51 protein-coding genes (2 of these 51 only partly in view) are annotated in these 57671 nt (G+C 43.2%); 40 read left to right on the top strand and 11 right to left on the bottom strand.

All coding sequences use genetic code 11. The annotated features are described in order from the left end of the window. Positions 1-247: the 3' portion of a transporter gene (locus tag OAG1_RS21555; RefSeq protein WP_338622880.1), read on the top strand. 656 nt of this gene lie to the left of the window's left edge; only the last 247 of its 903 coding nucleotides appear in the window; its start codon lies beyond the left edge, outside the window; the stop codon is at positions 245-247. Positions 248-553: 306 nt separating this feature from the next. Here OAG1_RS21555 and OAG1_RS21550 read toward each other — a convergent pair whose 3' ends face one another. From OAG1_RS21550 to OAG1_RS21535, 4 genes are all read right to left on the bottom strand, one after another. Beyond that, complete coding sequence (locus tag OAG1_RS21550; protein ID WP_338622878.1) at positions 554-1768, bottom strand: hypothetical protein; 1215 nt, start codon at positions 1766-1768, stop codon at positions 554-556. Positions 1769-2147: 379 nt separating this feature from the next. Next, positions 2148-3398 carry a hypothetical protein gene (locus OAG1_RS21545; RefSeq protein WP_338622876.1) on the bottom strand — a complete coding sequence of 417 codons (1251 nt, stop codon included), beginning with the start codon at positions 3396-3398 and terminating at the stop codon, positions 2148-2150. Positions 3399-3546: 148 nt separating this feature from the next. Further along, positions 3547-4272 (bottom strand): hypothetical protein, encoded by a 726-nt coding sequence (locus OAG1_RS21540; RefSeq protein WP_338622874.1) that lies wholly within the window; start codon positions 4270-4272, stop codon positions 3547-3549. 306 nt (positions 4273-4578) lie between these two features. Then, positions 4579-5484 carry a LysR family transcriptional regulator gene (locus OAG1_RS21535; RefSeq protein ID WP_338622872.1) on the bottom strand — a complete coding sequence of 302 codons (906 nt, stop codon included), beginning with the start codon at positions 5482-5484 and terminating at the stop codon, positions 4579-4581. Between the two features lie 583 nt (positions 5485-6067). On the opposite strand from OAG1_RS21535, the gene OAG1_RS21530 reads away from it, so the two are divergent. The 3 genes from OAG1_RS21530 to OAG1_RS21520 are packed head-to-tail and all read left to right on the top strand — an operon-like array spanning position 6068 to position 9051. After that, positions 6068-6628 carry a GbsR/MarR family transcriptional regulator gene (locus tag OAG1_RS21530; RefSeq protein ID WP_338622870.1) on the top strand — a complete coding sequence of 187 codons (561 nt, stop codon included), beginning with the start codon at positions 6068-6070 and terminating at the stop codon, positions 6626-6628. Positions 6629-6658: 30 nt separating this feature from the next. Beyond that, positions 6659-8050 (top strand): cytochrome ubiquinol oxidase subunit I, encoded by a 1392-nt coding sequence (locus tag OAG1_RS21525; RefSeq protein ID WP_338622868.1) that lies wholly within the window; start codon positions 6659-6661, stop codon positions 8048-8050. After that, on the top strand, positions 8047-9051 hold the full coding sequence (locus tag OAG1_RS21520; RefSeq protein ID WP_338622866.1) for a cytochrome d ubiquinol oxidase subunit II: 1005 nt from the start codon (positions 8047-8049) through the stop codon (positions 9049-9051). The genes OAG1_RS21525 and OAG1_RS21520 overlap by 4 nt, the downstream gene beginning before the upstream one ends. Positions 9052-9106: 55 nt before the next feature. On the opposite strand, the gene OAG1_RS21515 is transcribed toward OAG1_RS21520, so the two are convergent. Continuing rightward, complete coding sequence (locus OAG1_RS21515) at positions 9107-9832, bottom strand: oligogalacturonate-specific porin KdgM family protein (RefSeq protein WP_338622864.1); 726 nt, start codon at positions 9830-9832, stop codon at positions 9107-9109. Between the two features lie 155 nt (positions 9833-9987). Between OAG1_RS21515 and OAG1_RS21510 the strand changes: the two genes are divergently transcribed. The 19 genes from OAG1_RS21510 (at position 9988) to trpB (ending at position 29372) form a co-directional block, all read left to right on the top strand. Further along, positions 9988-10866: a LysR family transcriptional regulator gene (locus OAG1_RS21510; protein ID WP_338622862.1), complete on the top strand. Its 879-nt coding sequence runs from the start codon at positions 9988-9990 to the stop codon at positions 10864-10866. Positions 10867-11063: 197 nt separating this feature from the next. Further along, complete coding sequence (mioC, locus tag OAG1_RS21505; protein WP_016400266.1) at positions 11064-11507, top strand: FMN-binding protein MioC; 444 nt, start codon at positions 11064-11066, stop codon at positions 11505-11507. Positions 11508-11874: 367 nt separating this feature from the next. Next, the gene (gene mnmG, locus OAG1_RS21500; protein ID WP_338622858.1) at positions 11875-13764 is read left to right on the top strand and encodes a tRNA uridine-5-carboxymethylaminomethyl(34) synthesis enzyme MnmG; all 1890 of its coding nucleotides are present in this window, start codon (positions 11875-11877) and stop codon (positions 13762-13764) included. A gap of 9 nt (positions 13765-13773) precedes the next feature. Next, positions 13774-14400, top strand: a complete 627-nt coding sequence (rsmG, locus tag OAG1_RS21495; protein WP_338622855.1) for a 16S rRNA (guanine(527)-N(7))-methyltransferase RsmG — start codon at positions 13774-13776, stop codon at positions 14398-14400. Between the two features lie 11 nt (positions 14401-14411). After that, entirely contained in the window at positions 14412-15203 is a 792-nt protein-coding gene (locus tag OAG1_RS21490; RefSeq protein ID WP_016400263.1) for a ParA family protein, read from the top strand. Between the two features lie 17 nt (positions 15204-15220). After that, positions 15221-16141 (top strand): ParB/RepB/Spo0J family partition protein, encoded by a 921-nt coding sequence (locus OAG1_RS21485; protein WP_338622851.1) that lies wholly within the window; start codon positions 15221-15223, stop codon positions 16139-16141. Positions 16142-16403: 262 nt separating this feature from the next. After that, on the top strand, positions 16404-16808 hold the full coding sequence (locus OAG1_RS21480) for an ATP synthase subunit I (protein WP_051147554.1): 405 nt from the start codon (positions 16404-16406) through the stop codon (positions 16806-16808). Next, positions 16798-17610 carry a F0F1 ATP synthase subunit A gene (gene atpB / locus OAG1_RS21475; RefSeq protein WP_152785095.1) on the top strand — a complete coding sequence of 271 codons (813 nt, stop codon included), beginning with the start codon at positions 16798-16800 and terminating at the stop codon, positions 17608-17610. The genes OAG1_RS21480 and atpB overlap by 11 nt, the downstream gene beginning before the upstream one ends. 52 nt (positions 17611-17662) lie before the next feature. After that, on the top strand, positions 17663-17917 hold the full coding sequence (gene atpE, locus OAG1_RS21470) for a F0F1 ATP synthase subunit C (RefSeq protein WP_016400258.1): 255 nt from the start codon (positions 17663-17665) through the stop codon (positions 17915-17917). Positions 17918-17950: 33 nt separating this feature from the next. Next, complete coding sequence (gene atpF, locus OAG1_RS21465) at positions 17951-18424, top strand: F0F1 ATP synthase subunit B (RefSeq protein WP_016400257.1); 474 nt, start codon at positions 17951-17953, stop codon at positions 18422-18424. A gap of 19 nt (positions 18425-18443) precedes the next feature. Then, positions 18444-18974 (top strand): F0F1 ATP synthase subunit delta, encoded by a 531-nt coding sequence (gene atpH / locus OAG1_RS21460; protein WP_016400256.1) that lies wholly within the window; start codon positions 18444-18446, stop codon positions 18972-18974. A gap of 14 nt (positions 18975-18988) precedes the next feature. Continuing rightward, on the top strand, positions 18989-20530 hold the full coding sequence (atpA, locus tag OAG1_RS21455; protein ID WP_016400255.1) for a F0F1 ATP synthase subunit alpha: 1542 nt from the start codon (positions 18989-18991) through the stop codon (positions 20528-20530). Between the two features lie 28 nt (positions 20531-20558). After that, positions 20559-21422: a F0F1 ATP synthase subunit gamma gene (atpG, locus tag OAG1_RS21450; RefSeq protein ID WP_016400254.1), complete on the top strand. Its 864-nt coding sequence runs from the start codon at positions 20559-20561 to the stop codon at positions 21420-21422. A gap of 36 nt (positions 21423-21458) precedes the next feature. Then, the gene (gene atpD, locus OAG1_RS21445; protein ID WP_016400253.1) at positions 21459-22835 is read left to right on the top strand and encodes a F0F1 ATP synthase subunit beta; all 1377 of its coding nucleotides are present in this window, start codon (positions 21459-21461) and stop codon (positions 22833-22835) included. Positions 22836-22866: 31 nt separating this feature from the next. Next, positions 22867-23292 carry a F0F1 ATP synthase subunit epsilon gene (locus tag OAG1_RS21440; protein ID WP_016400252.1) on the top strand — a complete coding sequence of 142 codons (426 nt, stop codon included), beginning with the start codon at positions 22867-22869 and terminating at the stop codon, positions 23290-23292. A gap of 187 nt (positions 23293-23479) precedes the next feature. Next, the gene (locus OAG1_RS21435; protein ID WP_338622834.1) at positions 23480-25129 is read left to right on the top strand and encodes an ATPase RavA domain-containing protein; all 1650 of its coding nucleotides are present in this window, start codon (positions 23480-23482) and stop codon (positions 25127-25129) included. Positions 25130-25137: 8 nt separating this feature from the next. Continuing rightward, the gene (gene viaA, locus OAG1_RS21430) at positions 25138-26577 is read left to right on the top strand and encodes an ATPase RavA stimulator ViaA (RefSeq protein ID WP_338622832.1); all 1440 of its coding nucleotides are present in this window, start codon (positions 25138-25140) and stop codon (positions 26575-26577) included. 92 nt (positions 26578-26669) lie between these two features. Then, the gene (gene glmU, locus OAG1_RS21425; RefSeq protein ID WP_338622829.1) at positions 26670-28031 is read left to right on the top strand and encodes a bifunctional UDP-N-acetylglucosamine diphosphorylase/glucosamine-1-phosphate N-acetyltransferase GlmU; all 1362 of its coding nucleotides are present in this window, start codon (positions 26670-26672) and stop codon (positions 28029-28031) included. 117 nt (positions 28032-28148) lie between these two features. Continuing rightward, entirely contained in the window at positions 28149-29372 is a 1224-nt protein-coding gene (trpB, locus tag OAG1_RS21420) for a tryptophan synthase subunit beta (RefSeq protein ID WP_338622827.1), read from the top strand. A 72-nt stretch (positions 29373-29444) separates the two neighbouring features. Here the strand turns inward: trpB and OAG1_RS21415 are convergent, their stop codons facing one another. After that, positions 29445-30272 carry an outer membrane beta-barrel protein gene (locus OAG1_RS21415; RefSeq protein ID WP_152785103.1) on the bottom strand — a complete coding sequence of 276 codons (828 nt, stop codon included), beginning with the start codon at positions 30270-30272 and terminating at the stop codon, positions 29445-29447. A 215-nt stretch (positions 30273-30487) separates the two neighbouring features. On the opposite strand from OAG1_RS21415, the gene OAG1_RS21410 reads away from it, so the two are divergent. Next, positions 30488-32179 (top strand): mechanosensitive ion channel family protein, encoded by a 1692-nt coding sequence (locus OAG1_RS21410; protein ID WP_338622822.1) that lies wholly within the window; start codon positions 30488-30490, stop codon positions 32177-32179. 412 nt (positions 32180-32591) lie between these two features. Then, positions 32592-33272 (top strand): DUF2786 domain-containing protein, encoded by a 681-nt coding sequence (locus OAG1_RS21405; RefSeq protein ID WP_338622819.1) that lies wholly within the window; start codon positions 32592-32594, stop codon positions 33270-33272. An 11-nt stretch (positions 33273-33283) separates the two neighbouring features. On the opposite strand, the gene pyk is transcribed toward OAG1_RS21405, so the two are convergent. After that, positions 33284-34720 carry a pyruvate kinase gene (pyk, locus tag OAG1_RS21400; protein WP_338622817.1) on the bottom strand — a complete coding sequence of 479 codons (1437 nt, stop codon included), beginning with the start codon at positions 34718-34720 and terminating at the stop codon, positions 33284-33286. A gap of 147 nt (positions 34721-34867) precedes the next feature. Between pyk and nadE the strand changes: the two genes are divergently transcribed. Further along, complete coding sequence (nadE, locus tag OAG1_RS21395) at positions 34868-35698, top strand: ammonia-dependent NAD(+) synthetase (protein WP_338622814.1); 831 nt, start codon at positions 34868-34870, stop codon at positions 35696-35698. Between the two features lie 119 nt (positions 35699-35817). Next, the gene (locus OAG1_RS21390; RefSeq protein WP_016400240.1) at positions 35818-36438 is read left to right on the top strand and encodes a trimeric intracellular cation channel family protein; all 621 of its coding nucleotides are present in this window, start codon (positions 35818-35820) and stop codon (positions 36436-36438) included. 1882 nt (positions 36439-38320) lie between these two features. On the opposite strand, the gene OAG1_RS21385 is transcribed toward OAG1_RS21390, so the two are convergent. After that, on the bottom strand, positions 38321-39682 hold the full coding sequence (locus tag OAG1_RS21385) for an MATE family efflux transporter (protein WP_338622811.1): 1362 nt from the start codon (positions 39680-39682) through the stop codon (positions 38321-38323). 170 nt (positions 39683-39852) lie between these two features. Between OAG1_RS21385 and OAG1_RS21380 the strand changes: the two genes are divergently transcribed. From OAG1_RS21380 to OAG1_RS21365, 4 genes are all read left to right on the top strand, one after another. Next, complete coding sequence (locus OAG1_RS21380; RefSeq protein ID WP_338622809.1) at positions 39853-40974, top strand: 1-acyl-sn-glycerol-3-phosphate acyltransferase; 1122 nt, start codon at positions 39853-39855, stop codon at positions 40972-40974. A gap of 80 nt (positions 40975-41054) precedes the next feature. After that, positions 41055-41237, top strand: coding sequence for a hypothetical protein (locus tag OAG1_RS21375; protein ID WP_016400237.1), 183 nt, complete (start codon positions 41055-41057; stop codon positions 41235-41237). A 116-nt stretch (positions 41238-41353) separates the two neighbouring features. Next, entirely contained in the window at positions 41354-43438 is a 2085-nt protein-coding gene (gene glgX / locus OAG1_RS21370) for a glycogen debranching protein GlgX (protein ID WP_016400236.1), read from the top strand. Between the two features lie 396 nt (positions 43439-43834). Continuing rightward, positions 43835-44314 carry a type II secretion system protein gene (locus OAG1_RS21365; protein ID WP_338622805.1) on the top strand — a complete coding sequence of 160 codons (480 nt, stop codon included), beginning with the start codon at positions 43835-43837 and terminating at the stop codon, positions 44312-44314. Positions 44315-44459: 145 nt separating this feature from the next. Here the strand turns inward: OAG1_RS21365 and OAG1_RS21360 are convergent, their stop codons facing one another. Further along, positions 44460-46829, bottom strand: a complete 2370-nt coding sequence (locus OAG1_RS21360) for a DNA polymerase II (RefSeq protein ID WP_338626455.1) — start codon at positions 46827-46829, stop codon at positions 44460-44462. 166 nt (positions 46830-46995) lie between these two features. Between OAG1_RS21360 and OAG1_RS21355 the strand changes: the two genes are divergently transcribed. Continuing rightward, a complete protein-coding gene (locus OAG1_RS21355) occupies positions 46996-47610 on the top strand; it encodes a sugar O-acetyltransferase (protein WP_338622802.1) in 615 nt (204 codons plus the stop codon). Between the two features lie 103 nt (positions 47611-47713). On the opposite strand, the gene pgi is transcribed toward OAG1_RS21355, so the two are convergent. Further along, on the bottom strand, positions 47714-49366 hold the full coding sequence (pgi, locus tag OAG1_RS21350; protein ID WP_338622800.1) for a glucose-6-phosphate isomerase: 1653 nt from the start codon (positions 49364-49366) through the stop codon (positions 47714-47716). A 297-nt stretch (positions 49367-49663) separates the two neighbouring features. On the opposite strand from pgi, the gene OAG1_RS21345 reads away from it, so the two are divergent. The 8 genes from OAG1_RS21345 to OAG1_RS21310 all read left to right on the top strand — a co-directional run bounded on the left by OAG1_RS21345 (position 49664) and on the right by OAG1_RS21310 (position 56987). Then, a complete protein-coding gene (locus OAG1_RS21345; RefSeq protein WP_338626454.1) occupies positions 49664-50800 on the top strand; it encodes a diguanylate cyclase in 1137 nt (378 codons plus the stop codon). 5 nt (positions 50801-50805) lie between these two features. Beyond that, on the top strand, positions 50806-51072 hold the full coding sequence (locus OAG1_RS21340; protein WP_040306803.1) for a YihD family protein: 267 nt from the start codon (positions 50806-50808) through the stop codon (positions 51070-51072). Between the two features lie 91 nt (positions 51073-51163). Then, entirely contained in the window at positions 51164-52573 is a 1410-nt protein-coding gene (gene ccoG / locus OAG1_RS21335) for a cytochrome c oxidase accessory protein CcoG (protein WP_338622798.1), read from the top strand. A gap of 21 nt (positions 52574-52594) precedes the next feature. After that, positions 52595-52996: an MAPEG family protein gene (locus OAG1_RS21330; RefSeq protein WP_338622796.1), complete on the top strand. Its 402-nt coding sequence runs from the start codon at positions 52595-52597 to the stop codon at positions 52994-52996. Between the two features lie 65 nt (positions 52997-53061). Next, positions 53062-54033, top strand: coding sequence for a serine/threonine protein kinase (locus OAG1_RS21325; protein ID WP_152785129.1), 972 nt, complete (start codon positions 53062-53064; stop codon positions 54031-54033). A gap of 8 nt (positions 54034-54041) precedes the next feature. After that, complete coding sequence (locus OAG1_RS21320; RefSeq protein WP_338622792.1) at positions 54042-54512, top strand: CYTH domain-containing protein; 471 nt, start codon at positions 54042-54044, stop codon at positions 54510-54512. Between the two features lie 113 nt (positions 54513-54625). Beyond that, positions 54626-56281, top strand: a complete 1656-nt coding sequence (locus OAG1_RS21315) for an AMP-binding protein (RefSeq protein ID WP_016400224.1) — start codon at positions 54626-54628, stop codon at positions 56279-56281. Between the two features lie 100 nt (positions 56282-56381). Continuing rightward, a complete protein-coding gene (locus tag OAG1_RS21310) occupies positions 56382-56987 on the top strand; it encodes a thiol:disulfide interchange protein DsbA/DsbL (protein ID WP_221075382.1) in 606 nt (201 codons plus the stop codon). 47 nt (positions 56988-57034) lie between these two features. On the opposite strand, the gene OAG1_RS21305 is transcribed toward OAG1_RS21310, so the two are convergent. Further along, positions 57035-57671: the 3' portion of a transporter substrate-binding domain-containing protein gene (locus OAG1_RS21305; protein ID WP_016400221.1), read on the bottom strand. The gene runs 104 nt beyond the window's last position; the window shows 637 of its 741 coding nt (coding positions 105-741); its start codon lies off the right edge, out of view — the gene reads right to left on this strand; the stop codon is at positions 57035-57037.

Here is a 57671-nt window from a genome sequence, read left to right as displayed (position 1 = left end):
AGGTTATAGCCAATGGCAGGTTCAAGGCGACCAACTCAGTCACAAACATGAGCAACTAAATCGCTTACTCGGAACATCACTTGGTGAAAAATCACAGGTTCACGCACTAGGCTTACAAGTAGGTTACTGGCTTGATCCACACTGGAACTTTTCCCTAAATTACATGAAAGAATATGCAGCAGAATCTCGCCTAGAAGGAGATGTGTTGTCATTTAACATTACTTACTCCCCCAAAGGCCTATTTTAATCAAATATGTATAAGCTGTTGCATCGACACCACAAGTAGCAAGAATGATTTTAAAGATAGTACAAAGCGCTCAGCCAGTTTTGTTAACTACTTTCAACAGCAACTTGATATCAAAGATCAAACCACCTCAAGACCCAATCATTCAATCTGCATGTAGGCGAGAACCTGATGACGCTAAGGTTATGCTTGCCTCAGCCAAAATGAGCTGATATTTAGAGGCTGAGCAAGTGTTTGCAATAAAAAATACGCGGCTACGTCAGTTAGCCACGTATTGTCAAACTAAGGTGTATTATTTTGTAGCGAAGCTTAGTAGCTCTTAACCTGTTCGATTAGCCAAGTGATATCTTTAGCTGCAGTCTCAAAGTCTTGACCTATTTTGTAGGTGGAAAACTTAGCAATTGCCACGTTTGTTGCTTTATTAAAGGCGATGAATTGACCAAAAGAGCCCATGCCAATAGCAATGTCTTCATCAACGACATACCACTGGTTGCTGTAGAACTTAAGCATTGGCAGTGCACTGCCATAAGCACTGTTCTTAAATGCAGCTGTTTTTTCTGGATTAGAGGTAAATACGTCGTCAATATATGTTTGAGAGATGGCTTCTTTACCATTAACAATACCGTCAGCAGCCATGGCATGAGGTAACTTTACAAAGTCTCTTAAAGTGTAAGATTGACCACCGTCAGCTGAAACTTGTCCATGTAAGTTGGCAACGGTATTAGATATATACTCAAAGCCCAGTTTGTCATAGAAGGCCTTCATGCCTTCATAAGCATGTTTACCACTAAGTTCTGAGCCCATATTATCGAGCAACAGTGTGTTAGGGCTAACGTAATACCAATCGCCATCAGCTAATTCAGGATTACGAGTTAATGAATTTAAAAAGCTAATTTGTTCATACTGGGCATCTTTAAAATCCCAGCCTGTCGCAGAACCAGAGAGCACTACAGGGCTGTTTGGATCGCCAAAATCTTCCGCCCAATAAGTTGGAGTGCGCATATCAGAAACATCTCGAACCGTAATGTCTTTGTAAATAGAGTCTGCAAGTTCAGGAATTATTTGACTGACTGTTTTGTCCATTACAGGCAACAATTGATTGTGCCAGGTTGCAGAAGTATATGATTTACCTACAGAGTACACTGCGTGCTTGGTGGTTTTATACATGCCTTTGGCATAATACTCTTTAACAATGGTGCCGTCTTTCACAACAATGTAACCGTCAGTATTGGTACCTTCTAAGTGCAAGACTTCGTCATTATTGAGTGGCGTAATGCTCTCATTAAAAATTAACGGAGTTGACGAAGGTGCGAAGTTCCACGATACAACAGAAAACTCAGAGAAGTTACGATTAGCATAAACCGCTCCGCCTTCTGCATTTGGCGTAGCATCAGTAAGATCTGTTTTGTGTGGAGCTTCTGCTCCCATTTGGTCAGCATATTGCTGTTGATAAGGCAATTCGGCTGCTTGTACAGAAAGTCCTAAAGTAGACATAAGGATTAATGTAATAGGTAGTTTTTTCATGGTGATTCTCCAACGGGTCGTATTTTTGTTCAAAGGATTAATTCGTTGGGTCTAAGATAAACCTAAATTTATTTACCTCGTAGTTCGAATCATCCCATTTTTGGGACACTTAAGAAGGAAGAGTATTTTAGAGCGAATGAACGATTTATGTATATTGGTCGTTTTTCGATCTGACAGATAATTCAAATGACTACGTCTCGTTAAGTGAGAGAGCGGGCTGAATAAGACCTATATAAGCAACGAACATATTGCGCAATCAGCAAATTTATACTGATAGCTTTAGGCGGAAAGCTTATAGATTTTTCTAGATAGAAATTTATGAAAAAGGCACTCGTAATGAGTGCCTTTGTTTTCGGGATTAGGACGAAATCGGTTAATACTATTTGTCGAAACAAACCTCTGTGAAACCAGTTAGGTCTGGGCGATACGGTGCAACATACTGACAACCTGCGTTAATATCTGACACGTTCGACATTGAAGAAATGAAGTAGTTATCAGCAGTAGGTGCTAACAAAATAGGGCGCTGTGTTAGCAGGTCTTTAATTGAACCAGCGCTGCGTTCTAAATCGTATTTAGCATAGGCTGACGCAACTTCATATCGAGAGACCGTCTCTTTCATCGCTTTGTTGAATTCATAAAGATCCCCATCGTAAAGCACATCGGCTAATTCTTGTTCACGGTCACGAGGGTGATTGGTGTGAACAATGTAACCATCTTCTTGATCAAAGGTCTTGAAACCATTAGCGTGCCATTCGAAGGTTTTAAGTCCGCCTTTTTTATCTGCTAAGGTGGTAGATGCCGCACCAGCTATTTGGTATTTAGACATCATCACTTCAGCTTCATCAACACTCACATTGTGAGTGATGGCGGTGATGTACATTAAACCGATTGATATACCGTTTTCTAAAGCAACCGTTGAGAATGCGTCAATGGTATTGGTGTTAGATGCCATGTTGCGAGACATGCTCATAACCGGATGAAACGGAGACGGACCACTTGCAATCAACTCATCACTTTTCCAGGTTGCAGACTCACCAGACATGTTAAGGGGTAAATCCATGTTTTGACCCAATATGCCGTTAGTAAAACCAACAGCAGTACAGCCTTTTATTTTGTCGTCTTCACCATGACGAGTGAAATCTTTACCATCAAACAGTTGATCACCGAAGCTTAGCATCGATTTAGAAAACAAAGCATCTTCAGCCCAGAACGCAAGCAGGATGTGTTCTACTGATGCGCCTGATGCGTCAGCAATACCTTCAATGAAAGCTTTCATGCGTGGAAAGTCTTCAATAAAGGCATTATTAACAGCTACTGCCTTTTTAATTTCTTCCGCGGTGAACTCTTCTTTAATTTCATCGTTGTAACGTTTGGCGAAATCCTGATAGTAAGTGGCACCGAATGCGTCATTGTAACCCGCAACGATTTGTTGACCGCCTTTAAAGGTTAATCCATCAAACTCAATGACTGGTAATTCAGCTTGCACAATAACGTTGTTTGGTTCTGCTTGCGTACCTTGTAATACAACTTCGACACCATTTAGGCTTGTCACGATGTTTACATCTGATGTTGCGAAGCTGGGAAGAGCGATTACAGCTGTTAGAGCTGCGGCTAAAAATGAAGTTTTCATGGTTTTTTCTCTATATCGTTATCTTTAACCAACACTTACCTGAGAGGAATCTAGCCATCCCAAAAAGTGTTTCTAGTATTCTGGTTATGCTTACCCCGATAACAGGTGTGCAAATATCGGGGCTTTAAAAGCGCTAATAATGTTTGGATTAAAAGTAGTAGTTAGCTTGAAGCATAAACTTAGTATCTTCTTTAACTCGGTCTGTGCCTTCGTTATGGTCGATACGGAAACCAACAGAGAACAGGTCATTGATCATATAACCACCGCCAATTTCAGCAGAAGCAACCCAATCATTATGACGAGCGTTGTACTGAACACGAGGGTTAGCAGATAACCAGTGGCCATCGTCGAATGCGTACAGTAAGAACACACCAGGTTGGACGATAGTAGACTCTTCACGGGTCTTAGCGCCATTATCACTGGTGGAGTAACTGAACTGACGACCAACATCTAGCATCGGGAAAATCATCACGTTGTCAGATACCTCGTAACGATAAAGAGCACCAACAAGAGCAGTATCGCTACCAGATTTGTCTGCATTGTGTGACCCCAAAAGAGTCGCTGATACACCAAAACCCTCATCAGTTACATGAAACATACGAGCTCGGTAGTTCTGGTTGCCTTCGCGGCCTTTGTCATCACCTAGCGCTTTATCATTAAAGCCGTAATCAACTTGGTAGATATTGTTACCTTTGTTGACTTGTAGGTTTAACATCATCGAGTCAGCAGCGCGTGAAACTCCAACGGTAGAATATGCTGCTGTTGGGTCACCATAGTTAATGTCTTGTTCTTGTCTTTGCTCCTGTTCAGCTGCAAGTAACGAAGTGCTTAATAGGCTTGTTGCTAGTGTTGCGATGATGATTGAGTTTTTCATGATGTTTCCTCCAACTGGACGTATTTTTGTTTAAAGAACTTATTCAGTGAGGCCAAGATAAACTCAAATTTGTCTAACTCGTAGTTCGAATCATCCCATAATTGGGATAATAAAAGAGAAATGTTTAGTGTAGATAGAAATGATAAATGAGATTTTTATTAAGGTTGGAGCTGTAAATAGTGTAAGAGTGGCAGCAACAAAACTGACAAGTAGCTAACTTGAATTTAGTGAATGTACTAAAAAAGTAGGGCTTTACAGCAGTACGAAACCTTTCAGTTACGAATGGCGAAAGAGCTAAAAAATAAGCTATTTGGTATAACCGAACCAACTCTTTAGTGTGCTAATAACTTGTTCGGTCACTTCAGGGTGTGGGTAATCCATCCGATAGTACAACATCATAGGGAACGAAGGGATAATCTCTCTTTGGTTATAGCTAAGTGCTACCACTTCACCTGACTTACTCGCGGAATGCGTTATGTACTCAGGAAGTAATGCAACCCCTAAGTTCTTTTTTACTAATGACACTACTGTGCTCGCTTCACCGCATTCTATTGTATCTAAGCTATTGAAAAGTGCTCTCTCATCTTGCAGAGCTTTTTCATAAGGGGAAGACCATATAGCCGTTTGAGACATTAGCATGTCTAGCTGCACTTCAGGTTCTTGGCATAATGGATTATCGGGGTGAGCAATTAAACTGATATTTTCTTCGCCTACAACAACCCCGCCTATATTAGGATAAAAAGAGTCGGCAGCTGCGCCTAACGCAAAATCGACATCGTTACTGTCAATAGCCAACTGAACATGAACCATGTCAATATTTTTAAGCGCAATTTGGAGAGTTGGCCAGGTAGCTTTAAGATCTTGAATAACTTCAGCAATGCCTTCACCGTCAATCAGCTCACTAAAACTAATCGTTAATTCAAGTGGAGAGCCGTCTCCGTGCATTGAATAGGCAAGGTCTTCCAATTTTCGCATGTAATCAATTGCAATTTTAGCCTTAGGTAACAGCGCCTCACCTTTTGGGCTTAATACTACGACAAGTCCGTTACTTTTCCTTTCGAACAATAAGTAGCCAAGATCATCTTCTAATTCGCATATCCAGCGACTGACAGAGGATGACGATTTTCCTATTTTTCGGGCAGCTTTACTAAATGCGCCGGTCTCTGCTGCAGCGATAAAGCACTCTAGAGTTTGAATCGATAACGATAACAATACTTGAACCTCATGTATGCGGCGCTGTTTATTTAAGTATTTGCAGCCGATTTAAGAATAATATACGCAATAGTATGGGGAGAAAAAACTGGTAGTCAAACAGCATTATGGCTAAGTGTAGAGTTCATACTGAATGCATACAGGGCTAAACAGTTAGTCATTTTAACGGTAAGATTTGAAAGACATATAGCGAACAAATAACTATATTCTATTAGGAAAGTACACTTGGGTTGAGAGCACATTTATCAATTTGGTCCCCAATCGGTCCCCCAAGTGTGCAACCACACCTGTGTTTATGGGCGTCTTCACTTTCTGTATCGGAAAATAGCTTAATAAGTAAGTGTTCACTATTACCAAGCCACCCTTAAAATATACATAAAGACCAACAAAACCTGATAAACAGCAAGCAAACATAAAGCTATTATCAGGTTTTCAATTAACAGATAAACCCACTCTCAAACTAAGCTAAATCTGCCTCACAGTTTCCTCACTCTCCATCAATTATCGCTAAAAATATTGACTTAAATCAATTTTCAATTAAAGTTTCACTGTTTTCTGAAAGTTCAATAAAAGGATTTAGCGCGTGCAATTATCAGAGAAGAGCCAAGCTTTTGTTCTTCATTTTGGCGAAATGGGCAGCCGTTGGGGTTTTAACCGAACGGTTGGTCAAATATTGGCTTTGTTAGTGATTAACAAAGAGCCTTTGCACGCCGAACAAATTATGCAACAGCTGGGCATTAGCCGCGGCAACGTCAGCATGGGTTTAAAAGAATTACAGTCTTGGCGCTTAGTAAAGCTAAGCCACCAAGCAGGTCAACGCCGAGAATTTTTTACTGCCGCCGGGTCCATTTGGGATATGGCGAGAACTGTATTTGAAGAACGCAGTAAGCGCGAAGTTGACCCAACCCTCTCTTTACTACGTTCTAATTTATTGGATGAACCAGAAAACGAAGCCGACCAGTTTACTCAGCAAAAAATGGAAGAGATCCACGATCTCTTAGAGTTAATCACTCAATGGTCATACGCACTTAATACGATGAATCCAGACAAACTGCAGAGTTTAATGAAGATGGGCTCAGGTATTAGCAGAATTTTAGAGTTAAAAGACAAAATCGTTGGTAACAAGGGATCTGCCGCCAGCTAATGAGATTATCAACCTTAACGAGGCTTAACCATGCTTGATGCCCTAATGCTCTCAAGGATACAGTTTGCTGCTAATATCAGCTTTCACATCCTGTTTCCCACCATCACCATTGCGATGTGTTGGTTCCTAGTATTTTTTAAAGTTCGCCACGATATGACCGGTAACCCGGTATGGATGCGCGCCTATCGTTTTTGGGTAAAGGTGTTTGCGCTTTCCTTCGCGATTGGTGTTGTAAGTGGCATTACCATGTCATTCCAGTTTGGTACTAACTGGCCAGGTTTCATGGAAACCGTGGGTAATATTGCTGGTCCTTTACTGGGTTACGAGGTGCTTACCGCCTTTTTCTTAGAAGCCACCTTCTTGGGCATTATGCTGTTTGGCATTAAACGCGTTCCAAACAAAGTACATACCCTAGCAACCATATTGGTAGCGATTGGTACCAGTTTGTCGGCATTTTGGATTTTAGCGCTAGACTCATGGATGCAAACCCCAACCGGTTTTGAAATGCGTGATGGTGTTGCTTATCCAACCGATTGGTTTGCAATTGTATTTAACCCGTCATTTCCTTATCGCTTAACTCATATGTTGTTAGCATCAGGCCTAACTGCATCATTTTTTATCGCCGGTATTTCAGCCTATCGAATTTTAAAAGGCGACGTTAAAAAAGCTCCGCGCCTTACCTTAAAAGTAAGCCTAATAGTGGCAGCGATACTAGCGCCAACTCAGGCTTTAGTGGGTGATTTTCATGGCTTAAATACTCTTGAACATCAACCTGCAAAAATTGCCGCCATTGAAGGTATATGGGAAACCGAAAAAGGCGCTCCATTACTGTTATTTGCATTGCCAGATGAAGAAACTAAAACCAACAAGTTTGCCATTGGTATTCCAAAGTTAGCGAGCTTAATTTTAACTCACGAACTTGATGGTGAGCTTAAAGGCTTAAACGAATTTGAAAACGAGCACCCGCCAGTAGCACCTGTTTTTTGGAGTTTCCGGGTAATGGTGGGCTTGGGTCTACTTATGTTAGCCCTAAGTTGGTTTGGCTCTTACCACATGGTGCGTAAAGGCAAAATGCCAAATTGGATGCTAAAAGTATTAGTAGGTACAACCTTCTCGGGTTGGGTAGCCACCCTTGCCGGCTGGTATGTAACCGAAATAGGCCGCCAACCCTGGTTAGTAACCGGAGTACTAAGAACCGAAGATGCTGTAACCAGCCTACCCGCTTCAAACGTGGCATTTTCGTTAGCGCTATACCTAATCGTTTATGGCTTCTTGTTAGTTGCCTACATTCACACGGTTTTCTTAATGGCACGTAAAGCAGTTAAAGAAGAAGAGTTTGAAACCAACGAACCCAAACCCGACGGCAACTTAACCAATGTTAATCAGCCACAAGACAACGTTGAAGGGAGTGCTAAAGCATGATGGACGCCTACTGGTTACCGGTTATTTTTATCGGCTTAATGGGACTTTCGGTTCTTGTTTACGCAATCTTAGATGGCTACGATTTAGGTGTAGGTATTTTGCTGCCAATGGGCGAAGCCGACGAAGCACAGCGCGATACTATGATTGCCTCTATTGGCCCTTTTTGGGATGCCAACGAAACTTGGTTAGTACTGGCAGTTGGCATCATGCTCATTGCCTTTCCAGCAGCGCATAGCATCGTGCTCTACCACCTGTATATTCCGGTCGCAATTATGCTGATCGGACTTATTATGCGTGGCGTAGCTTTTGACTTTAGAGCCAAAGCAGCAGTGGACCATAAGTTAGCCTGGGACAGAACCTTTAAAGCAGGTTCTATACTCACCACCCTAGCTCAAGGTTACATGTTAGGTTTGTATGTAATGGGTTTTGAGGGTGGCATAAGCACCCATTTATTTGGTTTGCTCAGTGGCCTAGGCGTAACAGCTGCTTATAGCTATATTGGTGCAGCTTGGTTAGTAATGAAAACCGAAAACAGCTTACAGCAACGTGCTGTTGCTTGGACAAAATCCACTGGCCGTTTTTGTTTCATGGGGGTGATTGCGGTATCTATCGTTAACCCTTTAGTTAACCCTGGTGTATTTGATCGCTGGTTTGACTTCCCATTGGTCATGTTTGTATTGCTGATCCCAGCTTTGTGTTTTGCAGCATTTTTGTTTAACGACTTTTTGCTAGGGCGTTTACCTAAAGAAAACGATCGCCACTGCTGGGTACCATTTAGCTTAGTTATGCTGATATTTTTGCTGTGTTTTAGCGCATTGGGCTTTAGCTTCTTCCCCGATGTAGTGCCTGGACAAATGGATATTTGGGAGGCGGCATCTGCGCCAGAATCACTGATAGTGATTTTAATTGGCGCCCTGATTGTTGTGCCGGTGATCCTCATGTATACCGCCTTTTCTTACTGGGTATTTAGAGGTAAAGCGACTTCGTTGAACTACCACTAAACATTACAGTTATACCAACTAAAAGAGCGCCTTTGGGCGCTCTTTTTTTGTGCTCTTAAAACTTCATACTAACGCCAAGTTTTATCTGGCTATCATCTTTTAGCGGGCTGCTGTTGTAGCCACTGCTATCAAAGTTTTTCTGAGTATATTGAACATAAGGTTGGTAGCTTCCTAAATTGGTAAGGAACACCTTAGTTTCAAGTTCATTGATTTTTAGGTTATTGTTTTTGTGCTCTGCATTTGCGTCTTTATGAATGTAGTTAAAAGACACACCAACGATATCACCGGCCCAACCCGCGGTTAAATCGGTTCGGTTAGTTTTTACATCGCCTAATTCAGCTTTATTTATGCTGTTGTTATTTTGGGTGCCTTCGTAACGGTAACGTGCAGCAACAAAAATACCATTATCAAAGTTATAGCCACCTTTTAGCGCAAACTTACCGGTGTTGGCGTCGTTAGCGACATTACGTGTATATTCAACTCTAGGCTGAACATAAGCATTACCGAACTTGTAGGTATAATCTGCAGCAAAAGTAGCTTCGTGCAAACCTGACTCATGCTGATTTTCGCCATAAGGTCGCCCACCCAAACGGCTTTTTGCCTCAACATCAAAGCCAAACTGACCGTAATCAGTATCAAACTCATAACCGCCTTTCAAAATGCCTAGATGGGGGCCATTGCGGTTACTTTCTGCGGCAACTTCACCACGAATTGCATTAGCCACTGCAAATTGACTAAATAGCGCAAGCGAAACGGTAGAAGCGACGATAATTTTTTTCATTTTGGAACCTTTCAGTAGATGATTACTAAAACATCCGTGCATCATTGAGTACCAGTTACATACTCGTAAAACAGTCCATCGCCGCTATGATGATGAGATGGCACTGCGCTAACAAATCAGAGTCTGTTAGCTTTTATTAACACAGAGGATCCCAAATGAATCTTCAAGCAATCCAAGCTTTTGTATTAAGTCATCAGTTGGGCAGTATTTCAGCCGCTGCCAAAAAGATGCAGAAAAACCGCGCCCAACTTAGTCAATGGATAAGTAATTTAGAAATAGATTGGAATGTTGAGTTGTTTACCCGGAGCGGCCACAAGCCAGTGTTGTCGGAACAAGGCTTAAAAATGCTGCCCTTGTGTGAGCAGTTACTAAGTGCAAAACAACACCTAAACGAACAGGTAGAGCAAATTGCCAACCTGGACTGTTTAAGGTTAAACCTTGGAGTAAGTGCTTATTTGCAAGATAGTTCTATAGCAAAGGTGCTTAGCCAATTTAACCAAGCCTACCCACAAGTAGATTTACATATTTACCAACGCCGCGATGAGCAGCTACTCAACTGGCAACAACAGCCTTCATTGGATTTAGCCGTTTGTTTTTACCGAGATGCTTTTCCTAGCCAATTTACTGTAGAACCTTTGTGTGAAATGCCAGTAGTAGCAGTATGCTCACGAACTCACCAATTAGCGTCTGCAACATCTACTACTCTTCAACAAGTGCTAAGCCATACCTGGATAACCGTGCTTTCTTCAACCAATACCGACCTGTGGGATCCCGATACAGTACAAAGACAAATTGCAGTAGAGCATCACTCGCTGGCTATTGAACTTTGTTTACGTGGTGTTGGCGTTTTTGTCGGCCAACAACAGCAGCTAAATCCGTATATTGAAACGGGTGAGCTAGTAGTCTTAGCCCATAACGATGCCATTGCCAATGAACAACTTGGCTTGATTTACAGCAAACAAGCAACGGTTTCCCCAGCTCAACAGGCGCTAATTAATTTGTGTAAAGCAGAGTTTAGAAACAAACCCCATTAGCCATTTAGATAATTTGTGCACAACTCTTATTCACACACAACAAATGGGATCATCAGCTTAAATGGCGGGTAAAGCGAATTTTACTGAGGTTTCACGTGAAACTATCAACAACTAGATCACAATAAATTCGCAGCTAGTTAAACCCTATTAGATCACGTTACAATATAGCCAAGACTCTACATTTAACAGGATCGCAAGTGGATATAGAAATCATTGTGGGATCAACCCTCGGTTCGGCTGAATACGTCGCAGATGAGCTAGAAGCGCTTTTAAAAGAACAGCATCAAGTAAAAATTCACTTAGATGCAGAGTTTGAAGAGCTAAATCAGCAAGCTTTTTGGCTTATTTGCAGTTCTACTCATGGCGCAGGAGATGTGCCAGACAATCTACAGCCATTTTTCCAACATTTACTCGAAAACCAACCAGATCTTTCTTCTGTTTCTTATAGCGTAGTGGCTATTGGTAGTAGCAGTTACGATACCTTTTGTGGAGCAGGTAAAGATCTCGACCAAACCTTGAGTAATTTAGGTGCCAAAAAGCTAAAAGAGCGCTTAGAAATAGATGTTGATCTAGAACCAGTGCCCGAAGAACCAGCAGTTGCATGGTTAGAAAGCTGGAAAAATGAGCTAAATGTGAACTAAACACTGTGGATAACCCTAGGGAATAGCTATTAATTTAACATAGTTATTCCTATGGATAAGCTTATACCCATTTCCACCTGTGGATAAATAGCAAATTAGATCCCAGTTTTTCCCCTGCTTAGATCGCCCTTCATTAACAAGATCTGATCTTAATTAAGTTAATGATCATAAAGCTAAAAAATCACTTATCTACAGATCAGCAAGTTACTAATAGTAGATCTAATAAAAGATCTTTAAAAAAAGATCTTATATATATTTATAAGAGATCGAGTACAGATCTAATTCTGATCTAAGCATTCCCTTATCGCTACTTAACCAGTAAAATGTCGCACCCTTTTGGGATTAGGCTGGTTCGAGGTAATAACAAATGTTCTATAAACAACAATATGACGTGATAGTGATCGGTGGTGGTCATGCCGGTACTGAAGCAGCAGCTGCAGCTGCACGCATGGGTCAAAATACCTTGTTGCTTACTCATAACATTGAGACTTTAGGTCAAATGTCTTGTAACCCAGCCATTGGTGGTATTGGTAAAGGTCACTTAGTAAAAGAAATTGACGCCTTAGGTGGCTTAATGGCACAAGCTGCCGACCTTTCAGGGATCCAGTTTAGAACCCTAAACTCATCTAAAGGCCCAGCAGTTCGTGCAACTCGCGCGCAAGCAGACCGAGTACTTTATCGAGCAGCGATCCGTGAGCGTTTAGAAAACCAAGCCAACCTAACTATCTTTCAACAAGCTTGTGACGACTTGATCGTAGAAAATGATCAAGTGGTAGGGGTGGTTACTCAAATGGGCCTACAGTTACGTGCACGCAGCGTAGTGCTCACTGTAGGAACATTCCTTGGTGGCATGATCCACATTGGTTTAAATAACCATGCTGGTGGCCGAGCTGGTGATCCACCATCAATTGCTTTAGCTCAACGACTTCGAGAACTACCGTTACGAGTTGATCGCTTAAAAACCGGTACTCCACCTCGCATTGATGCGCGCAGTATCGATTTTAGCCAAATGCAGCCACAGCCTGGTGATACACCTACACCGGTATTTTCGTTTATTGGTAAACAAAGCGATCATCCACAGCAAATCCCTTGTTATATCACTCATACCAACGAGTCTACTCATGACATTATTCGTAATGGTTTAGACAGAAGCCCGATGTTTACCGGTGTGATTGAAGGTATTGGGCCGCGTTATTGCCCATCTATCGAAGACAAAGTAACTCGCTTCGCCGATAAAAACTCACATCAGATCTTTATTGAGCCTGAAGGCTTAACCACTCACGAAGTGTACCCAAATGGTATTTCTACCAGCTTACCTTTTGATGTTCAGGTTGAGTTAGTTCACTCGATGAAAGGTTTAGAGAATGCCCATATAACCCGTCCGGGTTATGCCATTGAATATGACTTCTTTGATCCTCGTGACTTAAAACAAAGCCTTGAAAATAAATACTTAAAAGGTTTGTTCTTCGCTGGACAAATCAACGGGACTACCGGTTATGAAGAAGCTGGTGCCCAAGGTTTAATTGCTGGTTCTAATGCTGCCCTTTACGCTCAAGGCAAAGACGCATGGGCACCTCGACGCGACCAAGCTTACATGGGCGTGTTGATCGACGATTTAGCGACTTTAGGCACTAAAGAACCTTACCGTATGTTTACTAGCCGTGCCGAATATCGCTTATTGTTACGTGAAGACAACGCCGATATGCGTTTAACTGAGCAAGGTCGTAAGCTTGGTTTAGTAGACGATTATCGTTGGCAGTTGTTTAATCAAAAAGTGGAAGCAGTTGAGTTAGAACGCCAACGCTTAAAAGACACTTGGGTTCATACCAGTTCTAAGCAATTGGATCAGCTAAACCCATTGTTGAAAAATCCAATTACTCGCGAGCATTCTTTAGAAGAGTTGATCCGCCGACCAGAGCTTAACTACCAACAACTGATGGAAATTGATGGCTTTGGACCTGGATTAGAACTACCAGCCGCCGCTGAGCAAGTTGAAATCCAGATCAAATACGATGGCTATATTAAACGCCAATTAGAAGAAATTAAGAAAACCCAAAAGCATGAAAATACTTTGCTACCTTTAGATTTGGATTACTCTAAAATTAGCGGTCTATCGAATGAAGTAGTTGCAAAACTAACCAATGCCAGACCAGAAACCATAGGTAAAGCAGCACGTATTTCGGGAGTAACTCCAGCTGCGGTATCATTGCTATTGGTATATTTGAAAAAACACGACTTGGCACGCAAGTCAGCTTAGGATGATCGGGTGTTAAAATCTCGCTTACAGGGCTTATTGGCTCAAACGTCTTTGCAGCTTACCGAGCTGCAAATCTCTCAACTGGTTAGTTTGGTTGAGCAGCTCGATAAATGGAATAAAGCTTACAACCTTACCTCGGTAAGAGATCCTATGGAGATGATGGTAAAACACATTCTCGATAGTTTAGTGGTAAGTCCTTACTTACAAGGTGAGCGTTTTATTGATGTTGGTACAGGGCCTGGATTACCTGGTCTTCCCTTGGCCATTATCAATCCTGATAGACAGTTTGTATTGCTTGATAGTTTGGGGAAACGAATTACTTTTATTCGCCAAGTTTGTCATTTACTCAAACTCGATAATGTTACCGCAGTGCAAAGCCGAGTAGAAAACTACCAACAAAACCTCGATTTTGATGGCGTAATAAGCAGAGCGTTCGCTTCTTTAGAGGATATGCTTAACTGGTGTTCTCACCTACCCGCAAATAATGGTAAATTCTATGCTTTAAAAGGCTTAGTGCCTGAACAAGAGCTAGAAAACCTGCCTGAAGGCTTAAAACTGCACAGTATCGAGAGTTTAACGGTTCCCGAACTTGAAGGTCAGCGACATCTAGTTATTATTGATAAAAATAACCCTTAGGCGAAAATATTGTGGGTAAAGTAATTGCGGTTGCCAACCAGAAAGGTGGCGTAGGAAAAACTACAACCAGCGTAAATTTAGCGGCGTCTATGGCGGCCACTAAACGCAAAGTATTGTTGATTGACCTAGACCCACAAGGTAATGCCACCATGGGCAGTGGTGTTGATAAATACGATGTTCCAAAAACAGCCTATGAGTTACTGATTGATGAAGAACCTATCGATCAAGTAACGGTAAAAGATACCAGCGGATTTTTCGATTTAATTGCAGCTAACTCTGATGTTACCGCTGCCGAAATTAAATTAATGGAGTTTTTCGCTCGCGAAGTACGCTTACGTAATGCATTAGCGCCAGTGCGTGACTACTACGATTACATTTTCATAGATTGCCCGCCTTCGCTCAACATGCTTACCGTTAACGCAATGGCTGCTGCCGACAGTGTATTGGTGCCAATGCAATGTGAGTACTACGCCTTAGAAGGCTTAACCGCTTTAGTTGATACCATTAGTAAATTGGCTTCTGTGGTTAATCCTGATCTGCAAGTTGAAGGCATTTTGCGCACTATGTTCGATCCGCGAAATAGATTATCGTCGGATGTAAGTGATCAGCTTAAGCAGCATTTCGGTAAAAAAGTCTACCGAACTGTGATCCCAAGAAATGTGCGTTTAGCCGAAGCCCCTAGCTTTGGTAAACCAGCCATGTATTATGATAAAACCTCAAATGGTTCTAAGGCTTACCTTGCTTTAGCGGGTGAAATTATTCGCCGCCATGAAGAAGAAGCACAAGCGGTGGTCGTAGATTAATGAATACGGATAAAGACATGTCAGCGAGAAAACGTGGATTAGGTAAAGGATTAGATTTATTACTCAGTACCAGTAATAACGCTCGTCAACGTCAAGTTGAAGAGGACACTAAAGCCGATACTAATCAGCAAACCGTTGATGAAAACCGAGGTGAACTGCGTAAGCTACCTATCGAATGGTTACGCCCTGGTAAGTACCAACCTCGTAAAGACATGTCGGCTGAAGCACTTGAGGAACTGGCTCACTCGATAGAAGCACAAGGGGTTATTCAACCCATTGTGGTTCGAGAAGTGGGGGATAATCAATTTGAGATTATTGCCGGTGAACGCCGTTGGCGCGCCTCGCAACAAATTCATCTGCACGATGTTCCTTGTTTAATCAAAAACGTGAGTGATGAAAACGCCGTTGCTATTGCGCTTATTGAGAATATTCAGCGTGAAGATCTTAATGCAATGGAAGAAGCGGTTGCCCTTGACCGCTTAATGAACGAATTTGAACTTACTCATCAGCAAGTCGCTGAAGCGGTAGGTAAATCTCGCACAACTGTAACCAACCTACTGCGTTTAAATAGCCTTGATAACGATGTGAAAATCTTATTAGAGCATGGTGATATCGAAATGGGCCATGCTCGAGCGTTGCTAGCTTTAAGTGGCGAAACTCAAGCTGAAACTGCACGTAATGTTGCTGCCAAAGGCTTAACTGTGCGTGATACCGAAAAGCTGGTTAAGGCAGTTTTAAACCCAAAAGCCCCTAAACAAGCAGCTACAGTTGATCCAGATATTAACAGGTTAGAGCAAAGAATAAGCGAACGCTTAGGTGCTGGTGTGAAAATTCAGCAAAACAAAAAAGGCCAAGGTAAGTTGGTTATAGACTATGCAAACTTGGATGAATTAGATGCTATTTTGGCGCTCTTCATCGATTCCGATGAAACACTTTAGTTTTTATAAACTATTCTTACCTACATTTCTTTGATCTTGATTACCTAACTTTCACCAAAAAATGACCAAAATCGCTGGTTTGTAACATAAAAATTAACAATAACCGCTATTTGTTTATGTAAGCTGTTACAAATTGGTGACTTCCGCTTTGCTTCTGATTGCAAAAGTGCGCGTTCAACGTATAATCATTAGGCTTTTTCGCAAGCCCTTTTTACCTACTTATAGGTAATGGGTTAAATGTAAAAACTAGTAGAGGTCGAGAATGTCTGGGTCTTTAACAACAGAAGTACGCCTTAAGGCGTTATATTTTGTTATCTTTCAGACAGGGTTTGTCGCACTGCTAACACTTAAAAGTGGTTTCTTTTTTGATAAAGAGACTGCCATTTCTGTGTTACTCGGAGGAATAATCTTTTTACTACCAAATGCGCTGTTTACTGCCATGGCATTTATGTTTGTGGGAGCTAGACATCGAAAATACGTAGTATTGAGCTTTTATCTCGGGGAAGTCGTAAAACTTTCTCTAACAGCCATTATGTTCATACTAGCCTTTGCCTTGCTAGATGTAGTGCCTTTAGCACTATTGCTAGGCTTTGTTTTTAGTACTTTGACGCAATGGACTGCCTCTATTTTTCTTAGTAACAAAAATAGGATGATAAATGGCTGCTGAAGGTAACGTTTCAGGCTATATCCAGCACCACCTTACAAACGCTCAAATGTGTATGGCCGATGGCGGTCTGGCATTTAATTACGCTTGTAAGGATGCAGGGTTCTGGACTTGGCACATTGATTCACTCCTGTTTTCAGTTGGCTTGGGCGCTTTGTTCTTATTTCTTTTTTATAAGGCAGGGCAAAAAGCAACAACTGGCGTACCTGGCAAGTTTCAATGTTTTGTTGAAATGATGGTTGAGTTTGTTGATGGAGCCGTTCGTGACGCATTCCATCGCACCGACCGAGTTATTGCGCCAATTGGTCTAACCATCTTCGTGTGGATTTTCCTCATGAACTTGATGGATCTAGTCCCTGTTGACTTTATACCCCACGTCGCCGGACTTATGGGCGCTGAGTACTTTAAAATTGTACCAACTACTGATTTAAACATTACATTAGGCATGTCTATTGCCGTGTTTGGTTTAATCATTTTTTACAGTATTAAAGTAAAAGGACTGAAAGGGTTTACAAAAGAGCTAACGCTTAATCCTTTCAACCATTGGTCAATGATTCCATTCAACTTCTTGTTAGAATCGGTCACCTTATTGGCTAAACCTTTCTCACTCGCTTTGCGTCTGTTCGGTAACCTGTATGCAGGTGAATTGATCTTTATTCTTATTGCCGCACTTGTTCCTTTATGGGCTCAATGGACCTTATCTGTGCCATGGGCAATTTTCCATATTCTGGTCATTGTGCTTCAGGCGTTTATTTTCATGATGCTAACGATAGTTTATCTAGCTTTAGCCCATGAAGATCACTAATTAAGTTTAATAAAAACTGTTTTAACCTAATAAATACTATTTGGAGAAAATCATGGAAACTGTTGTTGGTTTAACTATTATCGCTGTTGCAATCATGCTGAGCATGGCCGCTCTTGGTACTGCTATCGGTTTTGCACTTTTAGGTGGTAAATTGTTAGAAGCATCAGCCCGTCAGCCTGAGCTAGCCCCTGCACTACAAACTAAAATGTTTATTATTGCTGGTCTACTAGATGCGATCTCAATGATTGCCGTGGGTATCGCGTTATTCTTCGTATTCGCTAACCCGTTCGTTGCCTTGTTAGGTTAATCCTTCGATTCCTAACAAATAGGAGGTGTCGTTGTGAATATCAATGCAACCATGTTTGGACAAGCGATATCGTTCGCGATTTTTTGTTGGTTCTGCGTTAAATACGTATGGCCACCATTAATCGATGCGATTGAAGCTCGTCAAAAGAAAATTGCGGATGGTTTAGCTGACGCTGAACGTGCCGGAAAGGATCTTCAATTAGCTCAAGCGAAAGCTTCAGAGCAAATGAAAGACGCCAAGTCCGAAGCTGCTGGTATTATCGAGCAAGCTAACAAGCGCAAAATTCAAATCATCGACGAAGCAAAAGAGCTGGCTAACATTGAGCGAGAAAAAATTCTTGCTCAAGGTAACGCAGAAGTTGAAGCTGAACGTAATCGTGCTCGTGAAGAGTTACGTGCACAAGTAGCTGCTTTAGCCATCGCTGGCGCTGAGAAAATTCTTGAGCGTTCAATCGACAAAGAAGCCAACAAGCAGATTGTTGATAAGCTAGTCGCTGAGCTGAAATAAGGGATAAAAGGTAGAGCTTATGGCTGATTTAACCACCATTGCTCGTCCCTACGCTAAAGCTGCGTTTGATTTTGCTGTTGAGCAAAAAGCCTTAGAACAGTGGACTGAGATGCTAGCATTTGTTGCCGAAGTGGCAGCCAATGAGCACGTTGCAGTTCAACTGAAAAGGGAGTCAGCAAATACTTTGGTTAATTTGTTTACCACAGTATGCGCCGAACAGCTTAACGAGCATGGCCTTAACTTAATTAAGTTAATGGCTGAGAACGGACGTTTAAATGCGTTGCCTGCTGTGTTAGCTCTTTTCTTGGAGTATAAGGCCGAATTGGCTAAGGAAATAACCGCTGATGTTGTTTCCGCTACCGAGTTAGATGCCGCGCAGCAAGCGCAAATTAGTGCTTCCTTGGAACAGCGTTTAGCACGCAAAGTGAAGCTTAACTGTAGTGTTGACGCCTCACTAATGGCCGGTGTGATTATTCAAGCCGGTGATTTAGTGATTGATAGCTCTGTTAAAGGGCAATTGGCGAAACTTTCTGAAACACTGCAAGCGTAATTGGGGAATAGAGCATGCAACTGAATTCCACTGAAATAAGCGAACTGATCAAGCAACGTATTGAGCAGTTTGAAGTTGTCAGTGAAGCTCGTAACGAAGGTACTATCGTTTCTGTAAGTGACGGTATCCTTCGCATTAATGGTCTTGCTGATGTAATGCAAGGCGAGATGATTGAGCTTCCTGGTAACCGTTATGCTATCGCATTAAACCTAGAGCGTGATTCTGTAGGTGCGGTAGTAATGGGCCCTTATGCTGACTTAGCAGAGGGTGACAAAGTAAAAAGTTCTGGTCGTATTTTGGAAGTTCCAGTAGGTCGTGGCCTATTAGGACGTGTACTAAATACACTAGGTGAGCCAATTGATGGTAAAGGCGCAGTAGACAACGATGGCTTCTCGCCAATCGAAGTAATTGCACCTGGCGTAATGGAACGTAAATCGGTAGATAAACCTGTTCAAACAGGTATTAAAGCGATTGACTCAATGATTCCAATCGGCCGTGGTCAGCGTGAGTTGATTATTGGTGACCGTCAGATTGGTAAAACAGCTATCGCTGTTGACACCATCATAAACCAAAAAAGCTCTGGCATTAAATGTGTTTACGTAGCGATTGGCCAAAAAGCCTCTACTATCGCTAGCGTAGTACGTAAGCTAGAAGAATACGGCGCAATGGAGTACACCACCATTGTTGCAGCTTCTGCATCAGATTCAGCCGCACTACAATACCTAGCGCCTTACGCGGGTTGTACCATGGGTGAATACTTCCGTGACCGCGGTGAAGATGCACTAATCATCTATGATGATTTGTCTAAGCAAGCCGTAGCTTATCGTCAAATTTCTTTGCTACTACGTCGTCCGCCAGGCCGTGAAGCTTACCCAGGTGACGTATTCTACCTTCACTCTCGTCTACTAGAGCGTGCCTCTCAGGTAAACGAACAGTACGTAGAAGAGTTCACTAAAGGTGAAGTAAAAGGTAAATCAGGTTCATTAACTGCATTGCCTATTATTGAAACCCAAGCCGGTGACGTATCAGCATTCGTACCAACCAACGTAATTTCGATTACCGATGGTCAGATCTTCCTAACAGGCCAGTTGTTTAACTCTGGTACTCGTCCGGCGGTTGACCCAGGTATTTCTGTATCGCGTGTAGGTGGTGCAGCACAAACTAAGATTATTAAGAAACTGTCTGGTGGTATTCGTACTGCATTGGCACAGTTCCGCGAACTAGCAGCATTTGCTCAGTTTGCTTCTGACTTAGATGATGCAACACGTAAGCAGTTAGACCACGGTCAAAAAGTAACCGAGTTAATGAAGCAGAAGCAATTCAGCCCATTATCTGTTGCTGAACAAGCACTAGGTCTATACGCCGCTGAAAAAGGTTACTTAGCTGACGTAGAAATCGATAAGATTGTTGATTTTGAAGCAGCGTTGCTAGCTTACGCTAACAACGAGTACGCCGATCTATTAGCGACTATTAACGAAAAAGGCGATTACAACGACGAGATTGATGCATCGATTAAAGGCTTAATTGAAAGCTTTAAATCAACGCAATCTTGGTAATCAAACCTGACGAATAGGAGCAATAGATATGGCCGGCGCTAAAGAGATTAAAGGTAAGATTGGCAGTGTTAAAAACACCCAAAAGATTACCAAAGCGATGGAGATGGTTGCAGCAAGTAAAATGCGTCGTTCGCAAGACGCAATGGAAAGCAGCCGTCCCTACGCAGTAGCTATGCGCAAAGTAATTGGTCATATCGCGCTAGGTAAGCTCGAGTACAAGCATCCGTATGCTGTAGAACGAGAAGCCAAGCGTGTAGGTTATATCGTGGTATCTACTGACCGCGGTTTGTGTGGCGGCTTAAACATTAACTTGTTTAAGCAAGTTGTCACCGACATGCAGCAGTGGAAAGACAAAGGGGTTGAAACTGACCTTGCCGTTATTGGCGGTAAAGCAACAGCCTTCTTTAACAGCCACGGTGGTAATGTGGTAGCTCAAAACTCTGGCTTGGGCGATCACCCAACCGTTGAAGAGCTTATCGGTACCGTGAAAGTGATGTTAGAAGCCTACGATGAAGGCAAGCTAGATCGCATTTATGTGGTGTACAACAAGTTTGTAAACACCATGGTACAAGAACCAACGATTGACCAATTATTGCCGCTGCCTAAAGCAGATGATCCAGAAATTGCGTCTCGCAGCTGGGATTATTTATACGAGCCAAGTGCTGAAGAAATTCTCGACGGCCTACTAGTTCGTTATATCGAATCTCAAGTGTATCAAGGTGTGGTGGAAAACCTAGCCTGCGAACAAGCTGCACGAATGGTTGCAATGAAAGCGGCAACCGATAACGCGGGTAACCTGATTGATGAGCTTCAGTTGGTATACAACAAAGAGCGTCAAGCAGCGATTACTCAAGAATTGAGCGAAATTTCTGCGGGAGCTGCAGCCGTTTAAGGCAAGGCACTAAGCAATATATTTAGAGGAATCAACATGAGTAACGGTAACATCGTCCAAGTAATTGGCGCTGTTGTGGACGTTGAATTTCCACATGACAGTGTACCTAAGGTATACAATGCTCTAGAAGTTCAAGGCGAAGAGTTAGTTCTTGAAGTTCAACAGCAAATTGGTGGTGGCGTAGTTCGTTGTATCTGTATGGGTGCATCGGAAGGCGTACGTCGCGGCCTAGAAGTGGTTGATACTGGTGACGCGATTAAAGTGCCTGTGGGTGATGCCACCCTAGGTCGCATTATGAACGTACTAGGTCAAACTATTGACCACAAAGGTGAAATTGAAACGGAAGAGCGTTACAAAATTCACCGTTCTGCTCCAACTTATGAAGAGCAGGCTAACTCTAGCGAATTGCTAGAGACAGGCGTAAAAGTTATCGACTTGATTTGTCCATTCGCTAAGGGTGGTAAAATTGGTCTATTCGGTGGTGCCGGTGTAGGTAAAACCGTAAACATGATGGAGTTGATCAACAACATCGCTAAGGCTCACTCAGGTCTATCTGTGTTTGCTGGTGTTGGTGAGCGTACTCGTGAAGGTAATGACTTCTACTACGAGATGGAAGAAGCCGGGGTACTTGATAAAGTAGCCATGGTTTACGGTCAGATGAACGAGCCACCAGGAAACCGTCTACGCGTAGCGTTAACGGGTTTGACTATGGCTGAGAAGTTCCGTGACGAAGGTAAAGACGTATTGTTGTTCATCGACAACATTTACCGTTACACCTTGGCCGGTACCGAAGTATCTGCACTGTTAGGTCGTATGCCATCAGCGGTAGGTTACCAGCCTACTTTGGCTGAAGAAATGGGTGTTCTTCAAGAACGTATTACATCTACTAAGACTGGTTCGATTACTTCGATTCAGGCGGTATATGTACCTGCGGATGACTTGACTGACCCATCTCCTGCAACCACTTTCGCGCACTTAGATGCAACCGTTACGCTTAACCGTAGCATTGCAGCAATGGGTTTATACCCAGCGATTGACCCACTGGATTCAAACTCTCGTCAGTTAGATCCTCTTATCGTAGGTCAAGAGCACTATGAAGTTGCTCGCGGTGTGCAAGGCGTATTACAACGCTATAAAGAATTGAAAGATATTATTGCGATTCTAGGTATGGATGAATTGTCTGAAGAAGACAAGCAAACCGTAGCTCGTGCGCGTAAGATCGAGAAATTCTTAACTCAAGATTATCACGTAGCTGAAGTTTTCACTGGTAACCCAGGTAAACTTATCCCACTTAAAGATACTATCCGTAGCTTTAAAGGCCTATTGGCTGGCGATTACGATGATATTCCAGAGCAAGCGTTCTTGTATGCAGGCGATATTGATGACGTGCTTGAGCGCGCCAAAAATATGTAAGCTTCGCCAATTGGCGTAACAGGAGGCTGAAATGGCAGCGATGACAGTTCACTTGGATGTGGTGAGCGCAGAAGAGAAAATTTTCTCTGGCCGCGTTGAGCACTTACGAGTAACCGGTGAAGAGGGTGAGTTAGGAGTATTGCATGGTCATGCTCCACTACTAACCCCAATTAAGCCTGGTATGGTTCGCATGGTTAAACAGCATGGTCACGAAGAGGTGATTTACATCTCGGGTGGTTTCTTGGAAGTACAACCAGGAAATGTAACCGTGTTGGCAGATACCGCGATTCGAGGCAACGAGCTCGATAAAGCCAAGGCCCAACAAGCTAAACAAGCTGCAGAGGAAAGCATTAGCAATCCCAACAGCGATGTGGATTTTGCGAAAGCTCAAGTTGAACTTGCTAAAGCAATGGCTCAACTTCAAGTTATCGAAATCCTCGGAAAAAACGTCCGATAGATTTAGCTTGATAATAAAAAGGCGCTCCCAGAGCGCCTTTTTTGTCTGTGAAAAATGATGCTGACATCAACGAAACCTATTTTTATAGCCGTTACTATAGTTATAAATAGATTGGCTTCGTGCTAACAACTACTACATTTAGTGGGTTTGAACTTAGCTTCGAACTAACACTCATCAAGGGATGGATATGGCAACAATCTCGCCATTAAATCAAGCAAGCAAAGCCTTGCTCTCAGAGCGTATTCAAGGCCTTATTAAAGCCTTATCAGCAGGTATCTACGAACGTGAAGAAAGCTTTAAGTTATGCCTTTTGGCTGCTCTAGCCGGCGAAAGTGTATTTTTGCTAGGCCCGCCAGGTATTGCCAAAAGCATGATTGCTAAACGTTTGGTGAAAGCCTTTAAAAGCCAAAGCTTCTTTGATTACCTAATGACTCGCTTCTCTACCCCAGAAGAAGTGTTTGGCCCTTTATCTATTCAAGAGCTTAAAGATAATGGTAAGTACGTTCGTTTAACCGAAGGCTATTTGCCCACTGCACATATTGTTTTTCTTGATGAGATCTGGAAAGCAGGTCCGGCTATTCTTAATACCCTACTCACGGTAGTGAATGAGCGCACTTTTCGAAATAGCTACGAAAACCTGCCTGTACCAATGCGCTTACTTATTTCTGCTTCAAATGAACTTCCCGAAGAAGATGGCGGCTTAGAAGCACTTTATGACCGTATGTTACTACGGGTATTTGTAAATAGGATTCAGCAAAAAGACAACTTCAAAGCCCTGCTGCTTGATAATCAAAGCCTGCAAGAGATCCCAGAACACCTTGTGATTAGTGACGAAGAATATCAAACATGGCAAGCGCAACTTGGCCAAGTCACCATGAGTGACGAAGTGTTTGAGAAAATGTACCTAATTAAAAACTTGGTTGAGCAAGGTTTGCCTTTGGCTGGTGAAGGCAGCATTGTTGGTGATCTCTATGTGTCGGACCGACGCTGGAAGAAGTCAGTGCACCTGTTGCAAACTAGTGCATTTTTTAATGGTCGTTCAGAGATTAATCCGCTCGACTTGCTGCTATTGCAAGACTGCCTCTGGCATAACCTAGAAGACCGCCAGTTTATTCAAACTTGTATTAAAGACTATGCCGTCAATCATGCATTCGATCAGCTTAAACTAAAAGAGCTTGCCGAAGGGGCCGAGCGTCATTATCAAGCCACCGTGGATGATATTTGCGAGCAGCTTACTCTGCAGTTTTCTCATGATTCAGGCTTAAGAAAAGACCAATATAAGTACGATTTTAGCGGTGCTAAACGTTACCCCAATAAACACGGTGGTGAGCTATTTAAGCTGGTGGTTTTGCAAAGCAATTTATCGGTGAGTGAAAAAGACAAAGGCGAAACGCGTTGGGTCTATGTGGATGCAAACGAGTTCTCAAAGAAAATAAAAAGCGGTAATTGTGAAATGCTCGGGCGGATTAACGAAGGTTCCGAGTTATGTCAGCTACGCTTTGATATTGATATTAACCACCAGCTAGTAATTAAAGATTTAGCTAATCGACCTTTACTACTAGGCATTGCTACTCAACAAGGCCTCGATGACGATTTAGTGGCTAGCTGGCAACAGCAAATTGATGCGGTATTAACTAGTATTAAACAAGCAGAGTATGAGCTAAAACGCAGCCGGGCTCAGTTTCACGGTGCCTTGCCCCATAACTTTATATCTAATCAACTGCCTGAGTCGATAGAAGCAAGCTTAATGGAGGTGGATATGATGGTATCAGGGGTTGCTAGCTTGCTAGATAAACAGGCTTATAGAATGCGCAATATAAACGACTTTTTTAACTAGGTTAAAACATGTTAGATAGCCTGCAATTTGGTGTGATGTTAGCCGAGTCGGGACTGCTTGATGAAGCTGTCCGCGAGGTGATGATGCGTCCGCAACTGATGATGATTGCAGAGTCTAGCCCTGGTATTCAAAGTGCCATGAAAAGCCAAGTTAGCAAATGGAAAAGTCAAATTCGTGCTCAGCTTGGTCAAATCACCATTGAAGAAAAATTTGCCGAAGAAATAGCGCTGTATCAGCGTTCTATTGAATTAGATAGTGCCGCATTCAGCCAACAGTTAGATGACTTATTGATACAGTTAAGCGTTTGTTCTTCTTTTTATGGCAAGGCAAGTGAGTTGGCTGCTCATCCTCACCACCGTTATAGCCCAATGTTTCAAAGCTACTTTTGTAATCAGTGGTTTGAAAACATCGCCAAGGCACTTAATCAAGCTCAGTTAGATGAAATGAAGCAGCATAAACAAGCCTTGCTGGCCGACCTTTATCAACGGGTTGAAACATTGCAGGCGATGCCTGAAATGACCGAATCGGGTGACTCAAATAAGTTAGGCCGGTTATGGGATATGGCGGCGGCAAAGCTGCGTAAAAGTGAAGTTAATTTGCTTAAGCAGTTTGCGGTGTTCCTTAAATCGCAAAAAGGTCTACAAAAAATTGCCGAGCAATTAGGCAGAATGGCCGACCAAGTGAGTGACCCAAATGCTAGCAATGCACCGGTTGAAGAACCTCAATTGGTTGAGGAGCAATTAGAACAAGTTACCGACGATATAGTTGGAGTGCACGAAGGTGATGACTTAGCCAAACTCCTGCCTAATGAAACCATGTTCTTAGCCTACCCAGAATTAGAGGTTATTTTTTATAAGCACTTAGTTGACCACCAGCTAATGAACTATCAAATGCAGGGCAAGCAGCGCAAGTTGCGTAAGGTGAAAACCTACAAAAAAGCAGCTGACGAGACCATGCTGGATAAGGGCCCATTCATTTTAGCCATTGATAGCTCTGGCTCTATGCAAGGCTTCCCTGAGAAGTGTGCTAAAGCCCTAGCCTATGGCTTAATGCAAATAGCCTTAGCTGAGCAGCGTGACTGTTATGTAATTATGTTTTCAACAGAGCTCATCACTTACGAACTCACTAAAAAAGATGGCTTAAGAGAAGTTCTTAATTTTCTGTCTTACAGTTTTCATGGTGGCACCGATATGGCCGCAGCGCTCCAGCAAGCGGTTAAGCAAATGACAGAAGATAAATACCAAAATGCAGATTTAGTGGTATTGTCAGATTTTATTGCCCCTGCTCCACCTAATGATTTGTTAGATGCAATCAAGCAGTTAAAAGCGCAAAAAAATCGATTTCATGCGCTTAAATTATCTAGTTACGGAAACCCTGAATTAATGCAGGTGTTTGACCATCTGTGGGATTACACTCCTTCACCAATGAAGCGCTTGTTTAAACGATAATTCCAAAGCTGATGCGTTTCGCTTACACTTGTTTAAGTTATCGATAATCATTTTGGTTGATTGGGAAAATCAACCTGTAATAAGGAAACAAAATGAACTTCAGTGTTGTTATTTTGGCTGCCGGTAAAGGAACAAGGATGCGTTCAACTTTGCCGAAGGTACTTCATAAGTTAGCGGATAAACCAATGGTGCAGCACGTCATCGATACCGCTAAAACATTAAAGCCAGAAGCTATTCACCTTATTTATGGTCATGGCGGTGAATTGATTAAACAGCAAATTCAAGATCCAAGTCTAAACTGGGTAGAGCAAGCTGAGCAACTAGGTACTGGCCATGCTATGCAACAAGCTGCACCGCATTTTGCGCCTAATCAGCCGGTAGTTATGTTATACGGCGATACCCCCTTAATTAGTGAACAAACTATTCAGCGCTTAATTGAAGCTTTGCCAGAAAACGGCATTGGTTTACTCACCGTAGATCAAGATGACCCAACAGGCTATGGGCGAATTGTGCGCGAAAATGGCAGCGTAGCTGCCATTGTGGAACATAAAGATGCCACCGCAGAGCAGTTAGCAATTAAAGAAGTGAATACCGGTGTATTGGTTGCCAATAGTAATGACTTTAACCGCTGGTTAGCGAAACTAAGCAATGACAATGCTCAGGGCGAGTACTACGTTACCGATATTATTGAAATGGCCACTAAAGAAGGCAACGTGGTACAAGCGGTTCAACCCGACTCTATTGTTGAAGTGCAAGGGGTTAATGACCGAGTTCAACTAAACGGTTTAGAGCGCGCTTACCAAAAAGCCCAAGCTGAACAGCTATTGCGTGATGGCGTAAGTCTGGCCGATGCTAACCGCTTTGATTTACGTGGTGAGTTAAGCATTGGTAGCGACTGTTTCATCGATATCAACGTGATTATCAAGGGCAAAGTTACCATTGGTAACAATGCAACTATCGAAGCTAACGCTATTTTGATTGATTGTGAGATTGGCGATAACGTCACCATTAAAGCTAACAGCATTATTGAACAAGCTAGCTTAGCGGCAGATGCTTCCGCTGGTCCATTTGCTCGCCTTCGCCCTGGAGCCAAGCTGGAGCAAGATGCTCATGTAGGTAACTTTGTAGAAATGAAGAAGTCTACTTTAGGTAAAGGCTCTAAAGCTGGTCACCTAACTTATCTAGGTGATACTACGGTAGGTGAAAAAGTGAATATTGGTGCTGGCACTATTACCTGTAATTACGATGGTGTTAATAAATTCCAAACTGTGATTGAAGACGGTGCCTTTATTGGTAGCGATACCCAGTTAGTTGCTCCAGTTACCGTGGGTAAGAATGCAACCGTAGGTGCTGGTTCTACAATTACTGGCGATGTGGAAGCTGAAGTATTGGCAATATCTAGAACCAAGCAGCGCAGTATTAAAGGTTGGCAACGTCCAGTTAAGAAATCATAATTATTTGAATTGTTTATAAAAAGCGGCCTTTGGTCGCTTTTTTTGTTTTAGCGACTGTTTTCACATAAATCCCTACTTTTATTAGGTATAACTAGGGTTTTGCTTTAGGGACAGACCATGAACAAACAGTTTGAACACCTGCTGCCAAACAGCGAAGGTTATTTTGGCGAATATGGTGGAAGCTTTATTCCGCCAGAACTTCAAACAGTAATGAATGATATTAATCAGGCTTACTTAGAAATTCGCCAAGATCCAGAGTTTGTAAAAGAGCTTACTCGTTTGTATCAAGACTATGTGGGTCGCCCTAGCCCAATTTTCCACGCCGAGCATTTATCGCAAACCTATGGCTGCGATATTTATTTAAAACGTGAAGACCTAAACCATACAGGCGCGCATAAGATTAATCACTGTTTAGGTGAAGTGCTACTGGCTAAAAAAATGGGCAAAACCAAAGTTATTGCCGAAACCGGCGCTGGTCAGCATGGGGTTGCGTTAGCAACCGCTGCTGCCTTGTTAGGGTTAGAATGTGATATTCACATGGGTGAAGTGGATATTGCTAAAGAGCATCCTAACGTTGTGAGAATGCGTATTTTAGGTGCCAATGTTATCCCCGCTACTCACGGTAGAAAAACCTTAAAAGAAGCTGTAGATAGCGCTTTTCAAGCTTACATGGCCGATCCTCATAGCCAGCTTTATGCCATTGGTTCGGTGGTTGGGCCTCACCCCTTCCCGATGATGGTGCGAGACTTCCAATCAATTATTGGCATAGAAGCGCGTGAGCAGTTCCAAGCAATGACCGGAGCTCTACCAGACAATTTGGTGGCTTGTGTTGGTGGTGGCTCTAACGCTATGGGGCTGTTTAGTGCCTTTTTAGAAGATGAAGCGGTAGCTATGCATGGTTGTGAACCTGCCGGTCGCAGTTTAGAAGAAGTGGGTGAACATGCAGCTACTTTAACCAAGGGTGAACCTGGCACTATGCATGGTTTCCATTCCTACATGCTTAAAGATGAGCAAGGAGAGCCTGAGCAAGTTTACTCAGTAGCTAGTGGCTTAGATTATCCTTCGGTTGGGCCACAGCATGCCTACTTAAAAGACTTAGGCCGGGTTCAATATGGTGTAGTAAGCGACAAAGAAGCCATTGACGCTTTTTTTGAGCTCTCGCGTTTAGAAGGCATTATCCCAGCAATCGAATCTGCTCATGCTGTAGCTCACGCTATCAATTTGGCTAAGCAAGGTAGTAAGGGCTCTATTCTGATTAACTTGTCAGGCCGAGGCGATAAAGACATCGACTTTGTAGTAGAGAAGTACGGTAAAGAATACGGAATAGAATCGCTGCTATAAGCAGTAAAACTTGGTAAACAAAAAGGCCACAAGTGAAAACCTGTGGCCTTTTTTAGCCTGGAGAAAGCTTGTTTAGAACTTATAAGCTACGTTGAGCATTGGCCCGCGGTAGTTATATTTTAAAGTGGTTTCATTCCATTCAGCTTCAACTAGGTAGTAGTTATAACCTAGCTCAACATCCCAATTTGGGTTGATATGGTAAGAGATAGAGGCGTTTAAATCGGCTAAGTAACCACTAGTATTATCTATAGATATATAGAAGAACTGAGTATGTGCGCCAATTGTCCAATCTTCCGATAAGTCGTAATCTGCCCATAGCCCTATATCTGGCAATGGAGCAGTGGTTGATTCATCTACTACTTCTCCGTTGGTATTGGCGCTGTCACAAGTAATGGTTCCACTATTATCAACACAACCAGCTATCTCGCCGCTAAAGCCCATCTCAATGAACATAACGTGCAAGCCTAAAGAACCCCCTATTTCAGCACGCTCTGTTTTATAGAAAGAGTAACCATAACCAGCGCGCAAAATGTCAATGTCCATGCGGGTATCAATAGATGCGCCTACCAGGATACCTTTATCAGGATTATTAGGAAGGGTATAACCAAAGGTTGATTTGGTAGTGGCTTGTCGATGTAAGCGACGCCAATCGGCATAGACATAGTGGCGTTCGTTAAACTTATAGCCGGCTTCGAAAAAAGGAAGAAACTGAGATTCTTCAAGGTTGAAGGTGTCTTCAAAATCCAGTTTTAGGTCACTACCATCAAATGCTTTAGTTGATATAGATGAATCGGTTTGCGCCCAAAAGCCACCGGCTTTTATCACCCATTCACCGGCAAAACTGGTAGAGCTAAAGCTTGCTACTAGGGCAGCAAGAGGCAGCCACTGCTTGGTTTTCATATACTATCCTTGTATCGCAGTACTAAAACAGCGCTACAGATGCGCTGTTCTACAATTTATCACTTCATTGTGAGCTATTAGTTAGTATAAGCACTTAAATCTGATAGTAAAATATAAACAAGCCACTATTCTTAAGGGGCGGTTTGATTTATTTTAAACCGTTCAGTTAGTCTGCATGTACAGCTTATTTACTACTTTGTTGGTTGGAGAAAGTGATGTTAAAGGAATTAACGCGTTATTGTGGTGTTCTGGGTTTAGCAGCATTGTTAGTCTGCGCTCCAATAACTTCGGCTATGGCAGTCGATTCTGGGAGTGACCAAGCTACCTTGTTGTTGGATAAATACCAGCGCCAGCAACAGCGAATCGAAAAAATAAAAGCCAATATCGACCAAGTCTCAAGCATTGAGCAGGCGGCTATCTCTCACCGTTTGTTAGAACGCCATTTACATGCTTTTGAAACCATCAATCAGTTGTCTCAATATTTAATTGAGCAAAAGGCCTTAGGTCTGGCCGATGAGCAGGTGTTGGCAGAAGTTGAGCAAATTATTGCCCAAAATAACCAAGATTTAGTGAATGGTATCGAAAAGCAGCAGCTTGAGTTTAATAAGGCTTACGCCGAAGAAGAAGCTGATGGTATTAAAGCTTTCCAACTTTATATCGAACACCTCGCTAGTTCAGACCTTATCTATACTGCCATGGTGCAGCAAATATCAAATCAGCAAGCTTTAGGTTTTAGTGTTGATACTGAAAAAGAGTATTTGATTGACCGACTATATACCCGCGCCGAGTCTTTCTCTGGCATGGTGGGCTTAGTTGGTAAAAAACGTGAAGAACTAGGCAAGCTAATTAAAATTACGCCGGATGATCAAAGCCTTAAAGATCAACTAGCGGTTGTTACCGAGCAGCTTGCCGTTGCCGGAGAAAGCTTTAAGTTAACCGTAGATTTGCTTACTCAGTTGGGCTTTAACGCGTCGTTCTATCAGCAAACCTTGCTTAAGCTTGGTGGCCAAATTACTACCGATGTTCTGGATGTAAACATATTAGGTGGCATAGCAAAACGTTGGTTAGAACGTTTATCTGAATACTTTGTAGAACACGGTGGTGAATGGATCTTCAAGCTATTTTTGCTGGTGGCTATTTACTACATTTTCCGTTCTCTATCGCGTTTAGTACGTAAGCTAATGACTAAGAGTTTGGATTCTTCCAAGCTAAACTTGTCGTCATTAATGAAAGACATGATTATCTCCTCGGTCGCACGGGTGGTCATCATTATAGGAATACTGTTTGCGCTCGCCCAAGTGGGAATTTCGTTGGCACCTATCTTGGCTGGTTTAGGTGTGGCCGGTTTCATTATTGGTTTTGCTTTGCAAGATACTCTAGGTAACTTTGCTGCAGGTTTGATGATTCTGATCTATCGTCCTTACGATGTAGGCGATATGGTAGAAGTGGGCGGTGGGGTATTTGGTAAGGTGAAAAGCATGAACCTTGTATCTACCACTATTCTTACCATCGATAACCAAACTTTGGTTATACCCAACAGCAAAATTTGGGGTGACGTTATTAAAAACGTTACTGCACAAAAGCTGCGTCGGGTGGACTTAGTATTTGGTATTGGTTACTCAGACGACATTGAAAAAGCTGAAGCGGTATTAAATGAACTGCTAGAAAAACACCCAATGGTATTGCCAGAACCAGAGCCAACGGTGAAGTTGCATGTACTTAACGAGTCTTCAGTTGATTTCATTGTTCGCCCTTGGGTTAAAACCGATGATTATTGGGACGTATATTGGGATATTACCCGTGAAGTGAAAATGCGCTTCGACCGCGACGGCATATCAATTCCATTCCCGCAGCGCGATGTGCATTTTTATCCTGCCACTAGCGAAGCAGCGCAAATCGAGAAATAGCTAGGGTCTGTTGATCTTTGCTGATGGTTTTTGCAGCAATTTATTAGCCATTTAGGCAAGGCAGTGAGTGTGCAGTTAAGTGGGCTTAATAATCACTCGCTAACGCTGAATAAATGGCTAAGAAATGCTGCCCGAAGGGGGCGGATAAGCGAACTTTACTCTTTGTTAAGCGCTTCTTGCTTAGCCCACTAGGCTTCTAAGTGCTCGCCGCGATTAAAGCCCGCTTATCTCAAACAAAATTTCAACACCAAAGATTAACAAAGCCTAAAACATTAGCTAAAAATCAAAGGCTTGGTTTTTATTTCCAAGCCTTTATTGTTTTTGATTCTGGCTACCGCCGCTGAATAACTGGAAAATTTGGCTAAAATAAGTAAAATAGCGCTTCATTTTTGAGCAGAGGTTGTTGCAGTTCGTGAGTCGTCAACGCGCCCTAGAAAAAATAGCTAAGTGTTTAGAGTTGGGTAACTCCTCAAATGTTCATGAGGCCGCTCAAGCTATTCGTATGGCTCATCGGCTTATGCTTAAACATGGTTTAGAACAAGCTGATATTGAGCTTATTCAAATGGGTAAAACCTCAACCCAAACCTTGTTACCTGCCAATGTAAGTGAAAATATTCTGCGGATTATCCGCGGCATAAATAGCCGTTTTGGGGTTGAAGCCGTGTTGGTTAATCACAAAGGTTTAAAACGCGCAGAGTTTGTTGGACATGCTGATCGTGCGGTATTTGCGGCTTTTGCTTTTGACATTGTTTATCGTGAAATGAACCAGCAAGTAGGCTCTTTTAGAAATAGCTTTGCCGGCTCGGGCATCGATAACGTAACAGTGGCGCGCCGAGTTACCTCGTTCACCGCTGGTTGGTTAGAAGGGGCGCTAGAAAAGCTGCCCGATCTCACCACTAATGGTCGTAATGAACATATGGACGACTATCTTGATGAGATGTTTGAAAAGTTAGACCGCGAAACCTTTAAAGCTAAAATTAAAGCGTCGATGGGGCAACTTACCCCAGACTTTCAAACCGGCATGAAAAAAGGCCGAAAACTGTCAGTTAATCGGCCTGTCGAAGGCGCTAGAGCGGCTTCTCTACTTCGCTAGAATACAAATACTTAGCTTACCTTTAGGATCTTACTGGTATTGGTATGACCGGTTTGGTCGAATACGTCACCGTGGGTCAATATAACCAAGTCGCCCTTGCTCAAGTAACCTTGTTCTTTCAGCTGTTCTATCGCAATTTTTGACACCTTAATGATATCTTCGCTGCTCTCATCAAAGTGAATTGGGTATACACCGCGATACAAAGCACAGCGGCTTAAGGTATTGGCATGACGAGACAAAGAGAATATTGGTAAGCCACTACTTAAGCGAGACATTAACAGTGGTGTGCTGCCGGACTCGGTTAACGCAATAATAGCTTTCATGCCCTTCATGTGGTTGGCAGCAAACATGGTGCTCATGGCCACTGTTTCAGAAATACTCTCGAAGGTATCGTTAATACGGTATTTCGACACGTTAATGCTGCGTTGTTTTTCTGCCCCTAAACATACGCTGGCCATAGCTTGTACTGTTTCGATAGGGTATTGGCCTGCGGCGGTTTCTCCAGAAAGCATCACCGCATCGGTACCATCTAGCACGGCGTTGGCTACATCCATAACCTCAGCACGGGTTGGCATTGGTGCGCTAATCATCGATTCCATCATTTGAGTGGCGGTAATTACTGCTCGATTGTATTTTCGAGTGAGGCGAATAAGGGTTTTTTGTACACCCACTAATTCGGCATCGCCAATTTCTACCCCTAAATCACCACGTGCAACCATTACCGCATCAGACGCTTTAATAATATCGATCATCGCTTCTTCGGTGGCTACTGTTTCGGCGCGTTCTACCTTGGCAACTAATTTTGTGGCTAAACCTGCTTGTTGAGTAAGGCGACGAGCATAATGCATGTCTTCGCCACTATTGGGGAATGATACTGCTAGGTAGTCCACTTCAATTTTGGCCGCCGTTAAAATGTCGGCTTTATCTTTATCAGTAAGCGCAGCTGCAGATAAGCCACCGCCGAGTTTGTTTATGCCTTTATTGTTAGATAAAACGCCACCAATGGTGACTTCGGTAGTCACTTGGCTGTCTTTTACCGCCGTTACTTTAAGTTGAATACGGCCATCATCGAGCAATAAGATATCACCTGGTTCAACATCTTTAGGCAGGTGTTTGTAATCTAGGCCTACTTGTTTTTCATCGCCTAAACCTTTGTCTAGCTCACTATCTAAAATAAAGCTGTCGCCTACATTTAGGCTTACTTTGCCATCTTTAAAGGTGGAAACACGAATTTTGGGACCTTGTAAGTCGCCCAGTATCGCAATGTGTAGTTTATGTTTGCTGGCTAACTCTCTCACTTTGGCTGCGCGTACCAAATGATCTTCTGCGGTTCCATGTGAGAAGTTAAGGCGCACCATATTTGCACCACTCAATATCAGTTGTTCCAGTACATCGTCTCGGTCGGTGGCGGGGCCTAAAGTTGTGACTATTTTAGTACGTCTTAACATGTTGCTAATCCTTAAAAAATTGATGAGATGTTTGCTTGAATTCACTGATGCTGATTTAAGTATATGTAAACCAGCTTGTCCCTTGGTTTTTTTTTGTCTCTCAAGTACATTGCGCATTAGGGATATTATTTGCTGTGGGGTGACAGAATGAAACAGGCAATCTTGGCAGAAATGAAGGTTTTGCCAGAAATTGATCCAGAGTTTGAAGTTAAACGTCGAATCGACTTTATAAAAGCACGTTTAAAACAAGCTGGTTTAAAAACACTAGTACTTGGTATTAGTGGCGGTGTTGATTCAACAACCACTGGTCGATTAGCGCAGTTGGCAGTTGAACAGCTTAATAATGAGAGTGATAGTCAAGACTACCGCTTTATTGCTATGCGTTTACCTTTTGGTGAGCAAAAAGATGAAGCCGATGCTCAACTAGCTTTAGGGTTTATTAAACCCTCACATATTGTTACCACTAATATCAAAGCAGGTACCGAAGGCTTGCATACTAGTGCTAGCGAAAGTTTGATGGCTGCTGGTTTAGATTTACCTGCCCAAGCTGCAGTGGATTTTGCCAAAGGCAATGTTAAAGCCAGAATGCGCATGATTGCCCAGTATGAAATAGCTGGCTTAAGTGGTGGCCTGGTTATTGGAACCGATCACTCAGCTGAAAACCTAACGGGTTTTTACACCAAGCATGGTGATGGTGCGTGTGATTTAGTGCCTATCTTTGGTTTAAACAAACGCCAAGTTCGTCAGGTTGCAGACTATTTAGGCGCGCCAGAGAAGCTGATTGGCAAAGCGCCAACGGCCGATCTTGAAGAAGACCGTCCGCAATTACCCGATGAAGTGGCATTAGGTGTTACTTATGACCAAATTGATGACTTCTTGGAAGGTAAGAAAGTAGCCGACGAAGTCGAGCAAAAACTTATTGGCATTTACCAACGTACCCAACATAAACGTCAGGCCATTCCTACCATTTACGACTAAGCCTGTAACAGTAACAAATTAAGCCGAAGTGATTAGGCTTCGGCTTTGTTTGATCTGCATCTTGTATTGCTGAGTCTACATGTTGTCTAATTGCAGCCGAATTTTTAGAGGAACTCGCTTTGGGCAACGCCATCATATTTAGTCTTGATCTATTTGGTACCGCAATATTTGCCATTTCTGGGGTATTGATAGCTAGTCGTCGCCGAATGGATTTGTTTGGTGCCTTGGTGCTTGCCTGTGTTACCGCCATTGGTGGCGGTACTATCCGCGATATGGCTTTAGGTGCTAGCCCGGTATTTTGGGTAGAGAACGGTTTGTATTTGTGGGTAATTCTTGGAGCTAGTTTAGGCTCGGTATTATTGCTTAATAACTTTCCTACGCCTCCTCGCTGGTTACTGCCGGTAGCTGATGCTATAGGTATGGCGGTGTTTATGGCGATTGGTGCTAACAAAGCCTATCAATATGGGTCGCCAATGATTGTAGCCGTTACCATGGGAGTGATTACCGCCTGTGGTGGAGGCATGATCCGTGATGTATTGGCTAATCAAGTTCCTTTAGTACTGCAACGTGAGGTGTATGCCACTGCTTGTATTGTTGGTGGGCTGGTTTGGGTGGCTGCTTTATACCTACAGTTTTCGGATACTATTGCTACAAGTGCTTGTATTTTGACCGCTTTGCTAATTCGTTTAGTGGCCATTCGCTACCATTTATCACTACCTAAGCTTGCCAAAAATCGTTAGTTAGCGATAAATGCCGATAGATGGTGTGAGATATCTCTTACAAGCTTGTGCGTTAAAAGCAGCTTTGCTTACAGTTGTTAAAAATAAATTTTCTTTTAAATTAATGGTTTAGTGTTTTTGTAAGAATTTGTAAGTAAAAAAATGAAAGTTTTTTGCTTACGCGGCTTTTTCTCAAACTTAGATTCCGTATAGTTGTTTGTGCACGGAGGCACTGACGTTTATCAGGATGAGAAACGTAGCAGGAGCTAAAAAGGAACAGCTACAGGAAGTAGCAAGGGACACCTCCTAGGAAGGAGACGTGCAACTGGTATGGATGACCGGTTATGCCATAGAAGGCTAAAGGACAGCTCAAAGGATTTGAGAAAAGGATAACTACAGGACGTAGTAACACAGTCAAAAAGGATTGCAGGGAGCAACTACCCGTTCACGGATTTGAGCGATATGACTACTAGGGGCGACACGAAAGTGTCGCCCCGACCTTTTTCTAAACCCAGCCAAGTGCTGGGTTTTTTATTGTCTGCACTTTGCTATCGATTTTAGATGAATAATTAAGCTTAAAGCTATCTTATTAGCTTTTTATTCTTTTAAGGTGTCTTTATTTAGACTGATTGAGAATTTTAGCGTACTGAATTTAGATGCTTGTTTGGCGATCGACCAAAGGCTGTGTGAGAGATCGACCATTCAAACAAGCCGATAAGTCTCTTTGTTTATGAGCCTATAAATAAATTTTTATTTATTATTCAATGGTTTATTTGTTTTTACCTCTTAAGTAATAGTTTTGTTTAGATGTTTTTGTTTCTGGCCTACTGGGCTTTAATTGGGATGAGCGTAAAGTATCAACCATCAGGACGAACGAAGATTCAGGAAGAATTAGGCAGGACGCCGAGGTATTTAGGACGCAGCGCTCAGGATGAGCAGGCTTATCAAGGTAGATGAGTTTGGATGTCAGCATAGGATTGCTAGAAAGCAAAATACCAAATAGCTTCAGGACGAAGTATAGGGATACCTCCAGGACGGAGAGAGCAAGTGTTTAGGATGAACGCTTATGCCATAGAAGGCTAAAGGACAGCCCAAAGGAACTGGGAAGAGGAAACGCTAAGGAATAGTGTGAAACAGTCAAAAAGGATTGCAGGGAGCAATTAACGTTCATGGAGTAGAGCGATATGACTACTAGAGGGCGACACGTATGTGTCGCCCTTTTTCTTTGCCTGCTATTTATTGTTAGGGTTTATTACCTATCTGCAGAGCTTTTAATGGATAAGCTGTAATTGGTTGGATTTTTATATTATTAATCTCGATCTGGTAGTTTCTTTATCTGCTATTGCCTGTGTGAGAGATCCGCCCGAGCTGTAGCGGGTAATTTCACTTGTTTAATAAGCCTTAACTAAACTAAGTTTATATATTTCAATGCCTTATGTTTTTTGTCATGGTTTTTTGTAGCTAAAACCAAAATTATTTTATCTTGGCTACTGGGATTAAGGGCTCATCGGCGTAAAGTATCAACCATCAGGACGAGCCAAGGCTTAGGAAGAGTCAGGGCAAGATGCCAAGGTATTAGGAAGCATTGCTTAGGAAGAGCAGGTTTATCAAGGTAGATAAACTTTAGGATGTCAGCACAGGAGTGCTAGAAAGCAAAATACCTCAAACTTTCAGGATGAAGTTAAAGGATACCTCCAGGACGGAGAGAGCAAGTGTTTAGGATGAACATTTATGCCATAGAAGGCTAAAGGATAGCTCAAAGGAACTGGGAAGAGGAAACGCTAAGGATTAGTGTGCAACAGTCAAAAAGGATTGCAAGGAGCAATTACTGTTCACGGAAAAGAGCAATATGACTACTTAAAAAGGCGACACATTTGTGTCGCCTTTTTTCATTTTTGCGAAACTAAGATTGCGAATGTTGCCACCAGCTGTTTTTGCTCATCAACCAAATCAATATGATTAAGCTCGCTAAGCCCGCTAAGGTGTGAGCAATAATAATCGCTAAAAATATTACTTTGCTACTTCCCCACATTGCTCCGATGTAAATAGCTGGCAACATAAAACCAAATAACCTAATTAGGTTTATTGCCATTGCTAACAGCGGCTTAGCTAAGGCATTTAAGGTTTGGGCTAGCAATAAGGGCACAGCCATCATGCCGTAGCAAAAAGGAACTAACTGTAAGTAATACTGGCTAAGTTCTGCTACTTCAGCATCGTGATTAAAGCTATAACTCACTAAAGGGGCCAAGGCGTACATTGCGATAGCGAGCAATAGTTGCCAAACCACCGCTAGTCTAATGGCATGATGAACGATTTGTTGGGCGCGTTGTGCTTTGCCCGCTCCCACGTTTTGTCCAACTAACATCGGAATCACCGAGTTAATCGCCATCACTCCAATAAATAATAAGGCTTCTACCCGTGTAGCAAAGCCATAGGCTGCTACAGTTGCTGTGCCAGCACTGGCCAATATTACTAAAGTAATGGTGGTAGCTATGGGAGTAAGCAGCTGAGAAAATACCGCCGGAATGGCGATGCTAAGCAGCTTTTTCCAAGAGGCGAAAAGCTGTTGAATGGTGCAAACTTCAAAACGTAGTAGTTTTAATTTAAAACTAAGTAAATAAACAGCAACACTAAACGTGAGTGCCCAAGCTACAGCAGTGGCTAAAGCGGCACCTTGCACCCCCATGGCAGGCACAGGCCCCCAGCCAAAAATAAAAATAGGGTCCAATATGCCATTTACGATACCAGCAACCAGCATCACTATACTGGGGGTTTTACTGTCGCCACTCGCTCTTATGGCGCTATTACCCACCATAGGTATCACTAATAGCGGAACCGAGAGATACCAAATTTGCATATATTGCTCAATATAGGGCATTACTGGTAATTCGGCGCCTAAGTGGCTGAAAAGAGGATAAATGCTGAAATAACCCAAGCTCGCAATAGCAATAATTAGCAGTAGGCTAAACAATAAACTGTGGCTAGTGAGCTGGGCGGCTTGCTGATGTTGACGAGCCCCCAGTAGCCGTCCTACATGGGACGACAAGCCAATGCCTAAGCCCATAGCAACACTGGTGATGGCAAAGGTAATGGGAAAAGTAAAAGATACGCCAGCCAACGCATCGGTGCCGAGCATGGCAACAAAAAAGGTATCAACAAGGTTAAAAAAGATGATCGCAAATATGCCAACTAAGGTTGGACTGGCCTTATTGATAATAAGCGGCGTGATGGGGGCATCAAGCAAATACTGGCGTTGTTGTTCCATTAACTTGCAGCTGGGAAATCGAGGCTCCAGTATACGTGGCTCAAAGGTTAAGCGAAAGAATCTGCATTAAGCCTTAAAAACTGCCAACAATTGTTTAAATTTTAATCATTATTGTTGTTTTTAAGAGCAGAAAACGGTAAATTGCGGCTTCCTTAATAGCGAGAGAAGTTATGTCTCAGTTTGACAGTATTCGCCCTTATCAAGATTCCGAAGTAAAAAGTACACTGCAACGCCTCATTAATGATCCCGAATTTATCACTACTTTAATTAAGTTTCGTTACCCTAAAGCCAGTGGTGCCTTTCTCTCGCTAACGTCTTTTGCCTTGCGCCAAGTGCTTAAATTTAAAGTAAGAAACGTAAAAAGTGTTTACGACTTTCAAATAATGGTAGAGCGCTATATGGCGCACATGATCAAAACTACGACTTCGCAACTAAGCTCTAGCGGATTAGACAGCCTAGATTTATCTAAGCCGCATTTGTTTATCTCAAATCATCGCGATATTGCGCTAGACCCTGCTTTTGTGAACTACTTGCTGCATATAAACGGCCAAGACACGGTACAAATTGCCATTGGTGATAATTTATTAAGTAAGCCTTGGGTGTCTGACTTAATGCGTCTTAACCGCAGTTTTATTGTTAAGCGCTCAGCTTCAGCTAAACGTGAAAAGCTGGCTAACTTAAAAGAGTTATCTGCGTATATTCAACATACCCTAGCGAGCACTGGCGACCATATTTGGATTGCTCAGCGTGAGGGGCGCGCCAAAGATGGGTTAGACCTGACTAATTCGGCACTTATTTCTATGCTGGCTTTAAACAAACCTAAGCAGCAAGAATTTGCCGATTACATTAAAGAGCTAAACATTGTTCCTGTGTCTATTTCTTATGAATTTGACCCTTGTGATGTGGCTAAAGCTAATGAGTTAGTGTCGCAAAACCAACATGGCGAATACCAAAAAGAAGAGCATGAAGACATTTACAGCATCTCTCGCGGTATTGTTGGCCAAAAAGGTCGAGTGCATGTGCATTTTGCAGAACCATTGGCCGGTGAATATGAAAATGCCAAAGACGTGGCAGAAGCTTTAGATAAAGCGATTATTGGCAACTACCAGCTTATGCCTACCAACTGGATTGCCCTTGGTGATGCCATCCCAGAAGAAATTCCTGCTAACGAATTAGCTGAAGCAAAGCGCTATTTTGAAGCGAAGACTCGCGATATTAGTGCAGAGGTCCGATCTCAGCTGTTCGAAATGTACGCAAACCCTATTCGTGCTAGACAGCAACTGTCTGAATAATAAGGTTAATAAATTGTTCATATAGCTTTGGCACTATAGGTGCATACCCCTAATTAGGTATCAAAATTTAGGGGTATGATATGTTCCGTACAAAAACTAGCCAAACTATTGCCAATGTATTGTCTGACCAAGAAAAATTAGAACAGCTATTGTCGTTGATGTTACCTGACGAAGTATCTGAGCTTGACCAACTTGGCGCACAGCATTGCCGCAGAAAACGCCAAGCTAGTGGGCGTTCGCACTCAATTTCGGCTAAATTTTAGTCATTATCTATTAATAAACTTACTGTGTAATAAGCTGTTACTGATAAACTATAGCGAAAGAGCCAAATAATAGGCTTTTCATCTCAGTTAATAGCAAAAATAAGACAGCACAGTATATGGCCACAAAAACTCAAGCGGGTGTTTCATTTCCACTCGGCGCGACTTACCAAGGTAAGGGCGTTAATTTTAGTATTTTCTCTAAAAATGCTACGGGAGTTACCCTTCTATTATTTAAAGAAGTTAACTCTCGTAAGCCATTTGCCGAGTTCCCTTTAGACCCAAATACCAACAAAACAGACCATTACTGGCATATTTTTGTTGAAGACTTGGAAGTAGGAACGCTCTACGGCTTTCAAGTAGACGGTCCTTGGCAACCAGAGCGCGGTTTGCGCTTTGACTCAAGCAAAGTTCTGCTCGACCCTTACGCCAGAATCACCCATTTCCCAGATAACTATTTACGTCAGGTAGCGTCACGCCATGGTCATGTAAATACTAACCAATGTATTAAAGGTGCAGTGGTGGATTTGCGTGGTTTTGATTGGCAGGGCACTCAGCCAATTAAACGCTCATTGCAAGATACCGTTATTTACGAAATGCATGTAGCGGGTTTTACCAAGCACCCGTCTTCGGGTGTAGCGGAGCATAAACGCGGTACTTACGCTGGCGTTATCGAAAAAATTCCTTATCTAAAAGAGCTGGGCATTACCGCTATTGAGTTAATGCCGGTGCAGCAGTTTGACTTACAAGACGCGCCGCTGGGTAAGCAGAATTATTGGGGTTATAGCCCAATTAACTTCTTCTCTCCGCATACGGCTTACAGCTCCGATAAAAGTGTCTGTGGTGCCTTTAACGAATTTAGAACCATGGTGCGTGAGCTGCATAAAGCCGGCATTGAGGTGATATTGGATGTGGTGTTTAACCATACAGCCGAAGGCGGACACGACGGCCCAACGCTCAGCATGAAGGGTTTGCAAAACGATACCTACTACATGTTAGAAAATGAAAAGCGTTGGTACAGTAACTACTCGGGTTGTGGTAATACTTGTAATGCTAACCACTCGGTAATGCGCCGCATGATTCGTGATGCACTGCGTTTTTGGGTAAACGAAATGCATGTAGATGGCTTCCGCTTTGATTTAGCCTCGGTACTGGCGCGTGACTCTAAGGGTCATGTAATGAAAGAGCCACCACTGCTTTGGTCGATTGATTCAGATCCTTCTTTAGCTGGCACTAAAATCATTGCCGAAGCTTGGGATGCCGCTGGCCTTTACCAAGTAGGCGAGTTTGTAGGTGATCGCTGGAACGAATGGAACGGTAAGTTCCGTGATGATGTGCGCTCGTTCTTTAGAGGGGATTCTGGTGTAACGGGTAAGTTTGCTTCGCGCTTATTGGGTAGCCCAGACATTTACTATAAAGAAAACCACTCGCCGCAACGCTCGGTTAACTTAGTCACTGCGCATGATGGATTCACCTTAAACGATCTAGTGAGCTACAACGACAAGCACAACCTAGAAAATGGTGAAAACAACCGTGATGGTGATAACCACAACATCAGTTATAACCACGGTGTAGAGGGGCCAACCCTAAACCCCAAAATCAACGATCTGCGTGAACAGCAAATGAAGAACTTCTTTGCTACTTTGTTGCTCTCTTTAGGTACGCCAATGATTACCATGGGCGATGAAGTAAAGCGCACTCAAAACGGTAATAACAATGCTTACTGCCAAGATAACGAGTTATCCTGGTTTGACTGGAGCTTGGTGGATAAAAACCAAAACTTGCTGCGCTTTGTTCAAGAGATGATTAAGTTACGTCGTTATGACGATGTGCTTGAAGAGAAGATCCACTTGAGCCTGTCGGATGTGATTCATGATGCTAATATCGAATGGCATGGTGTGCATCAAGGTCAGCCCGATTGGTCTGAACATAGTCACTCTATTGCGGTTACTTTGTTAGATCCATACTCAAAAGACCGCTTATACATGGTGTTTAACTCCTACTGGGAAGAGTTAGAGTTTGAAGTACCTTGTATTGAAGGGCATTGGTTTAAGCTTGTTAATACCGCAGCCAAACCGCCAGAAGATGTTTATGACTTTAAAACAGCGCCCATGTTAGAAACGGGCTCGGTTAAAGTGGCTGCACGTTCGGTAATGGTATTTGTGGCCAACCCACAAATTGAAAAACGTAGCGAGAGAGTTTAACTCGCTGCCTTACTAGTTTGTGCAGGGCAATAAAACTTTGCCCATGAAGAATGGGTAGTGTGTGAATAGCTAAACACGCTACCCAACATTAATACCAATAACAGTACTCTTACACCCATCGAAAAAAACGCCATTGTGTTGCCCTCTTTGCCTCCATCCGTGTGACTTGTTTGCCATTATGATTTGCTAGTTTGAGGCTAGTATCTAACGAAAGTTTCATTATTTTAATAAGTTATGGACTTTTGTTTGATAAAAGTGAGCTAGGTTGGATTTTTATTCTAATGTTACAAAAAATGCTTTGTTCGTGAAAAGTCAATTTTATTGGCCGTTATAGGGATAATACAAGCTCTTAATTCACCCTGTTTCACCAATCTAGAAAGTAACTTTAGGCGCTATATGAACAAGCAATCTGGTTTTACTCTCATCGAATTAGTAATAGTAATTATCGTTTTGGGAATACTCTCTGTGGTAGCTGCACCAAAGTTCCTAAATCTTCAAAGCGATGCAAAAAAAGCGACCTTAGAGGGGGCTGCGGCTGCAGTAAAAACCTCTGCTGACTTGGTATTTAACCAAGCGGCTATTGATGGTCTAGAGCAAGAGTCACGTGCAGAGGTAGAAACAAGCTTGGGTATTGTAGAGGTAAAAGATGGTTACCCAGAGGCGCACGGTGAAGACTACCTTGGCATGGAGTCGTTGATTGAAACTGACTTAGAAATGCAGTTTGTGAATGGCAGTTCGCGCCTGTATATCGGTTATGTCTCTGGCGATAAAGATGTTAATGATAGCGGATGTTTTGTTACTTACACTGAAGCGGGAGGAACCCTTAACCCTAGTGAGTCAAACTACCTGGTTAGCATTGACGACAGCGAGTGTTAAGCGCCAAATGAAAAACATGCATATTGAAAAATTAACAAAAACTATCAAAATGCGAACCATGGTCGTGCGTGCCATGTTTGCTTCTATCAGTTTGTTGTTGCTGGTTTCTGCCTCTTTAGAAGCAAAATCTTTTCTACTGGGTTAACTAGAACAAGCCTAATTGCGCAGAAGTTATTTGCTCAAAATCCAAATCAATGAAGGGCAAAATAGCATCGGCAATCGGCTGTAGTTGTTTGTCTAAGTAATGTTGATAGTCGATTTGGCTAACTCGGTTAGTTAGCGGCTCGGGCCCATTTATGGTCATCCAATAGGCAATACTGCCTTTATTTTGATATTGCAGTGGCTTGCCTAGAGCTTGGTTATGTTCGTCGGCGAGCCGCGCTGCTCGCACCTGTGGTGGCACATTCTTCACGTACTCGGCTAACTTGCGGCGTAAACGCTTACGGTAAATAAGTTGCTGGTCGTACTCGCCAGCCATCAGTTTATCCACGGTATCGAGAACAAACTGGCGTGGGTCTTGGTCAGAAAATACTCGCTCGAGCAAACCGGTTTGAAATATCTTCGCCATCTCTGTCCAATCTGAACGTACGGTTTCTAAACCTTTTATGACTAACTGCTTATCGTTGGTTAAACCTGCATAACGCTTTTTACTGCCGGTTTCAGAGCCGCGAATGGTTGGCATTAAAAAGCGAGAAAAATGAGTCTCAAATTCAATTTCTAGGTGACTATCTAACTGCATTTCTGAGGCTAGCTTGTGCTGCCAATATTGATTTATACCTTGCGCCAGTTGTTGGCCTATTTGTTTGGCTTGCTCTGCGTTCAAATCTTGATTTAGCCAAACAAAGGTAGAGTCGGTATCACCATAAATCACTTCATGGCCCTGCTCGCTGATCCACTCTGCTGTTTCTTGCATTAGCTGGTGGCCGCGCATAGTGATTGAGCTGGCTAAGCGGGGATCGTGAAAGCGACAACCAGTAGAGCCTAGCACTCCATAAAAGCTATTCATTAAAATTTTGATCGCCTGTGAGCGAGCGCTGTCATGATCGGCCTTGGCTTGATCGCGCTGCAGCCAAAGCTGATTAATGATCTCGGGTAAAAAATGTTTGTCGCGGCTAAATACTCCGCCTCTAAAGCCTTCAATGGCATTGTCGGGGCTAGCTAGCCCTTCAATTAAGCCCAGAGGATCAATTTTAAAGGTACGAATGATAGAGGGGTACAGGCTCTTAAAATCGAGTACCAGCACATTGTTATACAAGCCTGGTTTAGAGCTCATTACATAACCGCCGGGGCTATCGGCGATAAAGTCTCGGGTAAGATTTGGCGCTACATAGCCAGCTCGGTGCAATTTAGGCAAATATACATTGGTAAAGGCGGCCACCGAGCCACCACTTCTATCTAGCATTAGGCCAGTAAGTTGGCTGCGCAAACATAAGTACTCAAGGATTTGCGTATGCTGGAAGATGTCTAACACTAACTTACAGTCTTCGAGGTTGTAGGCGGCAAGCTGGGGTTTGTTGTGGGCAAAGTTATGGTTAATTTCAGCCATACGGTCATGCACTTCGTCTACCAATTTGCCGCGCTTAAGCAGTTGTTGGGCAACGTTTTCCAAGCTAAAACTATCGAAGTGGTAAGTGGCTGATTTTAGTGCGTCTATGCCGTCTACTACTACGCGCCCAGGAATGCTAATAAAACCTGTTTGCTCGTTATCGCTACGCTCGCGCCAACGCGCCACGCCTTGTTGGCGGCCTAGCGCCAGTTTTATCCCATGCAAAGCGGCGCGTTTAACCAGCAACCTAAAATCAAAATTGATGACATTCCAACCAATTATGATGTCCGGGTCGAGTTTTTCTATTACTAGCTCAAGCTGTTTTAGTAAGGCATATTCATTAGCCAGCCAAGTAATTGGCGTATCAGCGGCTTGTTCACTGCCAATCATAAGCACTTGCTGAAAGTGCTCGCCGTATAATCCAATCGAGTAAAGTTGGCCTTTTTCACTGCATTCTATGTCTAGCGATAGCACCGACAGCTTAGGTGTATATTGGGCCGTTTTTATTTTGGCTTGTTGCCAAGCGGGGTAACGTGGATTACTCCCTTGGGTGCCCGCAAAAGCCATGCTGCCATAACAAAAACGTTCGGTAAGAAAGCGTTCATGTAATTTTATATCGTGTTCAAAGCAGCTTAATCCGGCTTGCTGTAAGTTTTGTGCGGCGCGGTAATGCGCATCGATACTGGCAAAGTACAAGGCAGTAATCGGCTGATGCTGGAAGGTGTTTAGCGCTACGCCTTGGTGCTTAAGCAAGTGCTCACCAACGGTTTCTAGCACGGCATCTAGTTCACTACTTAACACAAAAAATACCGGCTGCTGGTCACTTACCTCTAAACACACCGGGCCTTGGTCACTGGCTAACCAAAGCTGAATATAAGCCCGACCTTGACGATCGTAACTATTGGCGGTGAGTAAAAAACCTTGTCCTTGCCGCTGCTGGCTTGGCACTGTAAGCCCTCGGTACTGCATTATGCTTGGCAACTTAGCACAAAGCCGAGTGGCATAGCTAATATCCACCAGCATCTTTATTTTGTTTAACTAGGCATTTGTGAATAGTGGTTTCTGCCAAGGTGCTAATAGACTGTGCAGGCATTTAGCTGCACAGTTAAGCTAAAGCCTTTTAGTGAGTGGTAGAATGACAAGTCAATTTGAGCGAATGATGGCGGGTTTAAGTTTTAACCGTTGGGATAAAGACCTAGGCGAGCGTCGTTTAGCTACCCGGCAAATTACTCATAAGTTTAATCAAACTGCACCAGAGCAAAACCAACAGCGCGAAGCGCTAGTGCGTGAGCTGTTTGTGAAGGTAGGTAAAAACATCGAGGTTTGCCCGCCACTCACCGTGGATTATGGCGACACAGTGTTTATCGGCGACGATGTATTTATTAATACCAACTTTACCTTGGTGAATTCGGGAAAAATTACTATTGGTGATCGGGTGATGATTGCACCGAACGTAAGTTTGTTTTCGATTAACCACGCCTTAGATCCTGAGCTACGCAAAACCTACATTAATCAGCAAGGTGAGCGAGAAGTGATTGATTACCCAGCGCCCATCACTATTGGTAACGATGTTTGGATCGGCGGCCATGCAGTAGTTCTGGCGGGTGTAACTGTGGGCAATGGCTCGGTTATCGCTGCTGGTGCGGTAGTGACTAAAGATGTGCCAGCAGGCGTATTAGTGGGAGGCAATCCGGCTAAGGTGATTCGCGAGATACAAGCGGGGGAAACGGTGCGCCAAGCAAGATCTTAATGCTTGCGAGCTTTATTTTGCAGCTTACTGATTTACCTCAGGGATTAAAAAAAGCTGGCCTAGGCCAGCTTTTTACATTTAACGCAAAGATAAGCAGTAAGGCTTAGCTCCAAGCTTTAAAGGTATTAATTAAACCATTGGTTGAGCTGTCGTGGCTGCTTACTTCGCTGCCATCTTTTAGCTCTGGTAAAATTTGGTTAGCTAGCTGCTTACCTAGTTCTACGCCCCATTGGTCGAAGCTGAAGATGTTCCAGATAATGCCTTGTACGAAGATTTTGTGCTCGTACATAGCAACCATGGCACCCAATGAGCTAGGGGTGATTTTCTTAACCAAGATAGAGTTAGTTGGCTTGTTACCTGTGAATACTTTAAATGGCGCTAGTTCTGCTACTTCTTCCGCTGATTTACCAGCTGCTACTAGTTCTGCTTCTACGGTTTCGCGTGACTTACCAAAAGCCAAGGCTTCGGTTTGGGCGAAGAAGTTAGACATTAGCTTAGCGTGGTGATCCGATAATGGATTGTGGCTAGTGGCCGGTGCAATAAAGTCACATGGGATTAGCTTAGTGCCTTGGTGAATCAGCTGGTAGAAGGCGTGTTGGCCGTTGGTACCTGGTTCACCCCAAATAATTGGGCCAGTTTGGTAATCAACAGGGTTGCCATTGCGGTCTACGTTTTTACCGTTAGACTCCATGTCGCCTTGCTGGAAGTAAGCAGCAAAGCGGTGCATGTATTGGTCGTAAGGTAGAATAGATACGCTTTCTGCACCAAAGAAGTTGTTGTACCAAATGCCTAACAAACCAAGAATAACCGGTAGGTTTTGCTCTAGCTCGGCTTCTGCGAAGTGCTTGTCCATAGCGTGTGCGCCATCTAACAACTCAATAAAGTTGTCGTAGCCAACTGTAAGGGCAATCGATAAACCAATCGCTGACCAAGAAGAGTAACGACCGCCTACCCAATCCCAAAACTCAAACATGTTGTTGGTATCAATACCAAACTCAGCAACAGATTTAGCGTTAGTAGATAGTGCAGCAAAGTGCTTAGCTACATGAGCTTGGTCGCCAGCAGCAGCTAGGAACCAATCGCGCGCGCTGTGGGCGTTAGTCATGGTTTCTTGGGTAGTGAAAGTTTTAGACGCTACTAAGAACAAGGTAGTTTCTGGGTCTACTTGTTTTAGGGTTTCGGCAATATGAGTGCCGTCTACGTTTGATACGAAGTAGGTAGTAATGTTTTCTACTTTGTATGCGCCTAGTGCTTCAGTAATCATTACTGGGCCTAGGTCTGAACCGCCAATACCAATGTTTACAATGCTTTCAATAGCTTTGCCGGTGTAACCTTTCCATTCGCCAGAATGTACTTTTTCACAGAAGCCTTTCATTTTTTCTAGCACAGCGTTTACTGCTGGCATTACGTCTTCGCCGTCTACCATTACTGGGGTATTGCTGCGATTACGTAGCGCGGTATGTAGTACCGAGCGGCCTTCTGTTTGGTTGATTTTCTCACCAGAGAACATAGCTTTAATTGCGCTATCTAGCTTGGTTTCTTTAGCTAGTGCAACTAACTGCTGCATGGTTTCTTCAGTGATTAAGTTTTTAGAGTAATCTAATAAGATTTGCTCGTTAAACTCTACCGAGAAGCGATTGAAACGGTCTGCGTCAGCGGCGAATAGCTCGCTAAGTTTAACCTCTTTTTGTGCTTCAAAATGCGCTTGTAACGCTTTCCAAGCCTGTGTAGTTGTTGGATTGATATTGTCCAGCATTGACCTTGTTCCTTAGATGCTTTACCTAGTTGACCGAGTTGCAAGTTTATTGACCAGTACTTGCGGGTAGCACTTTACCCTTTCTGGGAAAAAGGACGCAAGCAATCAGATCAATATTGTGCAAAAGCTTGCGACCTATTTTAGCTAAGTTTGACCATTTTGTATTAAAACTGCGCGCCGTGTTGGTGTTTATCCATTTTTTATCAAAGGGTTTTTCTGTTCTCGCTATTCAAGTTGTTGCTACAATGCCCACAAATTATTCGCCTCTCACCTGCAAGGGATCTGTTTTTGCGCAATGTGCAGTTACAAGTAAACACCGAAAACGCCCGTTATTTACTTAACAATGGGCGTTTAGTGGCGTTAATGACCGTTGCGTATAGCCTTATTTGGTGGTGTTTGTTTGCGCCTAGCCTTTCTTCAAGCCTGCATTTGCTGTGGCTATTTTGCATGTTGGCTTTATCGGCCGTGTTTTACTTTTTTGCGCGTATTCAAAGCGAAGTGATTGACGACTTTGTCCCGGCGCCGCAACTAACGCGTTATTTTAGTTTGGCTACCAGTTCTGGGGTGCTTTGGGCGGTAGGTATTCTGCTATTTATGCCGGTGTTACCTGCTTCCGAGCGTTTATTATTGGTGGTGCTGGTGGGCGCGTTGTTGTCGCTGGTGGTGGTGCCAAACTTACTAAGTATTCGCAGCTTTAACGGTTTTAGCATTCCATTGTTATTAGCGCTGTTGGTTTCTATGGTGGGGGCTAGCCGAACCGAGTGGGTGGCTTGCTTGGTATTACTGCTAAGCTGGGGAGTACTAAATATTGTGTTACGCCGCGCCGAAACCTTAGTTAAGGCTAATTTTTCCGAAGGTGCGCTAAATAGAGCCAAAGCTTTAGAGTTGGCCGACAGCCATGCCTTAATGCGCCATCAAAGTGAGCGAGACGCGCTCACCGGCTTGTATAACCGGGCTATATTTGAGCAAACACTGGCTTTACATTGGCGTTTAAGCAGCCGAGCAAATACTTCCTTAAGTTTATTGCTGATCGATGTTGATTTCTTCAAGCCTTATAACGATCATTACGGTCATGTTGCAGGCGATCAATGTTTAAGCAAAGTTGCTAATTTGTTTACTCAAGCCTTGCAGCGTGAAGATGACATTGTTGCCCGCTATGGCGGCGAAGAGTTTGTAATGGTATTGCCCAACACCGATACCAAAGGCGCATTGCAAGTTGCTGCAAGAGTTAGAACACTAATGGCCGAGGCTAAATTGCGCCACGAGTATTCGACCGCAGCCAGTTATGTGACCGTGAGCATTGGTATTTCTTGTTTAATTCCAGTGGCTCAGCAAAGCACCAAAGAGATCGTAGATAAAGCCGATAAGGCACTATATAGAGCCAAGCAGTTAGGTAGAAACCAAGCTGTAGTGGCCGCCCGTGGAGAAGTATAATGAGTATGCAGTTGCATCGTATTGAAGAATTAATCGATTTACTCACACCGGTTTGGAAACAACAACCGGAGCTTAACTTAGTAGAAATTATCACTCAAATAGCCGACCAAGCAGGGAACAATAAACCCTTGAGTGAACTGACCGATGACGTGCTTATTTACCAACTTAAAATGCTTACAATTGGTAAAGACGAGATGATTCCTGGCATCGCAAAAGATTGCGAGGATGATTTTAAAACCGCCTTATTAAAAGCACGTGGCGTAAAAGTTTAATTTCTTAAGTGGCAATTGCGTCTGCAATTGCCGTTTTTGCTTAAGCAAAGGCATTAGTCACATCAGTGCCTGCCCTCATAAGGATTGAGTGATGAGTGAACGTATTCCTGTTAAAGACGTCAGCCCCAAACCTCGCGCGGCTAAAAAACGTGCTCCGGTAGATCGTTACAACCCCCAAGAACAAATTTATGTGCGTGAGCAAAAAGGTGTATTTCAACGCTTGCGTAAGTACATGGGCTGGTTTTTTATCGCGGCTTTTGTGATTGTGCCGTTTATTCCTTACGGCGATCGCCAAGCAATTTTGCTAGATATGGGTGCGCGTCAGTATCACTTTTTTAGCTTAACCCTGTGGCCGCAAGATTTATTGTTATTGGCTTGGTTCTTCATTATTGCTGCCTTTGCTTTGTTTTTTATTACCACCTTTTTAGGCCGAGTATGGTGTGGTTACTTGTGTCCGCAAACGGTGTGGACTTTTATCTTTATCTGGTTTGAAGAAAAGATTGAAGGCAGCGCCAATAAGCGTAAAAAGCTAGATAAATCGCCCTGGAGCTTTAACAAAATTTGGCGAAAAACAGCCAAACATAGCGCATGGATTGCGGTGTCGGTATTTACCGCTTTGTCGTTTGCCGCTTACTTTGTGCCCGTTAAACAGCTGTGGTGGGACTTTTTCACGCTAAATGCCAGCGGTGCGGTTAACTTCTCGGTGATTTTCTTTACCGTAGCAACTTATGCCAACGCAGGTTGGATGCGCACCATCGTATGTACTCACATGTGCCCCTATGCGCGTTTTCAATCGGCGATGTTTGATAAAGATACTTTTATTGTGGGTTATGATGTTGAAAGAGGCGAAAGCCGCGGCCCACGTAAGCGCAATGCCGACCACAAAGCCTTGGGTTTGGGTGATTGTGTAGATTGTGATCTGTGTGTGCAGGTCTGCCCTGCAGGCATTGATATTCGCGAAGGCTTGCAATACGAATGTATTAACTGTGGTGCTTGTATTGATGCCTGTGACCAAACCATGGAGCGTATGAACTACCCGAAAGGTTTGATTCGCTACACTACCGAGCATAACTTGGCGGGGCAAAAAACCGATGTACTGCGGCCTAAGCTGATTGGTTACGGGGTGGTGTTAAGCGCCATGCTGGTCGCTTTTGTATTCACCTTGCTTAACGTGAAGCCGATGCAGTTAGATGTGTTGCGTGATCGATCTTCTTTGTACAACGAAACCTCTGAAGGTTTGGTAGAAAATACCTACACCTTAAAGGTGATTAACAAATCCTCTGAAGCGCGCGAATTCCACTTAAGTGTGCGTGGTTTGGAAGAAGTAGAATGGATAGGCCAGCAAATTGTCACAGTGAAAGGTGGCGAAGTGTTTAGTTTGCCTATTTCACTGGCGAGCGACCCTTACTTGTTGCCTCGCTCGATCACCGATATTGAGTTTGTACTAGAAAGTGGCGATGACCAATTTATCCAAGCTAGTCGCTTTATTAGTGGCGGTTAACAGGGTGTTGGAGAATAAAGTTTGAAACTGGTACTGGCGTGTTTTGCGTTGTTGTTAGTGCTGCCTTATCTGCTGGCAGCACTCGGTTCAGCAGCGCGAAAACGCCAGTTAGGCACTATAGATAATCAAGATCCCCGCCAACAATCCCAATTGTTAAACAGCCTTGGCCAACGTATCTATGCTTCTCAACAAAATGCTTGGGAAGCTTTAGCTTTGTTTACGGGCAGTTTGCTAATAGCCCATCTTGCAGGGCTTGATTTTAGCCGTATTCAATATGCCGCTGTGTTATTTACCGCAACCCGCTTGTTGCACCCTTGGGTATACGTATTTGGCTTTGCTACCTTGCGTTCGTTGCTAATGCTGGTGGCTTGGTTAAGCTGTATTTATATTGTGGTTCAAGCCTTTTATCAGCTACCTGCTTAGCGCTGGCTAGGGAACTTGTTTTACTGCTACACTGCGCCGATAACCTCTTGTAAAACTGCCGAGCCATGAGCGCCTTTCTATTTGCCGATTTACACCCCGACACTATTCTTGATGCTATTGAATCTCAAGGTATTTTCCCTAGTAGTGGTTTGTTGGCTTTAAACTCTTACGAGAACCGTGTTTATCAATTTCAAGCCGAAGATGGGCTGCGTTATGTGGTGAAGTTTTATCGGCCAGAGCGTTGGAGCCAAGCGCAAATTCTCGAAGAACATCAATTTAGTTTATCGATGGCTGAAGTAGATGTGCCGATTGTGGCACCGCTAGTGCGAGATGGTCGCAGCTTGTTTGATTATCAAGGTTGGCTGTTTACCATTTTCCCTAGTGTTGGAGGACGCGGTTTTGAGGTAGATAACCTCGACCAAATCGAGCGTGTTGGCCAATACCTAGGGCGCATGCACCAGAAAGTGGGCAGTAAACTGTTTGAGCACCGCTTATCGATTAATACCGAAGAGATGCTCGACCAGCCGTTGGAGTTATTACGTGATTGGCTACCCGAGGGCTTGGCGCTGCCATTTTTTACCGTAGCTGAGCAAGTAGCCGAAGCGGCAAAGGCGGCCTATAAACCTAAAACCATTATTCGTTTACATGGTGATTGCCACCCTAGCAACATATTGTGGCGTGATGGCCCGATGCTGGTGGATTTAGATGACGCGCGTAATGGCCCTGCAGTGCAAGATCTATGGATGATGCTGGCTGGAGATGACAATGAGCGCCGCCTGCAATTAGAAGTTCTATTAGAAGGCTATGAGGCCTTTTGTGAATTTGATAGCAGTGAGCTGGCCTTAATTGAGCCGCTGCGCGCTATGCGAATGATTCACTACATGGGCTGGTTAGCACGACGCTGGCAAGATGCCGCCTTTCAACGCGCCTTTCCTTGGTTTAACTCGCAACGTTATTGGGAAGACCAAATACTCGCGCTTAAAGAGCAGCTTTCGGCTCTGCAGCAAGCGCCATTGTCATTAACTCCCGGTTATTGAGGACTGTTATGAGTGTAGAAATTGAACGCAAGTTTTTGGTTAATAGCGATGCATTTATTGGGCAAGCTAGCGAGCAAACCCGGATTGTACAGGCTTACTTAAACAGTGATAAACAACGCACGGTACGAGTGCGTGTTCGCGGTGAGCAGGGTTTTCTTACCATTAAAGGCAAAAGTAATCGGTCGGGTTTAAGCCGCTATGAATGGGAGAAAGAAATTCCCCTGAGCGAAGCCGAGCAGCTATTAGCGCTGTGTGAGCCTGGCGCCATTGATAAAGTTCGCTACTTAGTGCCTGTTGCACAACATGTATTTGAAGTGGATGTATTTGCCGGAGATAACCTCGGCTTAATTGTTGCCGAAGTAGAGCTGAGCAGCGAGCAAGAAAGCTTTACAAAGCCGGACTGGCTGGGGCAAGAGGTCACTGGCCAAGCTAAATACTATAACTCTCAACTTAGCTTAAATCCTTTCAAGAACTGGTGATAAACAGAGTGTTTGTTCACATTACTTCGGCTTATTTTCGATTTGTACTGGCATCCTGCGCCTAGCCGTATAGGATTGATATAAAAGGTGAATAACTTGTAACGAGGTTGTGAATGACAAACTTTGTCACCCCCGTTGATGCATTAATGCATTGGCAAAAGCAGGATCCGCAGCGCGTTTACCTACGTCAGCCTATTGATGGCGTATATCATGAGAAAACTTGGGCAGTAGTAGCGCGCGAAGCCGGCCAAATTGCTCAAGGCTTATTGTCTCAAGGCCTAGAGCCCGGCGATAAAGTGGCCATTTTAGCTAAAAATAGTGCCGAATGGTTTATTGCCGATCTGGCAATCATGATGGCTGGCTGTGTAAGCATTCCTATTTACTCCACCGCGAGTGTGGATACCATCTCTTTTGTACTTCAACACAGCGAAGCTAAGCTGTTGTTTGTGGGTAAGTTAGACGAATGGGGCAAGCAAGCCTCGGCCGTGCCTATTGGCTTAAAAACTGTCGCGATGCCCTATCCCACCATGCCTTGCCACATTCAATGGAGTGATTGGTTGAAGGAAATGCCGGTGATTGAGAAAAATCATCTGTGGGATGCAAAAGACATTATGACGATTATCTATACCTCGGGCAGTACCGGAGATCCTAAAGGCGCCGAGATTAGCTTTGAGGCTTATCGTTATGCCTGTGAACAGCTGATTGATGTGTTGCAAGCAGGCAGTGAAGACCGGGTTATGTCGTACTTACCCTTGGCGCATATTACTGAGCGAGTTTACATTCAAGGCACCAGCATTTTTAGCGGTCAATTTAGTGTGTCGTTTGTTGAATCCTTAGATACTTTCCCTGATAACTTGCGCAGCGTACAGCCTACTTTGTTTATTTCGGTACCTCGTTTGTGGGCGCGTTTCCAGCAAGGTGTATTTGAAAAACTGCCACCGAAAAAACTCAAGTTGTTGTTATCTATTCCCTTGGTGTCTAGTTTAATAAAGCTCAAAATTAAAAAGGCCTTGGGTTTAAATAAGGCGCGAATTTTAGGTTGTGGTAGTGCTCCGGTAGCGCCTTCATTATTGCACTGGTATCAAAGCATTGGCTTAAATATCTCTGAAGCCTGGGGCATGACCGAGAACCTAGCTTACGGCACCTTAAATGTACCTTTTCGAAGCGACAAAATTGGCACCATCGGAAAAGCGGGTCCTGGCGTAGAAATAAAAATCTCTGAGCAAGGAGAGATCCTTGCTAAGGGCGAGGGCATGATGCAGGGCTACTACAAACATGCTGATCTCACTGAGGAGTCAATTGTTGATGGCTGGCTGCATACAGGAGACAAGGGTGAAATAGATAATGATGGCTACGTTAAAATTATTGGCCGTTTAAAAGAAAGTTTTAAAACGGCGAAAGGAAAATATGTAGCCCCCGTTCCTATTGAACAGAGCTTGGCTGAAAATTCGATGGTTGAGCAGGTATGTGTGGTGGGCAGTGCCCTCACGCAGCCTTGTGCTTTGGTGGTGTTAGCGGCTGAAATGAAACAGCATTCGCAAGCGCAAATTGAAGCCAGCTTAAATCGCACCCTTAAAAAGGTGAATGAGCAGTTAGAAAGTCATGCCAAGTTGTCGCATGTGGTAGTGGTAAATGAGGATTGGAACGTAGATAACGCCCTGCTTACCCCTACTTTAAAAATTAGACGTAACCAAATTGAACAACATTATTCGGTATTAATTCATCAAGATGTAGATACCACTGTAATGTTTGAAATGGGATCTTGGTAAACGTAAATTTGTGTCAACAACATAGTCAACGATTGACCGAGCTGGTGCTAATCATTATGCTCGGTTTTTTATAAAGTTCACTGGAAGGAAATACCGAGTGATGAAAAAACTACTGATTGGTTTAATGGCAATGCTTACTTTGCCGATGGCAATAGCGGCTGACTTTAAAGAAGGCACGCATTACGATGTGATTAAGCAAACTGCTACCGCTAAACCAGAAGTTATCGAGTTTTTCTCGTACTACTGCCCGCACTGTTTTAAGTTTGAACCAGTAGCAGAGAGTATTAAAAAATCCCTACCAGAAGGCGTAGCGTTCAAAAAGAACCACGTAAGCTTTATTGGCGGCCAAATGGGTGAAGAAATGGTTCGCGCTTTTGCTGCAGCAGAAATGCTAGAAGTAGAGCCTGCAATTAGCAACGCTATCTTTGATTCTATCCATAACAAACGTCAAAACTTCACCAGCCGTGATGATCTTCGCAGCATCTTTGTTGCCAACGGTGTTGATGGTAAGAAATTTGATAGCGCAGCCAGCAGCTTTGTTGTGAATGGCATGGTTTCGCAAATGGAAAAGAACACCATGAACTATAAGATTCGCGGTGTGCCGGCCTTAGTGGTTAATGGTAAGTACCAAGTTAACACGGGCTCAGTAAAATCAATTGAAGAGCTAAATGAGTTAGTTAGCTACTTGGTTAATTTAAAGGGCTAGTCTCTTGTACTGATAATAAAGCAGCCAATAGGCTGCTTTTTTTGTTTTTATAAACCCAAATCCACTTGGTATTGTTGTTCGTAAGACGCCAATATCTTGCTTATTTTCCCGCTTTTTTGTAGTTGATTAAGGCTGGTTTGCAGTTTTTGTAAAGCGCCAGCATCGCTGTCTTTGTTACACGCGATGGCGCGTAGTGAACTGTAAAAATCAAACCCCTGTTTTTGAATGCCTAAAGAATAATGGTAATGCACATAGGCAGAGGACAAGATATCGCTAGCCCAAGCTTGAGTACGTTGGCGTTGTAGTTTTTTTGCACTGTTAAGGTTGGTTTTAGCCAAATCAACTTCAACCCCCAGGCTTTCCAAATACTCGCCAATCCCACTACCTAAATAACTGCCTATTTTTAGCTGTTGTAGATCTGCAACGCTGCTTAAAGGTGTAAAGCTTTGTTGCGGCTGATAAATCGCATAGCGGCTAATATACATGGGGCTTATCCAAGTAAATGAGCTCTCTCTTGCTTGGCTGCGCTCTATAGCAAAAACGCAGTTATTGGGCGATTCGAGCGCCATCAAATAAGCGCGTTTTAATGGTAACAAGCGGATACTTATATCTAAATTGCTGTGTTTTTTTAGCAATTCATAAACTTCTATATTAACTCCTGCTAGCTCTCTTTGGTCTTGGATG

It is taken from the genome of Agarivorans sp. OAG1, from assembly GCF_037076485.1.
GTDB lineage: Bacteria > Pseudomonadota > Gammaproteobacteria > Enterobacterales > Celerinatantimonadaceae > Agarivorans > Agarivorans albus.
Note: the sequence above shows the minus strand (reverse complement) of the source record. Positions and strands in the feature narration are given on the sequence as shown.

Excerpts from the sequence above, each read along its gene's own strand:
- OAG1_RS21360 (WP_338626455.1), bottom strand. The coding sequence starts at position 46,829 with ATGCAGTACCGAGGGCTTACAGTGCCAAGCCAGCAGCGGCAAGGACAA.
- OAG1_RS21315 (WP_016400224.1), top strand. The coding sequence starts at position 54,626 with ATGACAAACTTTGTCACCCCCGTTGATGCATTAATGCATTGGCAAAAG.
- atpA (WP_016400255.1), top strand. The coding sequence starts at position 18,989 with ATGCAACTGAATTCCACTGAAATAAGCGAACTGATCAAGCAACGTATT.
- viaA (WP_338622832.1), top strand. The coding sequence starts at position 25,138 with ATGTTAGATAGCCTGCAATTTGGTGTGATGTTAGCCGAGTCGGGACTG.
- atpE (WP_016400258.1), top strand. The coding sequence starts at position 17,663 with ATGGAAACTGTTGTTGGTTTAACTATTATCGCTGTTGCAATCATGCTG.
- pgi (WP_338622800.1), bottom strand. The coding sequence starts at position 49,366 with ATGCTGGACAATATCAATCCAACAACTACACAGGCTTGGAAAGCGTTA.
- glmU (WP_338622829.1), top strand. The coding sequence starts at position 26,670 with ATGAACTTCAGTGTTGTTATTTTGGCTGCCGGTAAAGGAACAAGGATG.
- mnmG (WP_338622858.1), top strand. The coding sequence starts at position 11,875 with ATGTTCTATAAACAACAATATGACGTGATAGTGATCGGTGGTGGTCAT.
- nadE (WP_338622814.1), top strand. The coding sequence starts at position 34,868 with ATGAAACAGGCAATCTTGGCAGAAATGAAGGTTTTGCCAGAAATTGAT.
- pyk (WP_338622817.1), bottom strand. The coding sequence starts at position 34,720 with ATGTTAAGACGTACTAAAATAGTCACAACTTTAGGCCCCGCCACCGAC.
- OAG1_RS21410 (WP_338622822.1), top strand. The coding sequence starts at position 30,488 with ATGTTAAAGGAATTAACGCGTTATTGTGGTGTTCTGGGTTTAGCAGCA.
- OAG1_RS21525 (WP_338622868.1), top strand. The coding sequence starts at position 6,659 with ATGCTTGATGCCCTAATGCTCTCAAGGATACAGTTTGCTGCTAATATC.
- OAG1_RS21550 (WP_338622878.1), bottom strand. The coding sequence starts at position 1,768 with ATGAAAAAACTACCTATTACATTAATCCTTATGTCTACTTTAGGACTT.
- glgX (WP_016400236.1), top strand. The coding sequence starts at position 41,354 with ATGGCCACAAAAACTCAAGCGGGTGTTTCATTTCCACTCGGCGCGACT.
- OAG1_RS21545 (WP_338622876.1), bottom strand. The coding sequence starts at position 3,398 with ATGAAAACTTCATTTTTAGCCGCAGCTCTAACAGCTGTAATCGCTCTT.
- OAG1_RS21520 (WP_338622866.1), top strand. The coding sequence starts at position 8,047 with ATGATGGACGCCTACTGGTTACCGGTTATTTTTATCGGCTTAATGGGA.
- atpB (WP_152785095.1), top strand. The coding sequence starts at position 16,798 with ATGGCTGCTGAAGGTAACGTTTCAGGCTATATCCAGCACCACCTTACA.
- OAG1_RS21440 (WP_016400252.1), top strand. The coding sequence starts at position 22,867 with ATGGCAGCGATGACAGTTCACTTGGATGTGGTGAGCGCAGAAGAGAAA.
- OAG1_RS21340 (WP_040306803.1), top strand. The coding sequence starts at position 50,806 with ATGCAGTTGCATCGTATTGAAGAATTAATCGATTTACTCACACCGGTT.
- OAG1_RS21365 (WP_338622805.1), top strand. The coding sequence starts at position 43,835 with ATGAACAAGCAATCTGGTTTTACTCTCATCGAATTAGTAATAGTAATT.
- OAG1_RS21385 (WP_338622811.1), bottom strand. The coding sequence starts at position 39,682 with ATGGAACAACAACGCCAGTATTTGCTTGATGCCCCCATCACGCCGCTT.
- OAG1_RS21325 (WP_152785129.1), top strand. The coding sequence starts at position 53,062 with ATGAGCGCCTTTCTATTTGCCGATTTACACCCCGACACTATTCTTGAT.
- OAG1_RS21415 (WP_152785103.1), bottom strand. The coding sequence starts at position 30,272 with ATGAAAACCAAGCAGTGGCTGCCTCTTGCTGCCCTAGTAGCAAGCTTT.
- OAG1_RS21310 (WP_221075382.1), top strand. The coding sequence starts at position 56,382 with ATGAAAAAACTACTGATTGGTTTAATGGCAATGCTTACTTTGCCGATG.
- OAG1_RS21480 (WP_051147554.1), top strand. The coding sequence starts at position 16,404 with ATGTCTGGGTCTTTAACAACAGAAGTACGCCTTAAGGCGTTATATTTT.
- atpH (WP_016400256.1), top strand. The coding sequence starts at position 18,444 with ATGGCTGATTTAACCACCATTGCTCGTCCCTACGCTAAAGCTGCGTTT.
- OAG1_RS21380 (WP_338622809.1), top strand. The coding sequence starts at position 39,853 with ATGTCTCAGTTTGACAGTATTCGCCCTTATCAAGATTCCGAAGTAAAA.
- OAG1_RS21435 (WP_338622834.1), top strand. The coding sequence starts at position 23,480 with ATGGCAACAATCTCGCCATTAAATCAAGCAAGCAAAGCCTTGCTCTCA.
- OAG1_RS21510 (WP_338622862.1), top strand. The coding sequence starts at position 9,988 with ATGAATCTTCAAGCAATCCAAGCTTTTGTATTAAGTCATCAGTTGGGC.
- atpD (WP_016400253.1), top strand. The coding sequence starts at position 21,459 with ATGAGTAACGGTAACATCGTCCAAGTAATTGGCGCTGTTGTGGACGTT.
- OAG1_RS21355 (WP_338622802.1), top strand. The coding sequence starts at position 46,996 with ATGACAAGTCAATTTGAGCGAATGATGGCGGGTTTAAGTTTTAACCGT.
- OAG1_RS21515 (WP_338622864.1), bottom strand. The coding sequence starts at position 9,832 with ATGAAAAAAATTATCGTCGCTTCTACCGTTTCGCTTGCGCTATTTAGT.
- OAG1_RS21320 (WP_338622792.1), top strand. The coding sequence starts at position 54,042 with ATGAGTGTAGAAATTGAACGCAAGTTTTTGGTTAATAGCGATGCATTT.
- OAG1_RS21540 (WP_338622874.1), bottom strand. The coding sequence starts at position 4,272 with ATGAAAAACTCAATCATCATCGCAACACTAGCAACAAGCCTATTAAGC.
- OAG1_RS21375 (WP_016400237.1), top strand. The coding sequence starts at position 41,055 with ATGTTCCGTACAAAAACTAGCCAAACTATTGCCAATGTATTGTCTGAC.
- OAG1_RS21485 (WP_338622851.1), top strand. The coding sequence starts at position 15,221 with ATGTCAGCGAGAAAACGTGGATTAGGTAAAGGATTAGATTTATTACTC.
- atpG (WP_016400254.1), top strand. The coding sequence starts at position 20,559 with ATGGCCGGCGCTAAAGAGATTAAAGGTAAGATTGGCAGTGTTAAAAAC.
- trpB (WP_338622827.1), top strand. The coding sequence starts at position 28,149 with ATGAACAAACAGTTTGAACACCTGCTGCCAAACAGCGAAGGTTATTTT.
- ccoG (WP_338622798.1), top strand. The coding sequence starts at position 51,164 with ATGAGTGAACGTATTCCTGTTAAAGACGTCAGCCCCAAACCTCGCGCG.